This window comes from Sphingorhabdus sp., from assembly GCF_023910635.1.
In the GTDB taxonomy this organism is placed as follows: domain Bacteria; phylum Pseudomonadota; class Alphaproteobacteria; order Sphingomonadales; family Sphingomonadaceae; genus Sphingorhabdus_B.
Window position 1 is genome coordinate 1 of sequence record NZ_JAAVVZ010000018.1, and the last position, 50,636, is coordinate 50,636.

Annotated in this window: 54 protein-coding genes, 1 pseudogene and 1 riboswitch; of the genes and pseudogenes, 31 read left to right on the plus strand and 24 right to left on the minus strand. The window is 55.9% G+C overall.

Going from position 1 to position 50,636, the window contains the following annotated elements:
• The first annotated feature begins 18 nt into the window (after positions 1 to 18).
• The 5 genes from queC to HEQ34_RS10580 all read left to right on the plus strand — a co-directional run bounded on the left by queC (position 19) and on the right by HEQ34_RS10580 (position 3,984).
• Positions 19 to 702, plus strand: a complete 684-nt coding sequence (gene queC, locus HEQ34_RS10560; protein WP_296200301.1) for a 7-cyano-7-deazaguanine synthase QueC — start codon at positions 19 to 21, stop codon at positions 700 to 702.
• Positions 699 to 1,337, plus strand: a complete 639-nt coding sequence (gene queE, locus HEQ34_RS10565) for a 7-carboxy-7-deazaguanine synthase (RefSeq protein ID WP_296200208.1) — start codon at positions 699 to 701, stop codon at positions 1,335 to 1,337. The genes queC and queE overlap by 4 nt, the downstream gene beginning before the upstream one ends.
• A gap of 83 nt (positions 1,338 to 1,420) precedes the next feature.
• On the plus strand, positions 1,421 to 1,768 hold the full coding sequence (locus tag HEQ34_RS10570) for a hypothetical protein (protein ID WP_296200210.1): 348 nt from the start codon (positions 1,421 to 1,423) through the stop codon (positions 1,766 to 1,768).
• 46 nt (positions 1,769 to 1,814) lie between these two features.
• Positions 1,815 to 3,161: a TldD/PmbA family protein gene (locus HEQ34_RS10575; protein WP_296200212.1), complete on the plus strand. Its 1,347-nt coding sequence runs from the start codon at positions 1,815 to 1,817 to the stop codon at positions 3,159 to 3,161.
• Entirely contained in the window at positions 3,154 to 3,984 is an 831-nt protein-coding gene (locus tag HEQ34_RS10580; protein ID WP_296200214.1) for a 3'(2'),5'-bisphosphate nucleotidase CysQ, read from the plus strand. Before HEQ34_RS10575 ends, HEQ34_RS10580 begins: the two co-directional genes overlap by 8 nt.
• A gap of 19 nt (positions 3,985 to 4,003) precedes the next feature.
• Here the strand turns inward: HEQ34_RS10580 and HEQ34_RS10585 are convergent, their stop codons facing one another.
• The 4 genes from HEQ34_RS10585 to crtY form a co-directional block, all read right to left on the minus strand.
• Entirely contained in the window at positions 4,004 to 4,933 is a 930-nt protein-coding gene (locus HEQ34_RS10585) for a phytoene/squalene synthase family protein (RefSeq protein WP_296200216.1), read from the minus strand.
• A gap of 142 nt (positions 4,934 to 5,075) precedes the next feature.
• Positions 5,076 to 5,657, minus strand: a complete 582-nt coding sequence (locus HEQ34_RS10590; RefSeq protein ID WP_296200218.1) for a TIGR00730 family Rossman fold protein — start codon at positions 5,655 to 5,657, stop codon at positions 5,076 to 5,078.
• Positions 5,654 to 7,141, minus strand: a complete 1,488-nt coding sequence (locus tag HEQ34_RS10595; protein ID WP_296200220.1) for a phytoene desaturase — start codon at positions 7,139 to 7,141, stop codon at positions 5,654 to 5,656. The genes HEQ34_RS10590 and HEQ34_RS10595 overlap by 4 nt, the downstream gene beginning before the upstream one ends.
• Complete coding sequence (gene crtY, locus HEQ34_RS10600) at positions 7,138 to 8,304, minus strand: lycopene beta-cyclase CrtY (RefSeq protein WP_296200222.1); 1,167 nt, start codon at positions 8,302 to 8,304, stop codon at positions 7,138 to 7,140. The genes HEQ34_RS10595 and crtY overlap by 4 nt, the downstream gene beginning before the upstream one ends.
• Before the next feature lie 363 nt (positions 8,305 to 8,667).
• On the opposite strand from crtY, the gene HEQ34_RS10605 reads away from it, so the two are divergent.
• From HEQ34_RS10605 to HEQ34_RS10620, 4 genes are all read left to right on the plus strand, one after another.
• Positions 8,668 to 9,726, plus strand: coding sequence for an MBL fold metallo-hydrolase (locus tag HEQ34_RS10605; RefSeq protein WP_296200224.1), 1,059 nt, complete (start codon positions 8,668 to 8,670; stop codon positions 9,724 to 9,726).
• Between the two features lie 23 nt (positions 9,727 to 9,749).
• On the plus strand, positions 9,750 to 10,493 hold the full coding sequence (locus HEQ34_RS10610) for a sterol desaturase family protein (protein ID WP_296200225.1): 744 nt from the start codon (positions 9,750 to 9,752) through the stop codon (positions 10,491 to 10,493).
• Positions 10,450 to 10,878: a DUF2141 domain-containing protein gene (locus tag HEQ34_RS10615; protein ID WP_296200227.1), complete on the plus strand. Its 429-nt coding sequence runs from the start codon at positions 10,450 to 10,452 to the stop codon at positions 10,876 to 10,878. Before HEQ34_RS10610 ends, HEQ34_RS10615 begins: the two co-directional genes overlap by 44 nt.
• 75 nt (positions 10,879 to 10,953) lie before the next feature.
• Positions 10,954 to 11,823, plus strand: coding sequence for a MipA/OmpV family protein (locus tag HEQ34_RS10620; protein WP_296200229.1), 870 nt, complete (start codon positions 10,954 to 10,956; stop codon positions 11,821 to 11,823).
• A gap of 13 nt (positions 11,824 to 11,836) precedes the next feature.
• Here the strand turns inward: HEQ34_RS10620 and HEQ34_RS10625 are convergent, their stop codons facing one another.
• Positions 11,837 to 12,697: an MBL fold metallo-hydrolase gene (locus tag HEQ34_RS10625; protein ID WP_296200231.1), complete on the minus strand. Its 861-nt coding sequence runs from the start codon at positions 12,695 to 12,697 to the stop codon at positions 11,837 to 11,839.
• Between the two features lie 74 nt (positions 12,698 to 12,771).
• On the opposite strand from HEQ34_RS10625, the gene HEQ34_RS10630 reads away from it, so the two are divergent.
• From HEQ34_RS10630 to HEQ34_RS10665, 8 genes are all read left to right on the plus strand, one after another.
• Positions 12,772 to 13,095 (plus strand): metalloregulator ArsR/SmtB family transcription factor, encoded by a 324-nt coding sequence (locus HEQ34_RS10630; protein WP_296200303.1) that lies wholly within the window; start codon positions 12,772 to 12,774, stop codon positions 13,093 to 13,095.
• Positions 13,092 to 13,625, plus strand: coding sequence for a rhodanese family protein (locus HEQ34_RS10635; protein ID WP_296200233.1), 534 nt, complete (start codon positions 13,092 to 13,094; stop codon positions 13,623 to 13,625). The genes HEQ34_RS10630 and HEQ34_RS10635 overlap by 4 nt, the downstream gene beginning before the upstream one ends.
• A 1-nt stretch (position 13,626) precedes the next feature.
• Positions 13,627 to 14,388 (plus strand): sulfite exporter TauE/SafE family protein, encoded by a 762-nt coding sequence (locus HEQ34_RS10640; RefSeq protein WP_296200235.1) that lies wholly within the window; start codon positions 13,627 to 13,629, stop codon positions 14,386 to 14,388.
• 22 nt (positions 14,389 to 14,410) lie between these two features.
• A riboswitch (TPP riboswitch) is annotated at positions 14,411 to 14,517 on the plus strand.
• A 74-nt stretch (positions 14,518 to 14,591) separates the two neighbouring features.
• The gene (gene thiC / locus HEQ34_RS10645) at positions 14,592 to 16,481 is read left to right on the plus strand and encodes a phosphomethylpyrimidine synthase ThiC (protein WP_296200236.1); all 1,890 of its coding nucleotides are present in this window, start codon (positions 14,592 to 14,594) and stop codon (positions 16,479 to 16,481) included.
• 56 nt (positions 16,482 to 16,537) lie between these two features.
• On the plus strand, positions 16,538 to 16,816 hold the full coding sequence (locus tag HEQ34_RS10650) for a type II toxin-antitoxin system RelE/ParE family toxin (RefSeq protein ID WP_296200238.1): 279 nt from the start codon (positions 16,538 to 16,540) through the stop codon (positions 16,814 to 16,816).
• Positions 16,816 to 17,124: a HigA family addiction module antitoxin gene (locus tag HEQ34_RS10655; protein ID WP_296200240.1), complete on the plus strand. Its 309-nt coding sequence runs from the start codon at positions 16,816 to 16,818 to the stop codon at positions 17,122 to 17,124. Before HEQ34_RS10650 ends, HEQ34_RS10655 begins: the two co-directional genes overlap by 1 nt.
• 79 nt (positions 17,125 to 17,203) lie before the next feature.
• On the plus strand, positions 17,204 to 17,371 hold the full coding sequence (locus HEQ34_RS10660) for a hypothetical protein (protein WP_296200243.1): 168 nt from the start codon (positions 17,204 to 17,206) through the stop codon (positions 17,369 to 17,371).
• A 64-nt stretch (positions 17,372 to 17,435) separates the two neighbouring features.
• A complete protein-coding gene (locus tag HEQ34_RS10665; RefSeq protein ID WP_296200246.1) occupies positions 17,436 to 19,493 on the plus strand; it encodes an ATP-binding protein in 2,058 nt (685 codons plus the stop codon).
• Positions 19,494 to 19,565: 72 nt separating this feature from the next.
• On the opposite strand, the pseudogene HEQ34_RS10670 reads toward HEQ34_RS10665, so the two are convergent.
• A pseudogene (locus tag HEQ34_RS10670) lies at positions 19,566 to 19,682 on the minus strand (DUF188 domain-containing protein); the annotation flags it as partial.
• A gap of 61 nt (positions 19,683 to 19,743) precedes the next feature.
• A protein-coding gene (locus HEQ34_RS10675; protein ID WP_296200045.1) for an IS3 family transposase occupies positions 19,744 to 20,933 on the minus strand; the annotation gives its coding sequence in 2 pieces (ribosomal slippage) (positions 19,744 to 20,681 and positions 20,681 to 20,933; 1,191 coding nt in all).
• A gap of 90 nt (positions 20,934 to 21,023) precedes the next feature.
• On the opposite strand from HEQ34_RS10675, the gene HEQ34_RS10680 reads away from it, so the two are divergent.
• On the plus strand, positions 21,024 to 21,554 hold the full coding sequence (locus tag HEQ34_RS10680) for a DUF4276 family protein (RefSeq protein ID WP_296200247.1): 531 nt from the start codon (positions 21,024 to 21,026) through the stop codon (positions 21,552 to 21,554).
• Positions 21,555 to 21,713: 159 nt separating this feature from the next.
• On the opposite strand, the gene HEQ34_RS10685 is transcribed toward HEQ34_RS10680, so the two are convergent.
• Both HEQ34_RS10685 and HEQ34_RS10690 read right to left on the minus strand, forming a co-directional pair.
• Positions 21,714 to 22,682, minus strand: coding sequence for a Stealth CR1 domain-containing protein (locus HEQ34_RS10685; RefSeq protein WP_296200249.1), 969 nt, complete (start codon positions 22,680 to 22,682; stop codon positions 21,714 to 21,716).
• A gap of 512 nt (positions 22,683 to 23,194) precedes the next feature.
• Entirely contained in the window at positions 23,195 to 23,572 is a 378-nt protein-coding gene (locus HEQ34_RS10690; protein ID WP_296200252.1) for an ankyrin repeat domain-containing protein, read from the minus strand.
• Between the two features lie 89 nt (positions 23,573 to 23,661).
• Between HEQ34_RS10690 and HEQ34_RS10695 the strand changes: the two genes are divergently transcribed.
• Positions 23,662 to 24,627: an IS481 family transposase gene (locus HEQ34_RS10695; RefSeq protein WP_296196574.1), complete on the plus strand. Its 966-nt coding sequence runs from the start codon at positions 23,662 to 23,664 to the stop codon at positions 24,625 to 24,627.
• Positions 24,628 to 24,629: 2 nt separating this feature from the next.
• On the opposite strand, the gene HEQ34_RS10700 is transcribed toward HEQ34_RS10695, so the two are convergent.
• The 4 genes from HEQ34_RS10700 to HEQ34_RS10715 all read right to left on the minus strand — a co-directional run bounded on the left by HEQ34_RS10700 (position 24,630) and on the right by HEQ34_RS10715 (position 27,522).
• Positions 24,630 to 25,064, minus strand: a complete 435-nt coding sequence (locus HEQ34_RS10700; protein ID WP_296200253.1) for a hypothetical protein — start codon at positions 25,062 to 25,064, stop codon at positions 24,630 to 24,632.
• Positions 25,009 to 25,731, minus strand: a complete 723-nt coding sequence (locus HEQ34_RS10705; protein WP_296200255.1) for a hypothetical protein — start codon at positions 25,729 to 25,731, stop codon at positions 25,009 to 25,011. The genes HEQ34_RS10700 and HEQ34_RS10705 overlap by 56 nt, the downstream gene beginning before the upstream one ends.
• 506 nt (positions 25,732 to 26,237) lie before the next feature.
• A complete protein-coding gene (locus HEQ34_RS10710; protein ID WP_296200258.1) occupies positions 26,238 to 26,900 on the minus strand; it encodes a DUF2726 domain-containing protein in 663 nt (220 codons plus the stop codon).
• A gap of 136 nt (positions 26,901 to 27,036) precedes the next feature.
• Positions 27,037 to 27,522, minus strand: coding sequence for a hypothetical protein (locus tag HEQ34_RS10715; protein WP_296200260.1), 486 nt, complete (start codon positions 27,520 to 27,522; stop codon positions 27,037 to 27,039).
• A gap of 194 nt (positions 27,523 to 27,716) precedes the next feature.
• Here HEQ34_RS10715 and HEQ34_RS10720 point away from each other — a divergent pair, with 194 nt between their 5' ends.
• Both HEQ34_RS10720 and HEQ34_RS10725 read left to right on the plus strand, forming a co-directional pair.
• The gene (locus tag HEQ34_RS10720) at positions 27,717 to 28,037 is read left to right on the plus strand and encodes a hypothetical protein (protein ID WP_296200262.1); all 321 of its coding nucleotides are present in this window, start codon (positions 27,717 to 27,719) and stop codon (positions 28,035 to 28,037) included.
• Between the two features lie 477 nt (positions 28,038 to 28,514).
• Entirely contained in the window at positions 28,515 to 28,724 is a 210-nt protein-coding gene (locus HEQ34_RS10725; RefSeq protein ID WP_185739799.1) for a cold-shock protein, read from the plus strand.
• A 65-nt stretch (positions 28,725 to 28,789) separates the two neighbouring features.
• Here HEQ34_RS10725 and HEQ34_RS10730 read toward each other — a convergent pair whose 3' ends face one another.
• From HEQ34_RS10730 to HEQ34_RS10745, 4 genes are all read right to left on the minus strand, one after another.
• Positions 28,790 to 29,101 carry a zf-TFIIB domain-containing protein gene (locus HEQ34_RS10730; RefSeq protein ID WP_296200265.1) on the minus strand — a complete coding sequence of 104 codons (312 nt, stop codon included), beginning with the start codon at positions 29,099 to 29,101 and terminating at the stop codon, positions 28,790 to 28,792.
• Between the two features lie 120 nt (positions 29,102 to 29,221).
• On the minus strand, positions 29,222 to 29,374 hold the full coding sequence (locus HEQ34_RS10735; RefSeq protein ID WP_296200267.1) for a hypothetical protein: 153 nt from the start codon (positions 29,372 to 29,374) through the stop codon (positions 29,222 to 29,224).
• A gap of 67 nt (positions 29,375 to 29,441) precedes the next feature.
• Positions 29,442 to 29,834 carry a DoxX family protein gene (locus tag HEQ34_RS10740; protein ID WP_296200269.1) on the minus strand — a complete coding sequence of 131 codons (393 nt, stop codon included), beginning with the start codon at positions 29,832 to 29,834 and terminating at the stop codon, positions 29,442 to 29,444.
• A complete protein-coding gene (locus HEQ34_RS10745; RefSeq protein ID WP_296200271.1) occupies positions 29,834 to 30,145 on the minus strand; it encodes an alkylphosphonate utilization protein in 312 nt (103 codons plus the stop codon). The genes HEQ34_RS10740 and HEQ34_RS10745 overlap by 1 nt, the downstream gene beginning before the upstream one ends.
• A 115-nt stretch (positions 30,146 to 30,260) precedes the next feature.
• On the opposite strand from HEQ34_RS10745, the gene HEQ34_RS10750 reads away from it, so the two are divergent.
• Positions 30,261 to 31,778 carry an NAD(P)/FAD-dependent oxidoreductase gene (locus tag HEQ34_RS10750; RefSeq protein ID WP_296200272.1) on the plus strand — a complete coding sequence of 506 codons (1,518 nt, stop codon included), beginning with the start codon at positions 30,261 to 30,263 and terminating at the stop codon, positions 31,776 to 31,778.
• Here the strand turns inward: HEQ34_RS10750 and HEQ34_RS10755 are convergent.
• A complete protein-coding gene (locus HEQ34_RS10755) occupies positions 31,762 to 31,896 on the minus strand; it encodes a hypothetical protein (protein ID WP_296200274.1) in 135 nt (44 codons plus the stop codon). The genes HEQ34_RS10750 and HEQ34_RS10755 overlap by 17 nt on opposite strands.
• 48 nt (positions 31,897 to 31,944) lie before the next feature.
• On the opposite strand from HEQ34_RS10755, the gene HEQ34_RS10760 reads away from it, so the two are divergent.
• The 3 genes from HEQ34_RS10760 to argC all read left to right on the plus strand — a co-directional run bounded on the left by HEQ34_RS10760 (position 31,945) and on the right by argC (position 35,521).
• The gene (locus HEQ34_RS10760) at positions 31,945 to 33,333 is read left to right on the plus strand and encodes a M17 family metallopeptidase (RefSeq protein WP_296200276.1); all 1,389 of its coding nucleotides are present in this window, start codon (positions 31,945 to 31,947) and stop codon (positions 33,331 to 33,333) included.
• A gap of 129 nt (positions 33,334 to 33,462) precedes the next feature.
• Entirely contained in the window at positions 33,463 to 34,365 is a 903-nt protein-coding gene (locus HEQ34_RS10765; protein WP_296200277.1) for an NlpC/P60 family protein, read from the plus strand.
• Between the two features lie 220 nt (positions 34,366 to 34,585).
• On the plus strand, positions 34,586 to 35,521 hold the full coding sequence (gene argC, locus HEQ34_RS10770; protein WP_296200280.1) for an N-acetyl-gamma-glutamyl-phosphate reductase: 936 nt from the start codon (positions 34,586 to 34,588) through the stop codon (positions 35,519 to 35,521).
• A gap of 318 nt (positions 35,522 to 35,839) precedes the next feature.
• Here argC and map read toward each other — a convergent pair whose 3' ends face one another.
• A complete protein-coding gene (map, locus tag HEQ34_RS10775) occupies positions 35,840 to 36,667 on the minus strand; it encodes a type I methionyl aminopeptidase (protein WP_296200282.1) in 828 nt (275 codons plus the stop codon).
• A 62-nt stretch (positions 36,668 to 36,729) separates the two neighbouring features.
• On the opposite strand from map, the gene HEQ34_RS10780 reads away from it, so the two are divergent.
• Both HEQ34_RS10780 and HEQ34_RS10785 read left to right on the plus strand, forming a co-directional pair.
• The gene (locus HEQ34_RS10780; RefSeq protein ID WP_296200284.1) at positions 36,730 to 37,488 is read left to right on the plus strand and encodes a competence/damage-inducible protein A; all 759 of its coding nucleotides are present in this window, start codon (positions 36,730 to 36,732) and stop codon (positions 37,486 to 37,488) included.
• 60 nt (positions 37,489 to 37,548) lie between these two features.
• On the plus strand, positions 37,549 to 40,422 hold the full coding sequence (locus HEQ34_RS10785) for a pitrilysin family protein (RefSeq protein WP_296200285.1): 2,874 nt from the start codon (positions 37,549 to 37,551) through the stop codon (positions 40,420 to 40,422).
• A gap of 11 nt (positions 40,423 to 40,433) precedes the next feature.
• Here the strand turns inward: HEQ34_RS10785 and hslU are convergent, their stop codons facing one another.
• The 4 genes from hslU to HEQ34_RS10805 form a co-directional block, all read right to left on the minus strand.
• Positions 40,434 to 41,738: an ATP-dependent protease ATPase subunit HslU gene (hslU, locus tag HEQ34_RS10790; protein WP_296200286.1), complete on the minus strand. Its 1,305-nt coding sequence runs from the start codon at positions 41,736 to 41,738 to the stop codon at positions 40,434 to 40,436.
• Positions 41,739 to 41,784: 46 nt separating this feature from the next.
• Complete coding sequence (gene hslV, locus HEQ34_RS10795; RefSeq protein ID WP_296200287.1) at positions 41,785 to 42,351, minus strand: ATP-dependent protease subunit HslV; 567 nt, start codon at positions 42,349 to 42,351, stop codon at positions 41,785 to 41,787.
• 44 nt (positions 42,352 to 42,395) lie between these two features.
• On the minus strand, positions 42,396 to 43,400 hold the full coding sequence (galE, locus tag HEQ34_RS10800) for a UDP-glucose 4-epimerase GalE (protein WP_296200288.1): 1,005 nt from the start codon (positions 43,398 to 43,400) through the stop codon (positions 42,396 to 42,398).
• Between the two features lie 114 nt (positions 43,401 to 43,514).
• Positions 43,515 to 43,772 (minus strand): hypothetical protein, encoded by a 258-nt coding sequence (locus HEQ34_RS10805; RefSeq protein ID WP_296200289.1) that lies wholly within the window; start codon positions 43,770 to 43,772, stop codon positions 43,515 to 43,517.
• A gap of 208 nt (positions 43,773 to 43,980) precedes the next feature.
• On the opposite strand from HEQ34_RS10805, the gene HEQ34_RS10810 reads away from it, so the two are divergent.
• Both HEQ34_RS10810 and HEQ34_RS10815 read left to right on the plus strand, forming a co-directional pair.
• Positions 43,981 to 44,808 (plus strand): carbon-nitrogen hydrolase family protein, encoded by an 828-nt coding sequence (locus HEQ34_RS10810; protein ID WP_296200291.1) that lies wholly within the window; start codon positions 43,981 to 43,983, stop codon positions 44,806 to 44,808.
• Positions 44,809 to 44,829: 21 nt separating this feature from the next.
• Positions 44,830 to 45,045 carry a hypothetical protein gene (locus HEQ34_RS10815; protein ID WP_296200293.1) on the plus strand — a complete coding sequence of 72 codons (216 nt, stop codon included), beginning with the start codon at positions 44,830 to 44,832 and terminating at the stop codon, positions 45,043 to 45,045.
• On the opposite strand, the gene HEQ34_RS10820 is transcribed toward HEQ34_RS10815, so the two are convergent.
• Complete coding sequence (locus HEQ34_RS10820; protein WP_296200296.1) at positions 45,042 to 46,592, minus strand: CpaF family protein; 1,551 nt, start codon at positions 46,590 to 46,592, stop codon at positions 45,042 to 45,044. The genes HEQ34_RS10815 and HEQ34_RS10820 overlap by 4 nt on opposite strands.
• A 166-nt stretch (positions 46,593 to 46,758) precedes the next feature.
• On the opposite strand from HEQ34_RS10820, the gene HEQ34_RS10825 reads away from it, so the two are divergent.
• Both HEQ34_RS10825 and polA read left to right on the plus strand, forming a co-directional pair.
• Positions 46,759 to 47,637 (plus strand): DMT family transporter, encoded by an 879-nt coding sequence (locus HEQ34_RS10825; RefSeq protein ID WP_296200298.1) that lies wholly within the window; start codon positions 46,759 to 46,761, stop codon positions 47,635 to 47,637.
• A 69-nt stretch (positions 47,638 to 47,706) separates the two neighbouring features.
• Positions 47,707 to 50,523, plus strand: coding sequence for a DNA polymerase I (gene polA / locus HEQ34_RS10830; RefSeq protein ID WP_296200299.1), 2,817 nt, complete (start codon positions 47,707 to 47,709; stop codon positions 50,521 to 50,523).
• Positions 50,524 to 50,636: the final 113 nt, after the last annotated feature.

The window sequence follows — 50,636 nt, forward strand, 5'->3', positions numbered from 1 at the left end:
AACGGCTATGGGGGCGGCATGAGCATACAGAATAAATCCGCAATCGTCCTTTTGTCCGGCGGCCTTGATTCCATGGTTGTGGCCGGGTTGGCGCAGGAGGCGGGGTATGACCTGATTGCGTTGACCATTGATTATAACCAACGCCACCGTATTGAACTGGACAGTGCGGCGCGCATTGCCGCGCATTTGGGGGCGAAGGAGCATATTCTATTGCCGTTGGACCTGACGCGTTTTGGCGGGTCGGCGTTGACGGCGGATATTGATGTGCCCAAGGAAGGCTTGGAGTCCGGCTTTATTCCGGTGACCTATGTTCCGGCGCGCAACACGATATTTTTGTCCTTGTGCCTTGGCTTGGCCGAGGCGCGCGATGCCCGTGATCTTTGGATTGGGGTCAATGCGCTCGATTATTCGGGCTACCCCGATTGCCGCCCCGATTTCATCCGTTCGTTTGAGGCGACGGCCAATTTGGCGACCAAAGCGGGGGTTGAGGGCGACCATTTCACCGTGCACACGCCGTTGCTGCATATGACCAAGGCCGACATTGCGCGGGAGGCTGCGCGGCTTGGGCTCGATGCGGGGATGAGCTGGTCCTGCTATGACCCAAGCCGGGATAATAAGGCCTGCGGTCAATGCGATGCCTGCCGCCTGCGCGCGAAGGGTTTTGCCGATGCGGGGCTGCCTGATCCGACCATTTACGCATGAGCTACGCGGTTAAAGAGATTTTCCTGACGTTGCAGGGGGAGGGCGTGCATGCGGGCCGCCGTGCGGTGTTCTTACGCTTTTCGGGTTGCAATTTGTGGAGCGGGCGAGAAGCCGACCGCGCAAGCGCCATTTGCCAGTTTTGCGACACCGATTTTGTCGGCATCGACGGCGAAAATGGCGGGCGGTATGATGCTGACGCGCTGGCGGCCAAGGTTGCCGAGCTGTGGGGCGATGGCACCGACAATCGTTATGTCGTGATCACTGGCGGCGAACCCATGTTGCAGGTGGATGACGGAATCGTCGATGCGCTCCATGCCCAAGCCTTCCAGATCGCGATTGAAAGCAACGGCACGATAAAGGTGCATCCCGGCATTGATTGGGTGTGTATCAGCCCAAAGGCTGGATCGGACGTCATTCACCGCACCGGCGACGAATTGAAACTGGTGTGGCCACAACCGACCAGTGACCTTGATGCCATGGAGCAATGGCAATTTGCCCATTTCCTTATTCAGCCCATGGATACAGGTGACGCGGGCTTAAATGCAGCCAATGTCGCAGCGGCGACGCGCTTCGTCATGGAGCGACCAAAATGGCGCTTATCCTTGCAAAATCACAAGATTCTGGGCCTTCCCTAGCTAGGTCCTGACCCTAATTATAAATTTGCTTGAAACCTCTTCGTGAAAGTGACAGTCTTGTGACAGGGAAGAGGAGAGAGAAAATGGCAAAAGCCCAAGAAGCCCATCTGCGCGCGTATAAAAGCTATTCAAAACGCATGTCTGACCATGTCGCCATTGCTTTGGTCGTGTACACATTAATGCTGATATTTTTGGTGACGCCGACGATTGAGTCGAGCGGAATGTCGATTTTTCCTTATTTTGTCTTGGTCCTTTTGGTCGCGGCCGTCATTCCGTTGTGCCGGAATTTGGAGCGGCGTTGGCAGGCACAATGTGCGACTGCCCATTCAGACGACGGACTGGAAACGCAATATTTTGCCGACCGTTTGAAATTGTGGGTCGCTGCGATTGCCATTCCGGCTGCTTTGGCGGTGCTATTCACGGTTTTTTGAAGGCCGCTTGATTGACGCTGTAACGGCCCGCGCCTAAGCGGGAATCATGCTGACACCACAACATGCGCTTGATCGCGCGCAAAATCTCGTTTCCCAAGCCATGAAGGCAGGCGCTGACGCAGCGGATGCCGTCTATGTCTGCGATGCCTCGACGGAGGTGCAGGTGCGGCTTGGCCAGTTGGAAGATGTCGCCCGCTCCGAAGGCGAAGATATCGGCCTTCGTGTGTTTGTCGGCCAACGCTCCGCCACCATTTCATCATCCAACATGAACCCGGACATTCTTGCAGGGCTCGTCACCCGCGCTATCGATATGGCAAAGGAAGCACCGGAGGACCAATATGCTGGCCTCGCGCCGCAGGATCGTTTGTTGACGGGTGCTGTTCCGGATTTTGATAGCGATGACGGCCTTGACCCGGACCCAGCCCTTTTGCGTGCGGCTGCGTTGGAATGCGAAGACGCGGCGCGCTTTGTGCCCGGCGTCACCAACAGCGAAGGCGCGGGCGCCAGCGCCGGACGCAGTATCTTTGCGCTGGCCACCAGCCATGGCTTTGCGGGCGTCAAGTCAGCATCCGGCTATGGCATGTCGGCCAGCGTACTTTCGGGCGATGGCGATGCCAAGGAACGCGATTATGACTGGCGGTCGGCGCGACATCTTGCTGACCTCGACAACCCATCCAACATTGGCACCCGGGCAGGGGAGCGCGCGGTCAAACGGTTGAACCCCGGCATGGTCAAAAGCGGCCAGATGCCAGTCGTGTTTGACCCACGCGTTGGTGGATCATTCGTTGGCCATTTGCTCGGCGGCATCAGCGGCTCGGCGATTGCGCGTAAAACAAGCTTCCTGCTGGAATCGCTTGGCGCGCAGTTATTCGACAGCAGCATTTCCATTATCGACGACCCGCACCGGATGCGCGGCCTTGGTTCACGCGCCTTTGATGGTGAAGGCCTGCCCACGACGCGCCGTTATATCATCGAAAAGGGCGCATTGACGGGTTGGTTGATGGAAAGCGCGTCGGCGCGGCAATTGGGCCTGGAACCCACGGGTCACGCCAGTCGCGGGATCAGCGGCGCGCCAAGCGTCAGCCCATCCAATGTGCATATGGAGGGCGGCAGCGTGAGCGTCACGGAACTGATCGCCGATATCAAACATGGCGTATATATCCATGAACTCGCAGGCCAAGGCGTCAACCCGGTTACGGGCGATTACAGCCGGGGTGCCGCAGGTTTCCTCATCATCAACGGCGAAATTGCGGGGCCAGTGAGCGAATTCACCATTGCAGGCAATTTGAAGGACATGTTTGCGGCCATGACTGCGGCCAATGATCTGGAATTCACACGCAGCATGAACGTGCCAACATTGCGTATCGACGGCATGATGATCGCAGGTGCCTGAACGGCAGCTTGACCGCGCCGCCGTTGTAGCCGCCACGCAAGAGGCCGCGGCACTGGCCTTTGCTAGTTGGCGCGAGGGCGCGGCGGCCGACACGAACGTGTGGAACAAGGGCAAGAATGATCCTGTCAGCGACATCGACATGGCGGTTGACGCTTTTCTCACCACAAGGTTGCGGGCCATTTTGCCGGAGGCCGCGTGGTTGTCGGAAGAAACCGTGGATGACCCGTCACGGCTGGACGCACGATTATTGTGGCTCGTCGACCCTATCGACGGCACCCGCGATTATGTGCGTGGGCGCAGCGGATGGTGCGTCTCGGTGGCTTTGGTGGCCGATGGCCTGCCGGTCTTCGCTGTGATGGCCGCGCCTGCGCAAGGCAAAGTCTGGGTGGCGGCGCACAATGAAGGCGTGACCTGCAATGGAGAGCAGCTTGCGGGCAGCACTAGACTAGACTTCGCCGGATCACGCGTGCCTGCCGATGATTTGCCAAAACTGGATGCTGATCTGGTGACGGTGACTAAGCCCAACAGCATTGCCATGCGCATGACGATGGTCGCTTGCGACCGTGCGGATCTTGTCGCGACATTGCGATGGGGCAATGAATGGGACATCGCTGCGGCGCATCTTGTGGCGCAGGAGGCCGGCGGGATTGTTACCGATGCGTTGGGGCGACCTATAAGCTATAACAAACGCGAGCCGTTGGATTTCGGCTTGATCTGTTGCGCGCCGGGGATTCATCAAGCGGCAGTGGCACGCCTGTCGGGCAGGGCGGCGCAACTGCACGCCTCTGGCTCCAGGGTTACGGACAGGTGGGGTTGCTGTTAGAGTGCTGTTGTCGAAAGCTCTAACGCGCCCGCGTCCATAAAGCATCGCGGTTCATATATCGTGGATTGTTAGCGACCGCGTCGACAAACGCCTTGCGCACCCACCGGAATTTTTCTGGCCGGCTTGTGAAAATCCGTTGGTCCCAAGCCTGCGCATCGGCAGCGCGGACCTTGCGGGCGATTTCGCCGTAAATCCCGGCCGCTGACAAGACCGCCCAGCGGGCCCGCAAGGGCAAATGCTTGGCACCAACGCGTGCCGATGCCTCATATTGTTCGGCCTCATCGGCAAGCCAGCGGCCCATTAGCGCCAGTTTTTTGCGGTTATGCGGCTTCATATGTTCGCCGGGCCCGATATCGAGCATAGCGAGCCAGTCATCGGGCAAATAGCACCGGCCAGCGGCGTCATCTTCTGCAATGTCGCGGGCGATATTGGCGAGCTGAAACGCAAGGCCAAGGTCGCAGGCCCTATCGAGCGTGGCGTCATCATCGGCTGGCACGCCCATAACCACCGCCATCATCACGCCAACCGCGCCTGCGACATGGTAACAATATTGATACAGGTCACTTTCGCGGCGCGGGTGCCATTCGGCGGCGTCGAGGGCAAAACCTTCGATCACATCCTCTGCCATGCGCGGCGTAAGGCCACATTCGCGCGCGACCACGCCCAAGCAGTCAAAGGCTGGGTCGCCCGTGGGCGTTCCGGCGAATGCCATCGCGGTCAATTTGCGTATCGCCTGCAATCGCGCCTGCGGGTCCGAGACAGCCTCCATAGCGCCGCCATGGTCTTGCCCATCGGCCATGTCATCGCATTTGCGGCACCATGCGTAGAGCAGCCACACCCGCTCGCGCGTCGTCCGGTCGAAAAGGCGGCTGGCGAAACGAAAGGATTTCGACCCGCGCGAGATGCTCTCTTGCGCAAAGGCGATGAGTGCAGGGCGGTTAAGCATCATTCCTCCCCTTCTAGGGGAGGGGGACCAGCCGAAGGCTGGTGGAGGGGCAGGTGCAGGGAATACATGCCTTCTTGGTCAGGGGCCTTGGCGGGTGCCCCTCCACCATGCTGCGCATGGTCCCCCTCCCCGTATCGGGGAGGAGTCACAGGTCATCCGCCTTCATCTGGAAAATCGTTTTGTGCGGCACATAGGCGGCCATTTGGGCCAACAACTCGTCCAGATTATCATCCACAATCATAATCCCGGCATGTTGTGGCCGGATGAAACCAACGTCGATCATTTTCTGGTTAAACGCGATCAACTGGTCGTAAAACCCGGCGACGTTCAAAAGGCCAACGGGTTTTTGGTGATAGCCAAGCTGTGACCAGCTAATCGCTTCCCACAATTCATCCATCGTGCCCACCCCGCCGGGAATGGTAATAAAACCGTCGGACAAGTCCGTGAAGCGTTGCTTACGCTCGTGCATACCCGACACCACATGCAGCTCGGTACAGCCCTTGTGCGCGACTTCTGCCCCGACCAAAGCCTCGGGGATAATGCCAATCACTTCGCCACCTGCTTCCAGCGCGCTATCTGCCACTGCGCCCATCAGGCCAAGCCGTCCGCCGCCATAGACAACACCAATGCCGCGTTTGGCCAACGCCTTTCCGACTTCGCGGGCGACATTGATATATAGGGGATTTTCAGGCGTCGCTGACCCGCAATATACTGCAAGGCGTTTCATGAATTTGCGTCCTCTAGCATTAATGCGGCTGTTGCTTTTGCGCTGCCCACAACACCGGGGATGCCAGCGCCGGGGTGCGTACCTGCGCCGACAAAATACAGGTTCGATATCGCGTCATCGCGGTTGTGCGCGCGCAAATAGGCCGATTGCCAGAGGACGGGTTCAAGGCTGAACGCGCTGCCCAAATGCGCTGACAAGTCGCGGCTAAAATCTGCGGGTGTATAATGGAACTGGGTGATGATGCGGCTTCGGATATCGGGGATCAGGCGGCGTTCCAGCTCGTCCAATATCCGTTCTTTCATCGCCTCACCCACATCGCCATCCCAATCATGCGGCGCTTTGCCCAAATGGGCGACGGGTGCGAGGGCATAAAAGGTGGAGCAGCCTTCGGGCGCAAGGCTGGGGTCGGTGATGGTCGGGTGATGCAAATAGAGCGAGAAGTCCTTTGGCACGACACCATATTTGAAGATGTCGTCGAGCAACCCCTTATAGCGCGGGCCGAACAATATCATGTGGTGCGGGATACCCGGCCATGTGCCCTTTATGCCCAAATGCAGCACGAACAAAGAAGGCGACCAGCTTTTACGACGAAGGGCGTTGCTTGCCCGTTCGCCACGCTTGTTACCGGTCAACAAATCTTTGTACGTGTGCATCACATCGCCATTTGATGCCGCCATGTCGCAATCCATGCGCCAACCCGATTTTGTGCGCACGCCTATGACCTTGTCACCGCGTGTTTCAATTTCTTCGACCGCATCGTCCAAACGAACGGTCCCGCCAAGCCGTTCGAAATGCGTCGCCATGGCATTGACGAGGCGGTTTGTGCCGCCCTTGGCAAACCAGACGCCGCCTTCTTTTTCGATGGTGTGGATGAGCGCATAAATTGCGCTGGTACTCATCGGATTGCCGCCAACGAGCAAGGTGTGAAACGACAGCGCTTCGCGCAATTTTTCATCTTTGACGTAAGAAGAGACAATCGAATAAACCGAGCGCCAGGCCTGATATTTCATCAGCGCCGGCGCGGCCTTTATCATGGAGGCAAAGTCTAGAAACGCAACCGAACCAAGCTTTTGATAGCCCTGTTCATATACGCCCTTTGAATATTCGAGAAACTTGCGATAGCCCTCAACATCTTCGGGGTTTAACTTCTCGATCTCCGTTTTCAGCCCCGGCGCATCGTTGGAGTAATCGAAATTCGTACCATCCGGCCAGTTGAGGCGGTAAAATGGGAACACCGGCATCAATTCAACATCGTCCGCCATCTTGTGACCAGACAGCGCCCATAATTCTTCCAGGCAGGGCGGATCAGTGATGACGGTCGGGCCACCATCAAAGGTAAAGCCATCCTTCTCCCAATAATAAGCACGGCCACCGGGCTTGTCCCGCGCTTCGATTATTGTGGTCGATATACCTGCGGACTGCAGGCGGATGGCGAGGGCGAGGCCGCCAAAACCGGCACCGATAATGGCGGCTGTCTTGGTCACCTTTTCTTGCTCCGGATCGCTTTTATCGCCCGTCCTATGGAAATCGGTGGCTTACCGGAGAGGATCCGCGCCTTATCCCCAAGCGTCGTATTTCCAGCGTAAAATCGCTCGATCAATCCGGGCGTTAGCCGGTAAAATCGTTCCAATATCTTATACCGGTCCGCACCATCTGCGCCGCGGAAGAGCATACGGTTCAGAATGCGGAAGAATTTGCCCTTACGCCAATGCTCCTCCGCCCGTTGACGCAGCGCGAGGTTCAATTTGTCACCGTCAAGTTCCGGCTGCTCTGCAATGAAAATCGCGTTGCGCACGGCGTCGGGCAGGGAGTAGCTGGTGACGGGTTGAAAAAAGGCACCCCGCGCGCCGGCCTTGGCGGTCCGACCGCTACCACTATTCCAATAACTTTCCAGATTGCCGCCCATGACAACCGGTAAAACGCCATTTTCCTCTCGCAAGATGCGATCGACTTTCCAGCCTTTTTCGTCGGCATAAGCCGCCAGCCGTTGCCGCAAAATGCGTGGGTCATGGTCGGGCTTGTCGCTATAATAAGTGTCTTCGACAAACAGCTTGTCCATAGCAAAGGGCAGGACGTAAACGAAACGATAGCCGTCATGTTGGTCCACCGTGGCGTCCATGACGATTGGCTTGGTGATGTTGTGCGGCTCGGACAATTGCATCAACTGACCCGTGAATTTTTGCCAACCGCAGTCGAGATGATTCAAATCGCCAGCGCCGCGCACATCGATAACACCGCCTGCGTTGATCCGCTGCGCGCCGTCGAGCACCACGAGACGCGGCGAAACCGCTTTCACTTCACGGCCAAGCATTAAGGAAGATGCCGGCAGATTATGCCGCAAAACCCAATCGAGGCGTTCAGATTCGATGGTGTAATAAATGTTATCAAGCGACCGGCTATGCGCGGGAAATTTTACGTCATAACCCGACCAGCCATAAGTGACCAAAGGCGCAGTGAGCCAGCGATGCTCAGGCAAAATGTCGCTCGCGAAGTAGCTCCAGATATGATTGCCGCCAAAGCTTTGACCTTGTTCGATGAGAACAACATGCAACTCAGGCCGCATCTTGGCAAGCGCTAGCGCGATCAGCCCGCCGGCAAGACCGCCGCCAACGATGGCAACGTCGCATTTGATGTTTTCGAAAGTCACGCCAATGTCCTAGCGCAGGCATTTTGCAAGGGAAAGGGGCCTGCCACTGTAATGCACAGCTTTCTAGGGTCAGTACCACTTAAATCCACCTTCGCGGTTTGAGGCCATATTGTTCAGTGCAAGGCGGCAAGCGCAGGGCTTAGTGGTTCTAAGTCCAAGCTTGCCAACGTGGCAATGGACAGTATGGGTCAAATCCGAAGGGCGTCTTGACGCCGCGAAGGTGGATTTAAGTGGTCCTGACCCTAAGCCGTCATTTTCACCAGCGGCGCGATGGAGCAGTATTTTCTACATGCTATTCAGGCCTAAGACAGGTAGAAGAGGAGCACGGTTCGCAGCGAAAGCTGCTGCATATGGGGGATGAACATGCGTAAAAAATGGCTTTTGGCGGCATTTGGGTTGGTCGGGCTTGTGGGTGCAGTTGCTTATACGCAGCGCGACACAATCGCGATGGCGCTTATTGGTCGCGCCGCAGATGGCGCTATGGCGCGCAACGTGATGGCGGATTTGCCGGTTGATCAACTGCATGTCGGTTTCTGTGGAACAGGTTCCCCCTTACCAAGCCGCGATCGCGCCGCCGCCTGTACTGTGGTTATCGCCAATGGCAGGCTGTTCGTATTCGACATGGGTGAAGGTTCTGGTGAAACATTGTCCCTGATGGGGATGCCGCTGGATAAAGTGCAAGGCGTGTGGCTGACGCATTTACACAGCGACCATTTCGAAGGCCTTGGCCCATTTACCTTGCAACGCTGGGCAGGGACGAGCGCCAAAACGCCTTTGAAGGTGTCCGGCCCTAGTGGCGTCACTGAAATCACTGACGGGTTGAACGCGGCCTATCGCATTGATTCCACTTACCGGGTTGCGCATCATGGCGAAGCCGTTGTGCCGCCGTCCGGCTTTGGTATGACAGGCGCGGCTATCCAGCCGGGGACAGTGTATGCGGGCAACGGCGTCCGTATCACGGCGTTTGCCGTCGATCATGACCCAATCACACCCGCATTTGGCTATCGCGTCGATTATAAAGGCAAGAGCGTCACGATCACAGGCGACACGGCGTTTACGCCGAAACTTGCGGTTGCGGCCAAGGGTTCGGATCTGTTGGTGAGCGAGCTGCTTTCCCCGCGGATCGTCGCTACGCTCGCCAACAGCGCGCAAAAGGCTGGCATGGCCAACCGCGCCAAAATTTTTGACGACATCCAAAATTACCATATCAGCCCCGAACTGGCCGCCGATGTTGCCAAGTCGGCCGATGTGGGCATGCTCGCCTTCACGCATATTGTGCCGTTTGTACCCAAATTGCTCGAGTTTGCGTTATTGGGTGAAGCGGGCACCCGTTATGACGGGCCAATATCGGTCATGCATGATGGTGATGTTATCAGTATATCCGGCCCGAAAGCGTTCAAAACGCGCAATTTGCTAAAGTAATCGCAAAAAGGCTAAAGCCACCTATGGATAGCTTGCTTGTCTTGATTTTGTCTGCTGCGGCGATGACGGCGATTGTGGGAACACGCTATTTGCTTGTCAGCGGCGCGTTCGCTTGGGCGACCAAGATCCGGGAACCCGGACTGTATGCTGGCCTTGATATCCAGATTAAGCGCGAAATCGGCTGGAGCCTTGCCAGCGCTGCCATCTATGGCATTCCTGCCGGTATTGTTGCCTGGGGCTGGGATAATTTTGGCTGGACGCAGATCTACACCGACGTGAACGCGTTTCCTGCGTGGTATCTTCCGGTTTCGGTTTTCCTGTATTTAGGGGCGCATGATACGTGGTTTTATTGGACGCACCGCCTGATGCATCGACCATTTTGGTTCAAGGCTGCACATGCGGTTCACCATGAAAGCCGCCCGCCGACCGCTTGGGCCGCGATGGCCTTTCATCCATGGGAGGCGTTGTCCGGCGCGTTCGTCATTCCCGTGCTGGTTTTTCTTATCCCCGTTCATGTTGGGGCATTAGGCGTTGTGTTAGCGACCATGACGATCATGGGCGTGACCAACCATATGGGGTGGGAATGCTTTCCCAAATTTATAGTTAATGGCAGGTTCGGGCGCTGGCTGATAACGGCGACACACCACCAGAAGCACCATGACGCATATAGGGGGAATTATGGTTTATATTTCAGGTTTTGGGACAAAATGTGCGGCACTGATCTTGGCCTCGGCGATTGGAGCCGCCGCCCTCACGAGCGGAGCTGAGGCAACAGAATCCTCCGCAACGCTTGAGGTCAATATTTATGGCCTGCGCAGTATGAAGGGCAATGTTCTGGTCTGCGTTACCGCCAATCCGCGCTTTTTCCCCAACTGCGGTAAAGATCCGAAAAGCTTTCGCGCCACTGTGCTCGCACGCGATTCTGCGCAGGTTTCCTTCCGCGGCATTACCCAAGGCACCTATGCCCTAGCCTTGGTCCATGATGAAAATGGCAATAGCAAAATGGACATGGCCATATTCGTTCCGAAAGAAGGCTTTGGTTTTTCGCGCAACCCCGCGATCGTCACTGGGCCGCCGAAGTTCAAAGCTGCCGCTTTTGCCATTGATTCCCCCGAAGTCAGCCAGCGGGTTAAAATGAAATACTTGCTCTAACGCGTATTCCTATTATATCAGAGGAACTTAGTGATTGTTTGGTCGTTTACATATCTGGTTCAACGGGAGCATTTCATGAAGATCTTTAAACACTGCGCCGCCGCCTTGTATGTCAGCGTCGCGCTTTGCGCCCCCGCCTTTGCTCAAGATGGCGAAGCGCCAGCTGCTGAAATGCCCAATAGAGACGCATTTGCGGGCGACTGGTTAACGCTCGGTGTCGGCGCTGGCTATGGCACAAGCTATGACGGATCGGACGAATATGTCCTGTTCCCTGCGCCGATCGCGCAAGGCAGCATTGGTGGTTTCGACTTTGGCACGCCCGGCCTGGGGCTGTATGTTGACCTCATCGCCGATGGCAACAGTGACAAGGATGTGAAATTCCTCGCAGGCCCGCTCGTGAATTTCCGCATGGACCGCAATAGCAATATCAAGGACCCCGTGGTCCGCTTGCTGGGCAAGAAAGATGTTGCGATTGAGGTCGGCGTCACCGCTGGGGTGGCATTCTCCAAAATACTGAATCCATTCGATACCGTGACCATTTCCAGCGACATTCAATGGGATGTGGCCGGCGCACATGAGGGCCGCATCATCAGCCCAAGCATTTCGTATTCGACGCCATTATCTATGGCGATATTTAGTATGTTCAGCCTGTCGGCAACGCATGTAGACGGCAATTACGCCGATACCTATTTCAGCATCGATCAAGCCGGCAGCATCGCAAGCGGTCTGCCGGTATTTGCTGCCAAAGGCGGCTGGAAAAGCTATGGCGCAAGCCTGCTCGGCGCGGTCGATTTATCAGGCGACGCGCGCGATGGCGGATGGGGAATCTATGGTCTCATCAATTATTCCCGGCTAACCAACGATGCCGCACGTTCACCCGTCACGTCGTTGCGTGGCGACGCGAACCAATGGTTTATGGCGGGCGGGATCAGCTATACCTTTTGAGGAGGGAGCCGCGCTAGAGCGCGTTTATCGGCAATCTTAGATAGACATGCCCGCCCGGTGATGCCGGTGGTAGCGCGCCAGCTCTGATATTCACCTGAAGCGCTGGCAGGATGAGTTGCGGCGCCTCCAATGTTTTGTCGCGCGCCGTCCGCATGGCAATGAACTCTGCTTCGCTGATGCCGTCATGCACGTGGACATTATGCGCGCGCTGGTCAGCAACGGTCGTTTCCCAGACATATTCGCTTCGCCCTTTGGGCAAATAATCATGGCCGACAAAAATGCGTGTTTCAGGCGGCAGGTCGAGAATCTTGCGTATGGACCCGTAAAGCGCGTGCGCGCTTCCGCCGGGGAAATCGGCGCGCGCGGTGCCGTAATCGGGCATGAACATGGTGTCGCCGACAAATGCCGCATCACCGATGACATAAGTTACACAAGCGGGCGTGTGGCCGGGCGTGTGCAGAACGTTGATTGAGAGGTTACCAAGTGGCAAACTGTCGCCGTCCTGCACCAAGCGGTCGAAAACTGCGCCGTCATGGGTGACATCGCCGGCTTCAAACAATGCGCCGAATATTGTTTGAACCTCCGTAATCTGCGCGCCAATGACAACAGGGGCACCCGTGACTTCGCGTAGATGATGCGCGGCCGAAAGATGGTCGGCATGGGCGTGCGTTTCCAACACATAGATGATGTCGAGACCCTGACCTGCCGCCGCCGTGAGCAGCGCATCAGCGGAAGTTGTTGCTATGCGACCATTACGCGGCGTGAAATCGAGGACGGGGTCAACGATCGCGGCTTTTTTCGTGGCGGGGTCGTAGACAATATAGCTGACGGTATTGGTCGCATGATCGAAAAAAGCTTGGACGGACGGATGCATGAGTCGTCTCCTTCTTCATTTATATTAGCAATTGCTAAATTAGATTAAAAGCATATAATGACATCATGTTTGATATGACCCGTTTTGACCTCAGCCTGTTTGAGGAAAGTGCTGGCCGCGCCGCGGCGTTGTTGCGTCTGCTGAGCAATGAAAAACGGCTGATGGTCTTGTGCCAGCTTGCCGATGGCGAACTATCGGTGAGCGAAATCCAATCGCGCATTGGCCTGTCGCAATCGGCCTTGTCGCAGCATTTGGCACTTTTACGTGACGAAGGCGTTGTTGCGACACGGCGTGAACGCCAAACAATCTATTACCGTGTCGCCGATCATGCCGCGATGCGCATCGTGCAGACGCTGGCCGAACTCTTCTGCCCACCCGAAATGAGTACGCATATATGACCGCTCTACTTCACCCACTTACACCGCAACAGGTGCATGAACGCCTGGATACCGGACGCGCCATCTTAGTCGACATTCGGGAGGCAGATGAATTTGCCCGCAGCCATATCACTGGCGCCCAGTCACAACCGCTGTCGACATGGGAAAAGGCACATCTGTCGGTTGATCCAGACGCCGATGTAATTTTCACCTGCAGGTCGGGTATGCGCACCGCTGGCGCCTGTGATCGCCTTGCCGCGCGGGTGAACGGCGATGCCTTTGTCCTAGAGGGCGGGCTGGATGCATGGGCCAAGGCTGGCTTGCCCGTGGCAACTAATGCCGACGCGCCGATGGAGATTATGCGTCAAGTGCAGATTGCCGCAGGTTCGCTTGTGCTCATCGGCGTTGTGCTTGGCTTTCTTGTTTCTCCTGCATGGTTTGGTCTATCTGGGTTCGTCGGGGCAGGGTTGACCTTTGCTGGCATCAGCGGATTTTGCGGCATGGCACGATTGTTGATGCTTGCCCCGTGGAACCGTGTGAAAGCCAGCTGACATGGCGATGGAGACACTGTTGCTTGCCGGACTTGGCGGCGCCTTAATTGGGCTGCTTCTGACTTTGTTTGGCGGCGGCGGGTCGGTATTGGCAACGCCGTGGCTGATTTATGTTGTTGGCCTGACGGACACCCACGCCGCGATTGGCACATCAGCAGCGGCGGTCGCGGTGAATGCGTCCATCGGCCTTGCCGCGCAATCACGGGCAGGGCGAGTCAAATGGCCTTGCGCCATTACCTTCGGGATAGCTGGGCTCGCAGGCGCGCTTGTGGGCGCACAATTGGCAAAGCAAGTGGATGGTGACGCATTGCTGATGTGGTTTGCAATTGCGATGATCGCCATTGCAGGCTCCATGCTCATTCCGAAGAAAAGCGATGGCGACCCTGCTGTGCGTCTTACGCCTCCGATGGTGCTGAAACTTGCGCCGGTTGGCTTGATTGCCGGTCTTGCCGCAGGGTTTTTCGGCATTGGCGGTGGTTTCCTCATTGCGCCGGGGCTGATGGCGTCTACCGGAATGACCCTCGCCAACGCTGGCGCATCCTCTTTGGTGTCGGTCAGCTTGTTTGGCGGCGCAACCAGCCTGTCTTATGCCGCGTCAGGACAGCTGATCTGGCCATTGTTCGGTGCGTTAGTTGTCGGCGGTGCAGGCGGAACACTGGCGGCATTGCCCTTGGCGAAGCTGCTGGAAAAACGCACCGCAATTGCGCGCACGATATTCGCGTTGATGGTCATCGCCGTCGCGATATTTATCTTGCTGGACTGACTGCGCCGCCTCGGCTATCTCATTTTTATCCCCGGGGAGTCGAACGACTGAGAGGCGGTGCTGATATGCCCGCGACCCGCTGAACCTGATCCCGTTTGCACGGGCGTAGGGAGGTGAGACCGCAGCCAGTCCGGGGGACTGGCGAAGACCGAGCCCGGTCTTCACGCTTACTCGCTCTCCTTATGATATTTTGGAGAGAGATAATGGCAGACGTTCCCGCACGCACTGAGATTGGCGTCACCACTGGCCCTATTCGCGGCAGCAAGAAAATCCATGTTGGCCCGTTGAACGTCGCGATGCGCGAAATCCATTTGGAACCTAGCTCCGGCGAGCCGCCTGTGCGCGTGTATGACACTAGCGGCCCCTATACCGACAGCAACGCCCGCATCGACATTAGCGTTGGCCTTCCCGAACTGCGCCGCCCGTGGATCATGACGCGCAATGATGTGACCGAAGTGACCCAGCGCGAAGTAAAGCCCGAAGACAATGGTCAGCTTGGCCCCGACCGCAGCGGCGGCGTCGCGCCATTCCCTAATGTCCGCAAGCAAGTGCTCCGTGCAAAGCCCGGCATGAACGTCAGCCAAATGCATTATGCGCGTAAGGGTATCATCACCCCTGAAATGGAATATGTCGCGGAGCGCGAAAATCTGGGCCGCGCGCGGCTTGCCGAATATAAACGCGATGGCGAAAGCTTTGGCGCGTCGATCCCCGATTATGTCACGCCCGAATTTGTCCGCGACGAAATCGCCCGTGGCCGCGCGATCATCCCCAACAATATCAACCACCCTGAATCCGAACCGATGGCGATTGGCCGCAATTTCTTGGTCAAGATCAACGCCAATATTGGCAACAGTGCGGTTGCATCGAATGTGGCGACTGAGGTCGACAAGATGGTCTGGTCGATCCGCTGGGGCGCGGACACCGTGATGGACTTAAGCACGGGCCGCAACATTCACGACACCCGCGAATGGATCATCCGCAATTCGCCTGTTCCCATCGGCACCGTGCCGATTTATCAGGCGCTGGAAAAGGTCGGCGGCGTTGCCGAGGACCTGACATGGGAAATCTTCGCCGATACGTTGATTGAGCAAGCCGAACAGGGCGTCGATTATTTCACCATCCACGCCGGCGTCCGCCTGCCCTATGTCCCATTGGCGGCAAAGCGCATGACCGGCATCGTGTCACGCGGCGGCAGCATCATGGCGAAATGGTGCCTTGCGCATCATAAGGAAAGTTTCCTCTACGAACGCTTTGACGAGATCACTGAGATTATGAAGGCCTATGACGTTGCCTACAGCCTTGGAGACGGCCTGCGCCCCGGCAGCATTTACGACGCCAATGACGAAGCGCAGTTCGCCGAGCTGTATACGCTGGGCGAGCTGACGAAGCGCGCATGGGCGCAGGATGTTCAGGTGATGATCGAAGGGCCAGGGCATGTCCCGATGCACAAGATCAAAGAGAATATGGAAAAGCAGTTGGAGGCGTGCGGAGAGGCACCATTCTACACGCTTGGACCGCTCACCACCGACATCGCGCCGGGATATGACCATATCACCAGCGGCATCGGCGCGGCGCAGATCGGTTGGTACGGCACCGCGATGCTGTGTTACGTCACGCCAAAGGAGCATTTGGGCCTGCCTGACCGCGACGATGTGAAGGTCGGCGTGATCACCTATAAGCTGGCCGCGCATGCCGCCGACTTGGCCAAGGGCCACCCCGCCGCGCAAGTCCGCGACGATGCATTGAGCAAGGCGCGCTTCGAATTCCGCTGGCGCGACCAGTTCAACCTCAGCCTCGACCCCGACACCGCGGAGCAATATCACGACCAGACGCTGCCCGCCGAAGGCGCCAAGACCGCGCATTTCTGTTCGATGTGCGGACCTAAGTTTTGCTCGATGAAAATCAGCCAGGAAGTGCGGGAATTTGCGCGGTTGCAGAATCAGCCAGCGGAAGCGTTCATTGCGGCAGCGGAGGCAGACCTGTCAGCCGAAGCCTTAGCGCAGGCTGAGGAAGGCATGGCGCACATGAGCAAGGTCTATGACGAAACCGGGCGCGAGTTATATATGGGCGCTGGTGATCGGGAGCATGATTAAGGGCGATGCGTCAGCCAGTGATTGACAATAAACCTGCAAGCCATTAGCTTACACTTATGATTCGTTCCTTTCGAAGCAAAGCCTTGCGTCGGTTATCCGAACAAGGCGATGCGTCGAAGCTGAGTTTCCCCAATGTCCGGCGCGTTCAGCGCATAATTGAACAGTTGGACGAAGCTGCGAACCCAGAGGAGATGAACGCGCCGGGTTGGCGTTTTCATGGCCTTAAAGGACAGGATAAAGGCCGATATGCGGTCGATGCTTCGGGGAATTGGCGGATCACATTTGGCTGGGATGGCAAAGATGCCATCGACGTTGACCTAGAGGATTATCACTGATGACGAACCCGTTGACCAAGGGGCTTCCCCCCATCCACCCCGGCGAGATTCTGCGCGAGGATGTGCTCCCCGCACTCGGCAGGCCAAAGACAGAAATCGCCCGTCTGCTCGGCATTTCGCGCCAGACGCTCTATGATATCTTGAACGAGAAACAGCCGGTGACCGCACAAATGGCGCTGCGCATTGGCAAGATGTGCGGCAATGGGCCGAACATCTGGCTTAACATGCAGAAGCGCTATGATCTGCGGATGGCAGAGGCGGAGATTGGGGATAAGCTGGATGCGATACCCGTATTGCAGGCCGCTTGAGTTTTGGGGTTAAGAGGGCTGTTACGGTATTTGGGCATCTCCCCTCCCGCAGGCGGGAGGGGCCGGGGGTGGGCCAGAGATGGCTGAAGGGGTACCACGCAGAGGCGCAGAGAACGCAGAAGGTATGACCGAAGAGGAAGCGGACCTGTCAGCCGAAGCCTTGGCGAAGGCTGAGGAAGGCATGGCGCAAATGAGCAAGGTCTATGACGGTGCCGAGGGCGCGCAAGCGCCCGACGCGAACGAGTGAAACGAGGACAAACCGGGCGGGAGTTGTATATGGGCGCTGGTGATCGGGAGCATGATTGAGGGGCTTGACCAAAGTATACGAGCAAGAGCACATTCATGTTCAAATGCACCATGCAGCATGCAGCATGGATCAAATAAACTTACTGGATTTTTCAATGCCCTATTTGACAATTCGTGCAGGTCAAGATCATCTGGAAAAGGCGGCGATTACGAGAGATCCAGTAAGGGCACTTGCTGAATTTGTATGGAACGCGCTCGATGGTGATGCTGTCAATGTTTCCATTTCGTTTAATCTGAACAGTCTGGGTGGTATTGAGAACATTGAAATAGAAGATGACGGCGTTGGGATCACTAACGATATCGCGCGTGCCGAGTTTGAGACTTTAGGGGCGTCTTGGAAGAAGAAGACCCCAAGGACTGGGGCCGGTCGCCCCGTCCACGGCAAAGAAGGAAGGGGGCGCCTCCGCTTCTATTCGCTGGCCGAGAATGCTCGCTGGGTCTCGCATTACGGTCCTGATGTCCCGAACCGTAAAATGATCGCGATCGAAATAAAATCCTCAGATTTGGAAAAATGCTTCGTATCGGAACCCGAAAATTCGAAAAATAGCAGTACGGGTACAAAGGTTACTCTGGATAATTTGCGATCGAACTTTGACAATCTGACATCAAGCGTAAGTGCAGCGCAATTCAGTACACTCTTTGCCCCTTATTTGCTCCAGTTTCCTGATGTATCCCTAGAATACAACGGCTCGCGGATTGACCCCAAGGCAAACGTAGCTGCCTCCGCCGAGTATTCTATGGACACCATTACCGTTGGCGACCGGTCTATTTCCGATTTGAAATTGAAGGTGATAGAGTGGGCTACAGCAGTCGGAGAGCGAAAAATTCACTTTGGAGGTGAGGCAGGTATCACACTAGGATCCCAGCCCGCAAATGTGGTTGCGCCGGATTTCGATTTCTCAGCTTATGCTTACTCTTCCTATTTTCAGGAGCTAGCGGATGCGAACCTTCTCGAATTAGACGACCTCAACGAGCCTCTTTTTACAGCGGCTTTGGGAAGTATTCGGGAAACTTTAACGGACCATTTTCGTCAACGGCTATCAGAACGAGCGCGCGGACTGATAGAAGAGCTGAAGCGGGAAGGAGCCTATCCCTACCACACAGACCCTGTAAACGAGATTGAAAGGCGAGAGCGCGAAGTTTTTGACATCGCTACACACACCGTTTCGTCATATTCTAAAGAGTTTAAGAAGGCTGATACGTCACTTAAGAGAACAATACTCACTTTAATTCGCGAGGCTTTACGCCATAATCCTGAGTCTCTAACAAAGATACTGCACGAGGTGATCAAGCTTCCGAAATCTCGACAAGATGAATTGTCGGGATTGATGCAGAAAACCGAACTTTCTAATATTATTTCTGCATCCAGCATGATTGCAGATCGATTTGTTACACTTCAAGTTCTGAAGAGTATTGTATTCAATCCAAAATACCGTGACACTTTCAAAGAGCGAGGTGAGTTGGATGTCTTGGTTAGAGATAACACTTGGATTTTTGGCGAGAATTTTCACATCACACTTTCTGAGCCCGGGCTCACGAAAGTCATGCGACGGGTTGCCGAAGAGCGGGCACAACGCCCGCGAAGCGGGAGCGTCACGAAGCCAGATGGCAAGAAGGGGCGTTTGGACTATCTGTTAGGACGAAGTGTGCCTCATGCAGATCCCGACGCACGCGAATATTTGGTGGTCGAACTCAAGAGGCCCAATTTAAAGGTGGGCAGGAAAGAATTCGACCAAATCGAAGACTACAGTACTGCAATCCGATCACAGCCGGACTACGCCCATACAAATACAAACTGGGTCTTCGTACTCGTCTCTGGGACCATCGCCGATGATGTGATTTCTCGTGTACGTCAACGAGATCAGCCTGTTGGGCGGTGGCAGGACGTCGACAATCAGCAAATTTGGGTTCGGACTTGGGCGGACATTATTCGGGAGTGTGAAGGTCGCCTGAGATTTATCGATGAAAAGCTAAAATTAGAGGCTTCAGATGACGAGATTGATCGTCGAATTACCGCGCTGCGAAAGCAATTTGGGGACGGCCGCGATAATGAAGTTGATTGAAAAACCGCGTTATAGATGCGCCAAGATGTTACTCGGAATTTCGGTGACGTAAAATTCGTCCCCTCCCCCCCCTCACCCCAACCGCACCAACGCCTCATCCAACGCCTGCAAAAACCTCGACCGGTCGGCTTTGGCAAAGGGGGCGGGGCCTCCGGTGATGCCGTCCATGCCTGCGCGCAGGTCGGCCATTTCAGTTCGGGGCTTTATACCAATTCGGCCCCTCACCACCAACTGACGTGACCCCCAATTATCATCCAGTTTTGATTAGAGCCTCAGCGTTGTTTTTGCCCATATGGGCTGGTGAAGCAAGGGGCTGCGTAGCGTAGCCTCCGGCTATGCGGAGCGAAGCAGCCCCTTGCTTTTTCAGTTCGTCTGCAAAAGCGGCCGGGGTGGCGTATCCGAGCGAGGAGTGGGGCCGCCGGGTGTTATAATCCCACGCCCACGCAGCGATCTTCTCGCGGGCATGATCGAGGCTGGTGAACAGCGTCTCATTGAGCAGTTCGTCACGCATCCGCCCGTTAAAACTCTCGACGAACGCGTTCTGGGTTGGCTTTCCCGGGGCCGTATAATGCCAATCGATTTTGGCGGTTCCACACCATTCGAGCACCGCATTTGAGGTCAGCTCAGTTCCATTGTCGCTGACTATCATGCCGGGCTTGCCGCGCACGGCGATCAGATAGGTCAGTTCGCGCACCACGCGTTTGCCACAGATCGAGGTATCAGGAACTGCTGCCAGGCACTCGCGCGTCACATCATCGACCACGTTGAGTACCCGGAACCGGCGGCCACTCGCCAGCTGGTCGTGCACAAAGTCGAGGCTCCAGCGCTGGTTGGGCAGCGCTACAACGGGAGCCGGGGCACGAGCGCCTACCGCGCGTTTGCGCCCCTTCCGCCGCCTCACGGTCAGCCCTTCTTCGCGGTAAAGCCGCTGCGTCTTCTTGTGGTTGATCGCGATGCCGTCTCGCCGCAACAGGATATGCAGGCGGCGATAACCAAACCGGCGGCGCTGGTGCGCAAGAGCGCGCAGCTTCTCACGCAGCACCTCGTCATCACCGCGACAAGACTGGTAGCGGATGACCGTCCGGTCCGCCGCTATGACCCTGCACGCCCGCCGCTCGCTGACATCAAGCAGGGCCTGAAGATGCGCGACCGCTTCACGCTTTGCAGCGGGCGTTACCATTTTTTTGACAGCAGATCCTTAAGACCTGCATTATCCAACATCGCATCCGCCAGCAGTCGCTTAAGCCGACCATTCTCATCCTCCAACGCTCGAAGACGCTTCGCTTCAGATACTTCCAAGCCGCCGTACTTGGCCTTCCAGTTGTAAAGCGTAGCCTCCGATACGCCGTGCCGACGGGCAAGGTCAGCCGTCTTCGCGCCTGCCTCTGCCTCCTTCAGCACACCGATAATCTGCTCTTCTGTAAACCGTAATCGCTTCATCGTTCCGTCCTTCTCTCAAGGGCCGGACTCTAATTATAAATGGAGGGAATTTAAGGGGTCACGTCAGGCGGCATCAGAAACTGGCCTTCCGTGCGACAAGACATCCTAAGGCACCTAAGAAGTGATCAGGAAATACTGTCCACGGTAATGGTAGACTATTACGCTTTGCCTAAGGACGGCGATCATGCTTGGCCCGGTCGCGACGCGGCTCCAAATCTCTCCTCCCAAGAAAAGGGCCGTCTCGTTGAGGAAGCTATCTCCGCCGATATCGCCGAAAGGATGGGAGTTGCTCCTGAGGCGTCCAGATTCATACCATATGTGATGATGCATGAATTTGAAGCGCTGCTGTTCAGTGACTGTCAAGCATTTGCGGACGGAATTGGATTGCCGGAACTTGGACCTCAACTCTCTGTTATTCGCCCGGCTTTTTTGTCTCCGGAGGACATAAATGACTCGCCCTTAACCGCACCATCGAAACGAGTGACTGCTTTAATTCCGAACTATCAGAAGCCGCTGTTCGGAAATGTTGCAGCCCACTCTATTGGGTTGGAGTCGATCCGTGCCGAATGCGCCAACTTTTCTGATTGGCTGACAAGGCTTGAGCAGCGAGTCTTCTTGTAGTTCTCTGAATTTCTGGCGACACAACGCTAATCACCGCCCCCCCCCCGCCACCAGCCCCTCCACCAGCCGCCGCAGCACTCCCGCTGTCCAAATTGCCCCGCGACCACCACATAAGCGCTGGTGATCGGGAGCATGATTGAGGGTTAGGCGGCACCCCGCCTAACGCGTAATCGCTTTCTCGATCCACAAACGGGCATCGGGGAAGCTGCGTTCGACCTCTGGCAGGTCGTTTACGCACAGGAATTTGATCGCGTCCCATTCCCGGCCGTGTAAATAGCCGCTGACATCATCGGCGGACCAACTGTCGGTCGCGCCGACGGGGACGTGCAGATAATCAAGCGTGTCCAAAATGGCGGCGCTTCCGTCGGCAAGGCAGGCATGATTATGCAGGCTTTGCGGCAGAAACTGCCCAGCATCGCGAAAGCGATAGCTTGCATTGGTGATAAACGCGTCGCGATATGTGTCGAACAATAAAGCCATAACCGAACGCAGCATCGGGTGGACGACATGCGCGCTTTCGAACACGTGGTCGGCGGTATAGCCAATCATCTGCGCGGCGTTGATCTGGTTAAAATGGTTCAGCAGGCTGGCCTCATCACGGGCTGCGCCGCTTGCGGCAAGGTCGCTGTGGTCCGTCCACTTACCGCGCAGCACGGGGCCATCGGCGGCAAAGAAATCCGAGCGCGTGACTGGCGCGGTCAGGAAAACATCATCGTTGAAATATAAGAAATGTTCGGCCAGCCCCTCTATGCGCCACAACATCGTTTCAATCGATAGCGAGTTAAACGTCGGCAACGCGTCCTCATGCCCTGCAAAAATATCGCTGTGATCAACGATGCTGATCTTTGCGGCGAATTCGGGGGGAAGCTGCATGATTTCGGGCGTCTGATTATCGGTCACAATCCAGATGCGCCGCACCCACGGCGCGTTGTTGGCGATGGAACGCACGCAATAATTCAGCTCGTCACTGCACAGCCACCGATGGGGGTTGGTGCCATTGTCATGCAACGGCGCTTTTGCCCCCGTTTTGGCCAGCGCATTCGCCTTTGCGAGATAATAATCGCGGTTTAACTTCAGCGCCGGGTCCGCCCCGTCCACCCAAGTTATGACTGCATCAACTTCAAACATCAGACCGCTCTGCAAATAACAAGTGTCGCGCCTTAGGAGTGTGCGGGGGTTTTGGGAAATGGAAAGTGGGGGTGGGGGGATTGTGGCGCGCGCGCTTTGCCCTGTCGCTTGCCTCGTTCGGAATCCCCGTCGCCCCAGCGCAGGCTGGGGCCTATCGCGCCTGTCGATCTAGCCAGACACACGGCATAGGCACCAGCCTTCGCTGGTGCGACGATGTTCTTTGCTGAACGGGTTGGTTAAGGGGGATGACGCATGTGTCACCGGAATGCCTAAGTTTACAAACATATACGCAAAACGCGGTATTTCTGTAAACTTACCTCAACTTTTCGAGGTTGTCTTTCCGGGTATGAAAGCCGGGGTGGGGATCAACACGTTCAAAGAGCCGGTCGCGCAACAAATGCAGGCGTAGCGCTCAGAATCTCAAAACAAATCCTACATTGCAAGGGGTAATTCGGCGAGAATAATTAAGTGCACTGTCACAATAATCCGCCGTAATTCCAGCGTAGCAAATTTTAATTGAATATGCCCGGTAATTCGAAGTCGGCAATATTAGTAGTTAATGACCTCGGACTTACCCCGTTTTTATTTTCTAAATCTGGATTTGCTCCAGCCGTAAGTAACACTTTAATGACGTCGCCACCTCCTCGTAGATCGAAAACAGCTCTCCAAAGCGGCGTATTGCCATACGGATCTTGAAAATCTACTTGTGCCCCAGCGTCAATTAAATCTTGAACTATTTCAGCCAAACCCGAGCCGACAGCATAGAATATGAGTGTTCTGTCGTACTCATCAACGAAGTTGACATCATTGCCTTCCAAAATCCATTGCCGAACAAAAGTGGCATTTCTGTCTGTACAAGCCTCCACCGCATCATCGAAATCTTTAGTCATTAATTTGACCTCCCGGCAGCTCAAAGCGATGGCTGTTTAGTCCCGGCATTTGATGGTGTATTATTCAGCCATCAATGGAAGGACTCGCTATGGGACAAATTCTACACGGGAGCGCCCGCACGACAGCGGCGGTCCGTCGAGCAATACAACATAGTCAAGAGAGCCTGATTGTGCTTTCGAAGCGTTACAGCATTAACCCCAAGACGGTAGCCAAATGGAAGCGGCGCACGTCTGTCACCGATCATCCTACTGGCCCCAAGGATGCCAAGTCCACCGTCCTGACTATCGAGGAAGAAGCCATCGTCGTCGCCTTTCGTCGGCACACGCTGCTGCCGCTGGATGATTGCCTCTACGCCTTGCAGGCAACGATCCCGAACCTGACGCGCTCATCTCTGCACCGCTGTTTGCAGCGCCACGGGATCAGCCGATTGCCCGAAGTGACGGGAGACAAGGAACCGAAGAAGAAGTTCAAGACATACCCCATTGGCTACTTCCACATCGACATCGCCGAAGTGCGGACTGCCGAAGGCAAGCTGTACTTGTATGTGGGAATCGACCGCACCAGCAAGTTCGTCTTCGTCCAACTCGTCGCCAAGGCAAATAGGATGACAGCCTCAGCCTTCCTGGTCGCCCTGATCAAAGCCGTGCCCTACAAAATCCACACCGTGCTGACCGACAATGGCATCCAGTTCACCTTCCCGCCGCGATACGCCAAGGGCCCGACTGCGACCTGTATGTCGCACATGTTCGATCTGCGCTGCGATGAGAACGGGATCGAGCACCGGCTTACCAAAATCAAGCATCCCTGGACCAATGGCCAGGTCGAACGGATGAACCGGACAATCAAGGAGGCCACCGTCAAACGCTATCACTATGACAGCCATGCCCAGCTGACTACCCACCTCCAAGACTTCATTGATGCCTACAATTACGGGCGGCGACTGAAAACACTCAAGGGCCTAACACCCTTCGAATACATCTGCAAAATATGGACAAGCGAACCAGAAAGATTTAGCCTAAACCCAACCCATCAAATGCCGGGACTAAACACCTAGACTCAGGCGGCCCATTCGACCGAGCGAAACCGTGCATCATTTGACAACGCTCGGTATAGCAATTCTAAAAATGCGGCGTACGCAGCTTGCCCAGAAAATAACCGAATCAATAGGGAAGAAAGGTCCTTAGTCTGGATGAGCTTTGTTTTTTCAAGGTCGGTAACCAAAATCCAGAACTTTCTCCCATCCCGTTCCGCAACAAACTCCCATCCATGTTCAAAATCCAGTGATGGTTCGCTCGCTGTCACGCCTGCGCCTCTCAATAGTTCCACCATTGCGATAGCCATGCCTCTCCCCCCGGGGCGAATGATATCCGTGCCGCTCTCCAACTGGTCGTCGGGGAAGCCTGCGACGCATTCAATTGCGATCCTTGTCGGTGCGCTATTTGCCATCGCTGGAATACCAGTAAGCTGCGCCGCCTGCCGCAACAGTGCCACCAACGGTTACTTTTAATGGCGTTGGACTACCGAACCATAGTCTGCCTACCGTGCCATATTTCTCTAACCCCAGTGAGGTTCCATTCCAGACGCCGCCGCCAGCAGCTCCGGGCAAACGGCTTCCTGGATAGAACGGGTCAACCTTGAAGTGCAGTTCATAGAAATTGCCACGTGAGATGCCGCTGGGTTTCAAGACGTTAAGCGGGCTATCACTGATGATTGATGGAAGTCCAGCACGACGGGGAATGAAGTGATGCCCCATGCCTACATATGGCTCGGCAAGATATTCAGCCTGTGCAGGGCTGAAGCCTTGGCTTACAAATTTGCCCGCTCCCCTCTCCGCAACAACGCTGGTGCTATTGCCCGCCGACCTTAAGCCGCTGCCGACAAAGCGGGCGCCATATTTGGCCAGTGGGCCGATGAGTGGGCTTGCCACGCTTAAGTAATTTTCAAACGTATGTTCGCCGTTCACGCCGATGCGATAGGCACCGGTTCCAAACGCCAAGGGCTGCACCCCGGCCATTGCAACGTCCCAGACCGCGCGGTCGGCTATGGCGTCAAGCTTGTTGATATAGACCTGCTCATCTGCAAATCCCTTCATGACCCAGTCGTGATCATAAGGGTCATAAATTTCACCCGAAGCGATCCCGGCGGTGCGGTATGCCATATAGGTTGACAAACGGCTATCATGCTCTGATTGCCATGGAGTAAAATTAACGGCGGTAGTCGGAACGCCTTCCAGATTTGGATTATCTCTAAGGCCGTTTGGCGAAAGCATCTTTACCGTTATGTCCTTTCCAGTCCCGGACTTTGGTAACGTTAAAATTTGGGCTTGCAAGTACTGGCTATGCAAGTCCTTAATTATGCGGTTTTTAACATTATAGCCGGTGACGCTCGTAGCCAGTGCTGAACTATAAAGGCTCATGTCTTCAGTATGATATACTGTGCCTGTGACAACAATTTCGTCCGCCGCCAATAAATTCCGGTGACAGGTGCATCATCCCCGAAATAGCCCTGCATTGCGTCCGCCTTTGCTTTGCTGCGTAACATGATCCGAAATACCCTGACCTAATGTATGAAAACACGAGATATCATAATAAGTTACCGAATTTCAAATAAATGTCAATTTTGGAGATGGCGCACTTGCCATCACGATCACAGGTGCGATCACCCCTAAACTTGTCCCCCCGGCACCAACTTCTCCACCAACCGCTTTAACTCGCCCGCTGTGGTGTGCCCCGCGACGACTTCGTGATAGCCGATGCCTGCCTTGCGCAGGGCCTCCCTCTTCACGGCGTCGCGGGCGGCGGCGGTGCCGCCTTCTAAATGGTGACCACTGCCTTGATATTCGATTGTGTGGATCACGCGCGCATCGGGGTCCATCAGGGCGAAATCGACGCGCTTTGAATTGACGCAGCCATAGGCGTCCTTGTCGGTGCTACTGATAAATTCGCCCAAGGACACTTGCGCCATGACTTGCCAGCCCGGGTTGCGCGCGACCACGGCGGCATCGAGCGCCTTGAATAGATTTGCCTCTGGCCGGTTAAGCAGCGGGCGTGATGAAAATTTTGCACCCATGACGCAAGCGAGTTGCTCCGTTGCCGAGATTCCCGCCGGGCTTGCCTGCCGAATAGCCTCCTTCGGCACCTTGTTTCCAATCGGCAGGACGTTGCCCTTGCGCCTGATGCTGTTGCGGCCTTTCCAAAAGGCGCTGCGCTCGGCGCGTTTCTGTTTTTCCAACGTGCGTTCAACCATAATGCCAAGGACTGCGCCAAGAATAAACATCAAGACCATCAAGACAGGCTGATCAGCCAAGGCAAAGGTTTCGGGTGCCATGTCGGATATATGCAAGAAGAGTTGGAGTCGGTCAATCTCGCTTGCCAGTCATCCCTGCACCCCCCCCCCGCCATAACACACAAGAAAGGCCGCGCAGCTTGTGTTGCTGTGCGGCCTTTTGCGGTTATCGTGGCGATTAACGCAAGATTGCGTTGATCGCTCTTTCGATCAGCATCGTCTTGGGATCGACCTGATAAAGATAGCCTTGGTTATAATAATAACGGTCGTCGTTGTTCAGATTATATTGCGACCGCAGGTCATTGGGGATCTGGTTATAGGTCCACGCATTGCCGAAATTCGGGTTATACCGCTGACCCACATTATAAAGCTTCTTGGCTTGGCCCGGGGGGGTGCAGCCGTTGTTCTTCTTCGCAAGGCCAGGAGGGCAATTGCCGCGCGCATCCAATGCATATCGGCGGCCAATGCGGTCCTGTCGGTCGGAACGCGCGTTGCGCATGTCGCTCTTGCGCTCGGCGGTGGAACGGGCCTTGTTGCTAGGCTGGGTCGTCGAATGCTTGTCATTGCCTTTGCCCTTGGGGTTGGCTTTGCCGGGGTCGGCGGCAACGGGGCCAGCGATTGCGAGCGTCAAAGCACCCGCCCATAAAAATGCGGTTTTCATCATTTTCTCTCTCTTCATCGGCCCACGGCCTAATTGATGTGGGTCTTCTTTTCCGTTTTTGCAAAAACCATTGGCTGGCGATAACGTTCCTTGACGCGCAGAACTGCCGAAACAACTTTCTTAGGCCGTCGTATGTTGGTGCTATCTGCCCGTGCTTTTGCTGCGTGACATTCTGGCGGGGCGGGTTAGGGTTAAGAATGACCACAACACCGAAAAACCCCAATTGGTTCGACATCAGCATGGATGCCTGGGCGCTTGCCGCCGAATCCAATATAGTAATCGCGATGCGCATAGGCAGTCTGGCGCAAGGCGGGCCGGCTGCGGTGCAAGAGGCGGGGCGGATGGTGTCCGAGAAGGTCGCGGCAAACATAAAGCTTGGCTGCGACCTGATGACCGGAAAGCTGGGCAGCAGCCCCGAGGCGATCGTCAGCGGCAGCATCGCGCATTATGCCAAAAGTGTGGTCGCAAACCGGAAAAGACTAGGGTCAGGACCTATTAAATCCACCTTCGCGGTTTGAGGCCATTTTGTTCAGTGCAAGGCGGTAAGCGCAGGACTTAGTGGTTCTAAGTCCAAGCTTGCCAACGCGGCAATGGACAAAATGGGTCAAATCCGAGGGACGTCAAAATGGCTTCGATCTCGAAACAAAATGTCCTTGCAGGCAGAATTACTGCCTGCGGCGGCCATTTTCCTTCGATATCTTGGCCATTTTGACGCCGCGAAGGTGGATTTAATAGGTCCTGACCCTAAGTGATACGCCGGCGGCGCAAATGATCGAAAATGGCGCCGAGCAGGAATAAGCCGCTATTTTCGCTTCTAGTTTGCACATTATGTAAATCAGGCGTATAAGGGCAGCACGCTATCGTCGACCGCGACGGATTTTTGAGGCGCGTCTCCGGTCACAAAATCGGAACGGGCAACGTTTTTCCTACCACGACTTGGCTACCCACTTGGCGCTGTTGTCAGGTGGTCACCTGTTTCGTGAAAGGAACATATTATGCCAGTAGGCACCGTAAAATTTTTCAATGCAGACAAAGGCTATGGCTTTATCGCGCCTGATGGCGGCGGTGATGACAGCTTCGTGCACATCTCGGCTGTTCAGGCAGCTGGCATGCACACGCTGGATAAAGAACAGCGCGTGAATTTCGAAGTCGAAATTGGCCGCAACGGTAAGGCTTCGGCCATCAACCTATCCGCAGCTGATTAATCAGCCGCAAAAGCAAAAAAAAGGGCTGCCGAAAGGCGGCCCTTTTTTTGTGTTGCGTCCTGACCCTAGTCGAAAAGCTCTTCGAGAAAGGATTTCTTTCGCTTCTTATAGGGGTAGCCATGGCCATAGCCTTGATGCGGCATAGGATAGCCCTGTGGTGCAAAGCCGCCTTGGGGTGGCGGTGGTGCTTGCGGGGCAGGCGCAGGTTGAGGCGGCATGTCGGCAGCGGCGCTGCGTTCGATAATCTTATCCAACTCACCACGATCCAGCCATACGCCGCGACATTGCGGGCAATAATCAATTTCGACACCTTGGCGATCACTCATGACAAGTGGCACCTTACACACAGGGCACGGCATTCCAACGGCTGCATTCATTTCGGGTCTCCTCTTCAATCGATGAAGCGGTCCGACATCGCCGTCACATGACGACCAGAGGGGCCCGGCCCGCTATGTTGAGTTGGGCATGGCAGTTTCGGTTTTCAAGGCTTGTGCCGGTTAAACTGACGCTGCGCGGGTCATCCACATGGCGGATAAAATAATGATTGCCAGTAAAAGCGATATGGCCAGGACATAGCGCAGGCCGACATTTTTGACTCCGCCGCTCGCTTCAACCTCAGTCACATCGATTTTGTCGCCGTTCTTATGCATGTTCTCATTCCTTTTCTCATGAGCGGACAAGGTTAGAACGCTGGACGAGGAAAGAAGGTGCCAAATGTTACCGCGATTTATCAAATGGCCAATCGGTGACATGTCCCACCCACAAAGCGAGCCAAATCAGCACAGGCTGAAACATCAATCGTGGCCCATGATACCACCAACCTAATGCTTCCCCGCCAAGGGTTATGCCATTGATTGCGTGGTTGAAGTTGGCTGGCCAGACACACAAGGCGTAAAGCGCCAAGCCAAAAGCAGCCCATTTGCGGGTCTGCGGAATCATGAGGCCAATCGCGCCTGCGATTTCAGCCACCCCGGTAAACGCGACCATCACTGCGGGGTAGGGCACCCAATCCGGGGTAATGGCCAAAAACCCGCGTGGCGACGTGAGGTGCGCGATGCCCGCGCCCAAATAGAAAATCGCGAGAATTACCCGCAATCCTGACCGGACCATCACCGCTTCCGCACGAACTCGGCGCGCAGCACCAGGCCCTTGATGCCATCAAAGCGGCAGTCAATCTCTTGCGCGTCGCCCGTCAAGCGGATCGATTTGATCAACGTGCCGCGCTTTAACGTCTGGCCCGCGCCCTTGACCGTCAGGTCCTTAATCAACGTCACTTGGTCGCCGTCGGCAAGCAAATTGCCGACCGCATCGCGGACTTCGACGGCGTCATTTTGCGCGGTCGCGATTTTTGCGTCGGCGGCGCTAACCCATTCGCCGGACGCTTCGTCATAGACATAGTCTTCGTCAGTTTCGCTGCTCATGGACCCTAATTTCCTTTATGTTCAGCACTGCCGTAGCGGCATTTCCCCCCACACGAAAGCGAGTTGCAATTTGCAACGATGTCAGTAAGATTTTTAGCACAAAATGGAGAGGCATATGGCGCAGGCTGAGACGACTATAGATGTTTTGATTGTGGGTGCCGGGCTGTCCGGTATTGGCGCTGCGGCGCATTTGACGATGCAATGCCCGAACAAAAGCTATGCGATTGTGGAACAACGCGCCGATATGGGCGGGACTTGGGACTTGTTTCGCTATCCCGGTATACGGTCAGACTCGGACATGCACACGCTGGGCTATCGTTTCAAACCGTGGTTGCATGAAAAAACGATCGCGGATGGCCCCTCTATTCACGAATATGTCCATGAAACCGCTGACGAATATGGCATTTCTCCGCACATTCATTTTGGTCACAAGGTTATCTCGGCCAATTGGTCGAGCCCCGATGCCCGCTGGCACGTAACGGCCAAGGCTGTCGATGGCGGTGCCGAACGGCATTTTGCGGCGCGGTTCTTGTTTATGTGCGCTGGCTATTATGATTATGATCAAGGCTATAAGCCCGATTTTGCGGGCGAGGGCGACTTTGGCGGTCAAATCATCCATCCGCAGCATTGGCCCAAGGATTTGGATTATGCGGGTAAGAAGGTTACAGTAATTGGCTCGGGCGCGACGGCGGTGACGATTGTCCCTGTGATGGCGCAACAAGGCGCGCAAGTTACCATGCTGCAACGTTCGCCAACCTATATGGTATCGCGGCCTGCCATTGACCCGTTTTCGAAGTTTGTGCGCAAGATCATGCCAGAGAAGCTGGCCTATGCGCTGACCCGGTGGCGCAATATCAATATGCAGCGTTTCACTTATTGGTATGCGCGACGCAATCCTGCAAAACTGGGGGAGAAGTTGGTCAATATGGCGCGGGAAGCCTTGCCTGCGTCGGTTGATGTCGACACTCATTTTGTCCCTAAATACGGCCCATGGGAACAACGCCTGTGCCTAATTCCCGATAGCGACATGTTCACGGCGATTACCGAGGGCAAGGCGGAGGTTGTCACAGACCATATCGACCATTTCACCAAAACGGGCATCCAATTGAAATCGGGCAAGCATATCGAATCCGATATCGTCATCACGGCAACGGGCCTGAATCTTGTCACCATGGGCAAGACCGCCATCAGCGTCGACGGCAAAGCCGTCAATTTCGGCGAGCATTTCAATTACAAGGGCGTGATGTTCAACGACATCCCAAACTTTGCCAGCGTATTTGGATATATCAACGCATCTTGGACGCTCAAGACCGATATTGTGGCGGATTATGTTTGCCGCTTGCTATGGAAAATGGATGACAAGAATGCACTGGTGGCGACGCCGGTTCTGGATGATCCCGACATGCCCAAATTGCCGTTTGTGACGGACTTTAGCTCCGGCTATTTCGCGCGCAGTTTCGATAAGCTACCAAAGAATGGCGATCGTCACCCATGGCGTGTTTTGCAAAATTACGCGGCAGAGAAGAAAATCCTGACTCAAGACCCTATTGATGACGGTGTCATGGTGTTTTCGGCGCCGCATTTTGCGGGCGTGCATAATGAGAATGCGGAAACGCTTATCGCTGCGGAATGACGTTGATGCGACGGGCGTCGAGTGCGCCCGTCAGCTTTTGCGAATTTTGGATTGTCGCGGCTACGCGGCGTGCGGGGCGGCGGTGCGATTGCACGAGCAAAAGAAAAATACGCGACATTTCTAAATTATCTCCCGTTCACGTTCCATTCCGGCTATCGTAGCCGTTATGCGTTACGACAATCTGATCCAGCCTGACAATGAACAGGCCGCCACCCTGATTCATATCACCGACAAAGGCCGTTTTGAAACCTGGCTTGCGCTTCAATCCGATGCGGCCCGAACCGCCATTAAGGCGCAGAAGTTTGAAGGCAATGCGAACGATATCGCCATCTTGCCCGGAGATAAGCCCGGGGAATGGTCTGTAGTCGCTGGCGTTTCGGATGCCGCTGTACCGGGTGTGTGGCATCTTGCGAAAGCAGCAGACAGCCTTCCCGAAGGCACATATCGGCTTGCCGATTATGATGCGGGCGATGCTATGCTCGGCTGGATACTTGGGCAATATCGTTACCATGAATATCTGAGCGAGCCGAAGCTTATGGGACCGCGGGTCTTGTTGGTGCGTGAGCCCGCCCGCATTTCCTTGGCCAATTTACAGGCCGCCGCAACCGCTTTGGTGCGCGATCTCGTCAATCGGCCAGCGGGCGACCTTGGGCCAAATGCGTTGGAGGCTGAGGCAAAGCGCATCGCAAAATCGCACAAGGCGGACGTCATAGTCACCGCCGGCGAGGCATTGGAAACGGGCTATCCGCTCATCCACGCCGTTGGCAAGGCCGCGATGCGTGAGCATGCGCCGCGCCTGATTGAATTGGAATGGGGCGACCCGCGCCACCCGCGTATCGCGATTGTGGGCAAGGGCATTACGTTCGACACTGGTGGTCTGGATATCAAACCAGCCTCCGGCATGCGGCTGATGAAGAAAGATATGGGCGGCGCGGCGCATGCTTTGGCACTGGCGGAGCTGATTATGGCGGCGCATTTACCCGTGCGGTTACACATGCTCGTGGCAGCGGCAGAAAACAGCATAGCGGGCAACGCTATGCGTCCGGGCGACATAATCAAAAGCCGTAAGGGCATAAGCGTAGAAATAGACAATACCGATGCCGAAGGACGATTGGTGTTGGCCGATGCGCTCACCAAAGCGATACAGGACAAGGCCGCGTTGATCATTGATTTTGCCACATTGACCGGTGCGGCACGCGTTGCGCTTGGCCCCGATTTGCCAGCGATGTTCAGCAACGACGAAAGCGTCGCAAATGCCATGCTAGCGGCATCACAGGCAGCGTCGGACCCGCTCTGGCGCATGCCGCTTTGGGCGCCCTATATGGAGATGCTCGACAGCGACATTGCCGACACATCCAATAGCGGCGGTGCCTTTGCCGGCGCGGTCACGGCGGCGTTATTCTTGCAGAAATTCGTGCCTGACGATGTGCCTTGGGTGCACCTGGACACCTTCGCCTGGCGGCCCACCAGCAAGCCCGGCCGGCCAAAGGGCGGAGAGGCGCTTGGATTGCGTGCAGTTTTTCGCTATTTGACGGAAACTTATCCCGTCGGCTAAGGGCTGTACCATCATTCGACGTGTGCCCCGGCGCAGGCCGGGGTCCAGCCCAAGCAGGGAATTTTTTGTTTCGGCACTGGGCCCCGGTCTGCGCCGGGGAACGCGTCACTAGATCGGGGACATAAACAGTTGGCAGACGGTCAGATTCAGGCGGGGGCACGGCCTATCTACACATTAAGCGGGCATAGCCTTGTCGGCGACAAAAGGACAACGCCGATCCGTGGCGACCTTGCCGATATCAGCCTAGCTGGAAAGCTCTTTGCGCCGCATTATGCCGTGCCGATGCTGCGCACGGGTATCGCGCCCGTCACCGAAATCCATGCGGAGGCGCATGCGACATCAATGCCCGTTAGTGCGTTGATGCATGGCGAAGAATTTGCCGTGTTGGATGTCGCGGGCGAATGGGCATGGGGATATTGTCTGCACGACAATTATTTGGGCTATCTGCGCTTTGCCGAACTGGGGGATGATTTTGCCGCCACACATATCGTCAGCGCGTCGGCAACCTTGCTGGTGGCGGCACCATCGACGAAAGCGCCTGTGTTGGCCCGCTATCCCATGGGCGCGCGCTTGCTCTGCGGCGAACTTAGCGATTGTGGCAAATATCTGCCTTCCGAAAATGGTTTTGTGCCGTTAACGCATGTGTCTGAAATTGGACGCGTTGCTGCGTCACCCGCTGATCTCGCCGAGCAACTTATCGGCGCGCCCTATAGCTGGGGTGGACGCAGCGGGGATTCGGTTGATTGTTCCGGCCTTGTCCAATTGGTTTTTGGCCTGAAAGGCATCATGGCCCCGCGCGACGCCGATATGCAAATGGCCGACTTTGGTGCAGAATTGCCCGAAGGCGCACGGCTGGAACGTGGCGATTTGGTTTTCTTCCCCGGCCATGTCGGCATCATGGCGGATGCCGAAAACATCATCCACGCCAATGGAGCCGCGATGGCAGTGAGCGTGGAACCGCTGGCGGACGCGGCGGCACGTTTTGACGAGCATGCGGTGGCGATTTTGGGGCGGAAAAGGGTGCGGTGGTGATCTATTGCCCCTCCTCTTCAGGGGAGGGGCAGCGAGACTTGCGAGCTTGCTCGCTAGTCGCAGCCGGGTGGGGCCTCTCCGCCCATGTGCCAGGCTTACAGGCCCCACCCCAACCCCGTGGAGCCTCTCGGACCAGTCCGGGGGACTGGTCCCTCCACGCCTGAAGGGGAGGGGCTTCAAGTTCTCGACTCAGCTTCGAATCTTTGGCTATAGGGCGGTAATGACCAAATCCATCTTCATCGACGGCGCTGCGGGCACCACTGGGCTTGAAATTGCCGACCGGCTGTCTGGCCGCGCAGAATTCACGCTGATCGCCTTGGATGATGCCAAGCGTAAAGACGTGGCCGCGAAGCGCGAGGCGTTGAACGACGCCGACTTTGTCATCCTGTGCTTGCCGGATGACGCCGCAAAAGAGGCGGTGGCGATGACGACCTCAAGCCACACCCGCATCATTGATGCGTCCACGGCCTACCGCGTTGATCCCGACTGGGCCTATGGCTTTGCCGAAGTTCGCACGGGCCAGCGCGAACGGATTGCGTCGGCACGGCTGGTCAGTAACCCCGGTTGCTACCCCACCGGCTTTTTGGGCCTTATCGCGCCCTTGTTGGCCGCTGGCCTCCTTCCTGCCGATTGGCCTTATACCGTCAACGCAGTGTCGGGTTATTCGGGCGGCGGCAAGGCGTTGATACAAAGGTTCGAAGGCGACGGCGCGGATATCGGCTATCGCAGCTACGGCCTTGATTTGGCACACAAGCATGTGCCCGAAATGCAGGTTCATGCAGGCCTCACTTACGCGCCCATATTTGCACCCGCCGTCGTCCGCGCCTTTCGCGGCATGCTGGTTGAGGTGCCCTTGCCGCTATCGGCGATGACGGGTGCAGGCAGCGCAGATGCGTTGCGCCATGCACTACTGGCCCATTATGCCGGGTCGCCAGTGGTGAAGGTGCACAGCGAAGCTGCGCCAAGCGAATTATTGATGCACGCCGACCAAGCGCCGTCCGACCGCCTCGACCTCTATGTGCTGGCGTCGCCCGATGGGTCGCAAGTGCGCCTGTTGGCGATGCTCGACAATCTCGGCAAAGGCGCGAGCGGGGCCGCGGTGCAGAATTTGAACATCATGGCTGGGTTGGATGAAACGGCTGGGTTGCGGTTGTAACGGCTATCCAAACCTAGACACGCCGTCACCCTGAACTCGTTTCAGGGTCCATTTCGCCTCTAAACCCTCCGGCCCGCGTGGCACGATGGATGCTGAACCAAGTTCAGCATGACGATGTGTAATGAAACTCCTCAATAAGGCGGCCATCTCAAACCCTCTCCCGTTGGGAGAGGATACGCAGCCTTAGGCGCGCAGCGCATTAGGCGCAGTTGGTGAGGGGGTGTGCGCTCTCGTAAGGGCGGAGCCCCTCACCCAGCTTCGACTAAGCGGCGAGCCGCCAAGTCTGCGCAACCCTCTCCCCATGGGAGAGGGCAGCTTTCAATAAGGCGGCTGATCAAAACCCTTTGGGCTCTTGGTAAATATCTCACAACCATCGTCAGTAATGCCAATGCTATGCTCGAACTGCGCGCTTAACGAGCGGTCGCGTGTTACCGCCGTCCAGCCATCGTCAAGCACCTTGCCTGCGGCCTTGCCGATGTTGATCATCGGTTCAATCGTGAAGATCATGCCGGGGCGCAGCTCTGGACCCGTGCCGGGGCGGCCGACATGGACGATTTCGGGGGCGTCGTGGAATAATTGACCCAAGCCATGGCCGCAGAAATCGCGGACCACGCCATAGCGGTGCTTTTCGGCGTGGGTTTGGATGGCGTAGCCAATGTCGCCGACTCGGTTGCCGGGTTTCGCGGCTTCGATACCGAGCATGAGGCATTCATAGGTCACATCGACCAAGCGCTTGGCCTTTACCGGCACGTCGCCGACTAGGAACATGCGGCTGGTGTCGCCGTGCCAGCCACCCAGTTGCGGCGTCACGTCGATGTTGACGATATCGCCGTCCTTCAATTTCTTGTCCGACGGAATTCCGTGGCAAATGACATGGTTGATCGAGATGCAGCAGCTATGCGTGTAACCGCGATAGCCCAAGGTGGCAGGAACCGCGCCGCCGCGCATCGTCATTGCACGGACAATGTCATCGAGTTCTTCCGTGCTTACGCCGGGCACGACATGCGGCACCAAGGCATCGAGTATTTCGGCAGCAAGGCGTCCGGCCTTGCGCATGCCGTCAAAGCCCTCGGCCCCATGCAATTTGATCGTCCCGTCGCGGGCCTGCATCGCCTCTTGGGGCGTCACGCTTACATATTGTTCCATGCAAGCGATATAAGGCAATAATCCGCACTTTGCGAGGGGGTGATTTATGCTATCGCGTGCGGATGACAGAATCTCGCATCTACACCGCCGCCCTTGTAATTATCGGCGATGAAATCCTTTCTGGCCGCACACAGGATAAAAATGTCGCCCAAATTGCCCTTTGGCTCAATATTCAGGGCATTCGCCTAAAAGAGGTGCGCGTTGTCGCTGATGTTGAGGAATCGATTGTCGAGGCCGTGAACGCGCTGCGCGCGCGCAATGATTATCTGTTTACCACAGGCGGCATCGGGCCGACGCATGATGATATCACGGTGGACGCAATTGCGGCTGCGCTGGGTGTAGACGTTGTCATTCATCCAGAGGCTAGCGCAGCGTTGCATGCATATTATGAAACGCGCGGCGGGATCAATCCCGGTCGTTTGCGTATGGCACGGGTGCCCGAGGGCGCTGACCTCATCCCCAACAAGATGTCGGGTGCGCCGGGTATCCGGCATGGCAATATCTTCATCATGGCGGGCGTTCCGCACATCACCGCTGGTATGTTGGACGCGTTGACGGGCACGCTTGAGGGCGGCGCGCCCTTATTGTCCCACCAAATCGGTTGCTGGGTCGCCGAAAGCGAAGTGGCCAAGCTGCTTGGTGATACTGAAAAGCACCATGAGGGATGCCAAATCGGCAGCTACCCGTTTTTCCGTGAGGGCAAGGTCGGTGCAAATTTTGTCGTGCGCACCACCGATGCGCATAAATTGGCGGAATGTGTTGAGGCGTTGCAACTTGGTCTGCGCGGTTTGGGTTATGACACCGTTGACGGTGGAATTTAAGCGGGGGGTCGTCGGCTCGTTCATCTGCGGTCAAGCCTTAGTGCGGTTATGAGGACATTAATGCGCAAATTTTCCCACGCTCTCGCCTTGGCAGCCTTGCTGCTTTCCACCACCGCTTATGCGCAAGCCACGCCCGCCGCGCAGGCGGCAACTAAGGCGGTTGCGCAGCCATGGTTGTATGAAGGCAGCGACGTCCCTGTGGATGACACATGGACATTTGGTGTTCTGCCCAACGGTCTTCGCTATGCGGTCAAGAAAAACGATGTGCCAGCGGGGCAAGTTTCCATTCGGGTACGGATCGACGCGGGCGCATTGCATGAAAATAATGACGAGCAAGGCTTTGCCCATTTAATCGAGCATTTGTCCTTCCGCGGATCAACCTTTGTTCCGGATGGTGAGGCAAAGCGCATTTGGCAGCGGTTCGGTGTAACTTTCGGCAGCGACAGCAACGCGCAAACCACGCCGACGCAGACCGTCTACAAGCTCGATTTGCCCAATGCGACCCCGGAAAAGCTGGATGAGTCTGTGAAAATCATTTCAGGCATGATCCGCAATCCACGAATTTCGCCAACCGCGCTAAATGCCGAACGCGCGATTGTTTTGGCCGAATTGCGCGAGAATAGCGGCGCGCAGATGATCTATAGCGATGCTTTGCGTCAACATGCGTTTCAGGGGCAGCGCCTTGGGAACCGGTCCACCATCGGGACACCCGAAACGCTACAGGCGGCAGATGCCGTCCGCCTCAGCGCCTTTCATGACCGCTGGTATCGCCCCGAAAACGCCGTTGTCGTCATGGCTGGCGATATGGAACCAGCCATGCTTGCCAATCTGGTGCAGAAATATTTCAACGATTGGAAAGGCAAAGGCCAAAGCGCGCCGGAGCCAAATTTTGGCGACCCCAGCCCGCAAGGAACACCTGCGCGTGTGCTGATTGAACCGACATTGCCACATACGGTCAGCCTTGCCTATCTGCGGCCCTGGCGCAAAGTGAACGACACGATTGTTTATAATGAACAATTGCTGATCGATGCCTTGGCGCTGCAAATCATTAACCGCAGGCTTGAGGTGCAGGCGCGCAATGGCGGCAGTTATCTATTTGCCCAGGTCGCGCAGGAAGATATTTCGCGCACCGCCGATGCGACATTGGTTTCCCTGACGCCCGTCGGCGACCAATGGGAGGCCGCGACGCGTGACGTCCGCGCGATCATTGCCGATGCGGTTGCAACACCGCCGTCGGTTGCGGATATTGACCGGGAAAAGACATTGTTCGGTAATGCCCTGCGCACGATGCTGGACAGCTATCCGTTCGAAGCCGCCGCCAAGCAGGCCGATGATATCGTCAGCGCCGTGGATATACGTGAAACGGTGGCTGCCCCAAAAACCGTCATTATGGTGTATGAGGGCATGAAGGACAAGTTCACACCCGAACGGCTTTTGGAGTCCACACAGAAGCTTTTCAGCGCCGATGTGACACGGTTGATGGTCTCTTCGCCCGTCACGATAGCCGACGCGGATAACCGCGCCCTAGCGGCCTTGAATACATCGGTGGCGGCAAACACTTCGGCGCGCCTGTCCGAAAACAATATTGGCTTTGCCGCGCTGCCCAAATTGGGTGCACCTGGAAAGCTGGTGGCCGAGGACACATTGCCGCGATGGGACGTTACGCGGCTCGCGCTTTCCAATGGTGTGCGCGCATTGCTGTATCCGAACAAAGCCGAAAGCGGTCAGATTCGTGTGCTGGTCCGTTTTGGCCGTGGGTATCAGGCGGTACATCCGGACAAAGGCGATCTATTATGGGCAGGGCCATTGGTTCTGCCGGAAAATGGCATTGGCAATATCAAACGCACCGAAATTGATCAGATGGTCAACGGTCGGCGGATCGAGCTGAATTTCTCGGTAGATGACGACGCTTTCCAATTTGCCGCCAACACGCGGCCAGATGATCTTGCTGACCAGCTTATCTTAATTGCAACGAAGCTGGAGTACCCCGGTTGGGATGCTGCGCCTGTTGAACGTGCCAAGGCGCTTGCTACGTCGGGTTATGCCAGCTTTGAAATGTCGGCGACGTCGGTCTTGCAACGTGATCTGGAATATCTGCTGCGCAATAAGGACGCGCGTTGGAAGGCGGCGACGCCTGCAGAAGTGGCAAAAATTGATGCAGCGAAGTTTGAATCCTATTGGCAGCCTTTGATGGCGCAGGGTCCTGTCGAAGTTCTGCTTTTCGGTGATTTCGACAAAGCAGTAGCGGTAGCGGCGCTGGAAAAAAGTTTCGGGGCGATGGCGCCGCGTGCGCCTTTGCCCGTATCATCAGCGGCAAGTGAACTGCGCTTCCCTGCGCCAACGGCTGCGCCTGTTCGCCTGATGCATCGCGGGGCCAGCGATCAATCAGCAGCCGTCATGGCCTGGCCAACGGGCGGCGGCATTAGCGGCATTACCGAGGGGCGGCAGTTGGAAACATTGGCGGCAATTTTCCGCGACCGTTTGTTCGAAAAATTCCGCGCTGAACAAGCCGCGAGCTACAGCCCCGACATGGCCGCCAACTGGCCGCTCGATTTTAACAGCGGCGGGTATTTAATGGCGTATACGCAGGTTAAGCCTGCGGATGTGGACCGTTTCTTTGCCTTTGCAGATGCAATTGCGGCCGACTTAATTGCCAATCCCGTTAGCGCCGACGAATTGCAGCGCGCCGTGGAACCGGCCAAGCAAGCCATTGAGCGCGCGGCGTCGGGTAACACATTTTGGCTCAATCAGCTGAAAGGGGCGACATATAACCCCGAACGCTTTGTCGCCTTGGGAAAGCTGTACAGCGATTATAACGATGTAACGCCGGCCATTTTGCAGTCACTGGCAAAACGCTATTTTGTTAAGGACAAGGCGTGGAAGCTTGTCGTTGATCCGCAATCGGGCGATAGCGCCGAAACTGCCGCGCGTTAACGCGGCAACGGTTACAAAACATATTTGGACAGGTCTGTGTCCTTGGCGATGCCCGACAGCTGTTTGCTGACATAAGCTGCATCGATCTTCAACGTTTCGCCTTTGCGGTCTTCGGCGTCGTAGCTGATGTCTTCAAGCAGCTTTTCCATGACGGTCTGCAAGCGCCGTGCGCCGATATTTTCGACAGAAGAATTCACGTCCACCGCAATGCGGGCAATGGCGTCGATGGCGTCATCGCTGAATTCCAGTGTTACTTCTTCGGTCGCCAATAATGCTTTATATTGCATCGGCAGGTTGGCCCGGGTTTCGGATAATATCCGGACAAAGTCGGCATGCTCCAGCGCGCGCAGTTCCACGCGGATGGGCAAGCGGCCCTGTAATTCGGGTAACATGTCGCTTGGCTTGGAAATGTGGAAGGCGCCCGACGCGATGAACAATACATGGTCGGTTTTCATCGGCCCATATTTGGTCGCGACGGTGGTTCCTTCAATCAAGGGCAGCAGGTCGCGCTGAACACCTTCGCGGCTGACCGACCCGCCGCCACGTGCATCGGACACCGCAATCTTGTCGATTTCGTCGAGGAACACGATACCATTGGCCTCGGCATCGGCCAACGCAACGCGGTTCACATCGTCTTGGTCAAGGCGCTTTTCGGATTCTTCCTCGACCAGTTTCTTCCACGCATCGGGGACCTTCATCTTGCGCCGTTTCAGATTGTCCTTGCCAAAGGCCTTGCCCATCATCTCGCCAAGATTGATCATCCCGACATTGCCACCCATGCCTGGTATTTCCATCGGCATCGTCGGGCTGTCAGACACCTCGATTTCAATTTCAACCTCGTCCATGTGCCGGTCGCGAATGCGCTGGCGGAATGCTTCGCGTGTCGCCTCGCTTGCCGTGTCGCCAGCCAGCGTTTTCAGTATGCGCTCCATCGCGGCTGTCTCGGCGGCTTCGCGCACATGTTCGCGGCGGCGCTCTTTTTCCAGACGCACGGCCTCTTCGGCCAAATCGCGGGCAATTTGTTCGACGTCGCGGCCGACATAGCCGACTTCGGTGAATTTGGTGGCCTCGACCTTGATGAATGGCGCATCGGCCAGCTTGGCCAATCGGCGGGAAATCTCGGTCTTGCCGCACCCCGTTGGGCCAATCATCAGGATGTTTTTGGGCGTAACCTCGTCGCGCAAATCGGCGCCGAGACGCTGGCGGCGCCAACGATTGCGCAGCGCAACGGCAACTGCCCGCTTCGCGTCCGCTTGGCCAATGATATGTTCGTCGAGTGCAGCCACAATGGCTTTTGGGGTCAGTGCGTTTTTCATTACAACCTAAATGGGAAGTTGCGAACGGCGTTCAAGTGAAGCGGGCCTATTGGGCGCTATCCAATGTTTCGACCGTCAGATGGTCATTTGTATAGACGCAGATTTCGGCTGCAATTTTCATGGCATGTCGCGCCATTTTTTCCGCGTCCGTCTCATAATCGGCGAGCGCACGAGCCGCCGACAAGGCGTAATTCCCACCGGATCCGATTGCCGCGATGCCGTCATTCGGCTCAAGCACATCCCCATTGCCCGTCAGGATCAAGGTCACATCCTTGTCGGCGACAATCATCATCGCTTCTAAATTGCGCAGATATTTGTCGGTCCGCCAATCCTTGGCCAATTCGACCGCCGCGCGCATCAATTGCCCGCGATGCTGTTCAAGCTTGCGCTCCAGCCGTTCAAAAAGGGTGAATGCATCGGCAGTCGCCCCTGCGAACCCGCCAATGACGGAGCCATCATGCAATTGCCGCACCTTCTTGGCATTTGGCTTCATCACCGTCTGGCCCATCGACACCTGGCCATCGCCAGCAATCACCACTTTGCCATTTTTGCGGACGGATAATATGGTTGTGCCATACCATGTCACCGGATTTGCGTGAGAATGTGTTTCCATAAGCCGAGATATGGGAAACATCCGCCTAAAGCGCAAGTGAGCGATTATGTACCCTGAATATCGGTCAGCCGCCGTTCCCACGCGAGTGCGTGTTGGACGATTTGGTCCAGGTCATCATATTTTGGTTGCCAGCCAAAACGTTCCTTAATCGCTTTATTGTCGGAAATGAGTGCGTCAGGATCGCCCGCGCGGCGGCCCTCGAATTTGCGGTCCAATCTATTGTTGGTCACGCGGTCAACGGCATCGAGCACTTGCAGAACCGAATAGCCATGACCGTATCCGCAATTCAGCGTGTGACTGCGTTCTGGGTCGGCCACAAGCGCTTCCAAGGCGATGACATGCGCCGATGCAAGGTCGCTGACATGAATATAGTCACGTACACCTGTTCCATCCTCCGTCGCATAGTCCGTGCCGAACACACTGACACTGGCGCGCTTGCCTAAAGCCGCCTCCACCGCGATTTTAAGCAAATGGGTGGCACCAACGGTGGATTGGCCGGTCCTGCTCAGCGGGTCTGCCCCGGCAACATTGAAATAGCGCAAGGCGCAATAATTGAAATCATGCGCAGCGGCGACGTCGCGCAGCATCATCTCCGTCATCAATTTTGACGTCCCATATGGGTTGATGGGTATCGTCGGCATGTCTTCACGTACGGGGCTTGATTCGGGAATGCCGTATGTCGCTGCGGTGGAGGAAAATATCATGTGCCGAACGCCGCCAGAGACAGCGGATTCGATCAGGCTTCGGCTCTTGGCAGTGTTGTTATTGTAGTATTTTAGAGGATTTTCGACAGATTCGGGGACCACGACCGATCCTGCGAAATGCATGATGGCGTCGATGGCCTGTTCACCTATGATCCTCAGAACAAGTTCCGAATCGCTGACATCGCCTTCATAAAAGGTCGCTTCATCCGCTATTGCCCAACGAAATCCGGTGACAAGATTATCGATGACTATCGGGCGATGGCCAGCGTCAATGAGGGCCAAGACCGCATGGCTGCCAATATAACCCGCACCGCCGGTCACAAGAACGTTGAGCTTTTTTGTCATCTTGTTTTCTTTCCATACCCACGCAAGCCTGTCGGACAGCGTCGCTTTATCAACGTTCAAGAACAAAAAAAAGGCGGCCCAAAGGCCGCCTTTTAATGCTTAAACCTGAAGAGATCAGGGGCTGGTTGGCGAGTTGTCGTCGTTGCCTGAAGCAATAACGATACCACCGATAACAGCAGCCGCAGCCAGAACAGCGACGATTACGCCGGTTCCGCCACCAAGCTTGCTTTCTTCCTTGGTGTTAGCGCCGACGCGCTTTACCTTGGAAGCGCCAACTGCCTTCGCAGCTGGCGAAAGGGATTCAGCCATTACTGGTGCGCTTACAAGTGAAGCGGCCGCAATAGCAGCGAGAGAGATTTTACCGAAACGCATTATGGAGCTCCTTATTTTTGAAGTGCGTTACACTCCGAAAATTCCATTACACTCTTCTGCTGCGAATTCAAGCCATGAATCTTGTTCAATTTCGACCTTATCAATATCTTCCATAGTGTTGCATATTTCCTACAATGCTGCTTACTCAGTAAAATAAGACACATAAAGAAATATCATTTTACATTTTATATAATCCAACAGAGTTTTCATGCGTGTAGCCTTGCATCAGATGACAAGTACTATTGATCCGATGCGCAACGCTGCGGATATGGCAGATGCTATTGCCAGCGCCGCCGCAACTGGGGCGGTTATGTATTTTGCGCCAGAGATGGCGATTTTGGTCGACCGTGACCGTGCGCGGGCCCGAAAATATATGGCAAACGAATCACATAATATGGCACTGCATAGTCTGATCGCGGCGGCTGCCCGGCATCGGATATGGGTCCATATTGGTTCCATGCCTATTTTAGACGACGGCACGGATAAGTTAGCCAATCGCAGCATAATAATCTCGCCAGACGGAACAATCGCGGGCCGTTATGACAAAATGCATCTATTTGATGTTGATCTGGCGTCGGGCGAAAGTTGGCGTGAGTCATCTGCTTATATCGGCGGAGAAAAACCCGTTATGGTTCAAACGCCGCTTGGCCTCATGGGGCTCGCGATCTGCTATGACATGCGCTTTCCCGATCTGTTTAGCGCTTATGCCAAGTCTGGCGTTGATATCATGACGCTACCGTCTGCCTTTACTGTCCCCACGGGTGAGGCGCATTGGCATACGCTTTTGCGCGCACGGGCCATTGAAAGCGCGGCATTCATTATCGCGGCGGCACAATGCGGTGTTCATGAAGATGGCCGCCAAACTTATGGGCATTCGCTTGTGGTCGACCCCTGGGGCACGATATTACTCGATATGGGTGGTTCGCCCGGCCTAGCGTGCGTCGATCTGGACCTCGACACTATAAAGCGGGTGCGCAAGCAGATCCCTGTCCATGCAAACCGGCGAGTCATTCCTTCGCCCTTTATTGCCGGATGAAGCCGCGTTAAGAGCGTGCGCATGGAATGGTTTGAACAACTTAATTGGCAAGATCATATCTGGGCGGTGTCATCCGTGATGTCTGCATTGGTGGTACTGGTCAGCAGTCTGGCGGATCGCCGCCGTCATAATCGTGTTAGTATTGACGATGTGGGGTTCATGCCATGGACGGCCATTACCGTGTTTTCGGTGCTGGCAACTGTGCTGTCGGCGGCGCTGGCCATTAAGGGCCTTTAACCCAAGCAGGCCTCCAAAAACGGTTGGTCAAAGCCAAATTGACGTGCCTTTTCCAGCGTGTAGGGGCGAACGCCGCCTGCCACCCATTCGCCGTGGATTTTGCCGTCGACGTCTTCATCCCGATATTCGAACTTGAAAAGGTCCTGCGTGATGATGACGTCGCCTTCCATTCCGATGACTTCGGTTATCTGCGTGGTCCGGCGCGAACCGTCGCGTAGACGTTTTACCTGAACGATAAGGTCCACAGACTCGGCGATCTGGCGCGAAATCGCTTCTTTCGGGATTTTAATATCACCCATGAGGATCATGTTTTCCATACGCCCAAGACATTCGCGCGGGTTGTTGGCGTGCAGCGTGCACATGGAGCCATCATGGCCCGTGTTCATCGCCGCGAGCAGGTCGAAACATTCAGCGCCACGAATTTCGCCCAAAATAATCCGGTCGGGACGCATACGCAGGGCATTTTTCACAAGGTCGCCAATGGTGATTGCACCATCGCCTTCAAGGTTTGGCGGGCGGGTTTCCAGCGGCAACCAATGTGGCTGCTGAAGCCGTAGTTCGGCGGCGTCTTCAATCGTCAAAACGCGTTCGCCCGGGTCAATCATCTTTGACAAGGCGTTGAGCATCGTGGTTTTTCCTGAACCCGTCCCACCCGAAATGACGATATTCATCCGGCTTGCGCCTGCGATTTTCAACGCTGTGGCCATGGCCTCGCTCATCGAACCAAATCCTTTGAGCATATCAATGGTGATAGGCTTTTCGGAGAATTTACGAATCGAAATTGCTGTACCGCGCAATGACAAAGGCGGCACAATCACGTTGACGCGGCTGCCGTCTTTTAAACGGGCATCAGCCAGCGGCGTTGTCTGGTCTACGCGGCGGCCGACTTGGTTCACGATTCGCTGGGCGATTTGAAACAGATGTTCCTCATCGCGAAACTGGATGGGCGCAATCTGCAGCTTGCCCTTTTTCTCAATGTAGGTCTGCAGAGGGCCATTGACCATGATATCGGTGATGTCCGGATCGCTTAGCAATTCTTCAAGCGGACCAAAGCCAAGCAATTCGTCGATGAGGACCTTTTCCAGCGCAAATTGTTCGCGCCGATTCAGCGTCAGTTTGAGTTCAGCCAGCACCTCCAAGATGATTGGGCGAAACTCTTCTGTCAGCTCTTCTTTGTTGAGCGATGCCGCCGCTTCGGGGTCAACGCGTTCAAGCAAGCGGGGCAGCACTTGCTCCTTGATCTTATGCACCGAGGCTCCAAATCCCTGCGGACCTTCGTCCACCGGGGCGGCATTGTTTGCGCGGTCGGACAGGCGGGTCATCGCCTCTTCCATGGCGGTTTGCGGAACGAGCCCACCAACGGGAAGCTCGACAGTTTCAAGTGATGGGAATTGCGCGCCGCCATCTACCGACCCCAAATAATCCGGCCGCGCTTGCAAGGTGGTAGGGTGTTTTGCAGCGGGCAAAGCACCGCCGGTCATAGGGCGAGCGACGCCGAATGATGGACGTCCCGCGGTTAAGCCAGATTTTTTCCCAAATGCGTTCACGCTAAGCTACTCCAGTGGACCATTTTTGTTAATCATGCTGTGCTAACCAAAAATGGTGAACAAATTGGTAATGCAGGCCGTGACTCTTATGTTTGGTTCAAACGGTGTGCTGCTTTCTATTCTGCCCAAAGCCGATTAAGGCGGCGCAGCTTTTAGGGAAAATTACGTGACATCATCGTCGGCTCGGTCGGGCTTATTATACGCGCTATGCGGCTTTGCGCTTTTGTCGATTGGCGATGCGGTCATCAAATCTATCGCGGGGGCGTGGCCGGGTACCGCTGTCGCGGCGCTGCGCTATTCGATTGGTGCGATTGGACTTGGCACTTTGCTTTTCCTGAAAGAAGGGCGGCAGGGTTTTGCCATGCCCATGCCCAAAGTGCAGTTGTTGCGCGGGTTTTCGGTGGCGTTGGCAACGATCTGCTTTTTTTCTTCCATATTTCTGATGCCTTTGGCGGATGCGACAGCCATTGGGTTTACCAGCCCCATGATTACGGCGATTTTCAGCGCCATCTTCTTGCATGAACGCACCCATGCGACCAAATGGGTGGCCATCTTGGCTGCCTTTGGCGGCGTGCTGCTGATCATGCGGCCCAATGTAGCAGAGCTGGGATGGGTGGCGTTGCTTCCGCTGGTGGCTGCCATAAGCATGGCATTGGTCATGATCGGCAACCGCGCCGTGGCGGGGGCAGGTTCGCCATTGCTGATGCAGTTTCTGGTGGCGTCGGTCGCTATGCCCTTCATCTTCAGCGCCGCCTTTATTGGCCATTTTTCTGGCGTTGACGCGCTTATGATCGGGATGCCCGATTGGACGATCATCGCCCGCTGCACCTTGGTTGCCGTCACCGCCAGCTTTGCGCATTGGTTGATATTCATGGGAACGACGCGCGCCTCTGCCGCAGACATTGCGCCCATGACCTATGTCCAACTGTTAATCGCTATCGGGCTTGGGATAATTTTATTTGGCGATTGGCCTGACCTGACGTCACTTGCAGGTGCGGGCATCATCATCGCCAGCGGGTTAATCTTGTGGCGCGGGTTGCGCTAAAATTTTGCACAATGCCAAAGCAGTAAATTAGCAAAAGACTTGGCCAAAACGGGCTGCTATCGCAGCTTTATGTCTGACCAAAAGCATCTCTACCTCGTTGACGGCTCCGCGTATATTTTCCGCGCCTATCACCGGCTGCCACCGCTGACCAACAAGCATGGGGAGCCGGTGGGCGCAGTCTATGGCTATACGACGATGCTGTGGAAGCTGGCGGACGATTTGAACCAGGCCGATGGCCCGACGCATATGGCGGTGGTGTTGGATAAATCCAGCCAGACATTCCGCAACCGGATTTATGACCAATATAAGGCGCATCGCCCCGACCCGCCCGAAGACCTAAAACCCCAATTTCCCATGATCCGCGACGCGACCCGCGCATTTTCCCTGCCATTGATTGAAGAAGAAGATGTCGAAGCCGATGACATGATCGCAAGCTATGCCAAAGCGGCCTGTGCGGCTGGCTGGCATGTCACGATTGTCAGCAGCGACAAGGACCTGATGCAGCTTGTCGAACCGTGCATCGACATGTTCGACACGATGAAAAACGAACGCATCTGTTCGGAGGAAGTGTTCGAGAAATTCGGCGTTGGTCCGGACAAGGTCGGCGATGTGCTCGCGTTGATGGGTGATAGCGTGGACAATGTGCCCGGCGTCCCAGGCGTTGGCCCAAAGACCGCGACCAAGCTGATCCAGGAATTTGGCGACCTTGAAAGCGTCTTGGCCGCCGCACCCGATATGAAGCCATCCAAAATGCGCGACAATTTAATCGCGCATGCGGACAAGGCACGATTGTCAAAGGTTTTGGTGACGTTAAAGGAAGATTGCCCTCTGCCCATCGCGATTGAGGACATGGTTCTGGGTGCCATACCCGAAGAACCTTTGGCCGAATTTTTGCAGCATCACGGGTTTAATTCGCTGTTGAAGCGCATTGGCCATGTCGCAGACACGGCGGCGGCCAATAAGGCGATTGCGGGCAACCCCAAGGCAACGAACGCAGGCGACGGCGCGGAACGCGCGCCGGTGACAGGGGCATCCGCCGTCCCTGCGCCCATGCCGAAAATTGATTTAGCAGCCTATGAGTGCGTCACCGACATAAAACGGCTGGACCATTGGATTACCCGTGCGCGCGAAACCGGCACGCTTGGTTTTGACACCGAAACCGACAGCTTGCAGGCGGCAAGTGCGAATCTTGTGGGGCTAAGCCTTGCCGTTGCGCCGGGTGAGGCATGCTATGTCCCGCTGACGCATGGCGGCACCGATATGTTCGCCGAACGGCCAGAGCAGATTCCGATGGCGGCCGCGCTAGAAAAGCTACGCCCTCTGCTTTGCGATCCGGAAGTCTTAAAAATCGGCCAGAATCTGAAATATGATATGTCGGTGCTGGCGCGGCACAATGTTCATATCACGCCTTATGACGACACTATGGTGATGAGCTTTGCTTTGGATGCCGGGCGTCAGGCGCATGGCATGGATGAGCTTTCCAAGGCGCATCTGGGCCATGAATGCATTTCGTACAAAAGCGTGACGGGCACGGGCAAAAGCCAGATTGGTTTTGCCGCCGTGCCGCTGTCTGACGCGACACGTTATGCGGCGGAGGACGCCGATGTGACGCTGCGCCTATGGCACCATCTCAAATTGCGCCTGAGCCCCGAAAAGGCGACAAGCGTCTATGAACTGGTTGACCGTCCTTTGGTGCCCGTGCTGTCCAAAATGGAATGCCTGGGTATCAAGGTTGACCGCGCCGCTTTGGCGCGGCTGTCGTCCGAATTCGCCGTGCAAATGGAATTGCTCGAAAAGGAAATTCACGGCCTTGCAGGGCAACCCTTCACCATTGGCAGTCCGCAGCAATTGGGCGAAATCCTGTTTGGCAAAATGGGTTATAAGGGCGGCAAAAAAGGCAAGTCCGGGCAATATTCCACCGACGTGACCGTGTTGGAGGACCTTGCGGGGCAGGGCGTAGAGATCGCGCGCAAAGTGCTCGACTGGCGGCAATTGGCGAAGCTGAAATCGACCTATACCGACAGCCTGCAACAACAGATTGACCCCAAAACCGGCCGCGTGCACACAAGCTACAGCCTTGTTGGCGCGCAGACCGGGCGCTTGTCGTCGACCGACCCCAATTTGCAGAATATCCCGATCCGCACCGAAACAGGGCGTCAGATCAGGGACGCATTTATTGCAGAAGCCGGCAACGTCATTTTGTCCGCCGACTATAGCCAGATCGAACTGCGTTTGGCGGCGCATTTTGCCGATGTCGAACCCTTGCGTGACGCCTTTGAAAAAGGTGAGGATATCCACGCCCGCACCGCGCTTGAGCTGTTTGGCGAAGTCAACCGCGACACAAGAGGGCGCGCCAAAACGATCAACTTCTCCATCCTCTATGGCATTTCGCGCTGGGGTCTTTCAAAGCGTCTGGAGTCCTCCCCAGAAGAGGCGCAGGCGCTCATCGACGCTTATTTTAAACGCTTCCCCGGCATTTCCGATTATATTCAGGAAACGATGGCCACGGTCCGCGAATGCGGCCATTCGACCACCCTTTTCGGCCGCAAAACATGGTTCCCGCGCATCACCTCGCCCAATCAAGCCGAACGGCAGGGCAGCGAACGCGCCGCGATCAACGCGCCGATCCAAGGGACAAGTGCCGACATCATCAAACGCGCGATGGTGCGCATGGGCCCCGCATTGCAGGCCGCCGGGCTTGGGCATGTCAAAATGCTGCTTCAGGTGCATGACGAATTGGTGTTCGAATTGCCGCAAGCTGACGTTGCCGCCGCAAGCGAGATCATCCGCAACGTCATGGCCAATGCCGCCGAGCCTTTGGTGAAGCTTACGGTCCCGTTGGGCATTGAAATCGGCACTGGGCCAAGCTGGGGGGCGGCGCACTAAGCCGCCGCCGCCCAACGCGTTTAGGGTCAGGAGCACTTAAATCCACCTTCGCGGTTTGAGGCCATTTTGTTCAGTGCCAGGCGGTAAGCGCAGGACTTAGTGGTTCTAAGTCC

Excerpts from the sequence above, each read along its gene's own strand:
- queC (WP_296200301.1), top strand. The coding sequence starts at position 19 with ATGAGCATACAGAATAAATCCGCAATCGTCCTTTTGTCCGGCGGCCTT.
- queE (WP_296200208.1), top strand. The coding sequence starts at position 699 with ATGAGCTACGCGGTTAAAGAGATTTTCCTGACGTTGCAGGGGGAGGGC.
- HEQ34_RS10570 (WP_296200210.1), top strand. The coding sequence starts at position 1,421 with ATGGCAAAAGCCCAAGAAGCCCATCTGCGCGCGTATAAAAGCTATTCA.
- HEQ34_RS10575 (WP_296200212.1), top strand. The coding sequence starts at position 1,815 with ATGCTGACACCACAACATGCGCTTGATCGCGCGCAAAATCTCGTTTCC.
- HEQ34_RS10585 (WP_296200216.1), bottom strand. The coding sequence starts at position 4,933 with ATGATGCTTAACCGCCCTGCACTCATCGCCTTTGCGCAAGAGAGCATC.
- HEQ34_RS10590 (WP_296200218.1), bottom strand. The coding sequence starts at position 5,657 with ATGAAACGCCTTGCAGTATATTGCGGGTCAGCGACGCCTGAAAATCCC.
- HEQ34_RS10605 (WP_296200224.1), top strand. The coding sequence starts at position 8,668 with ATGCGTAAAAAATGGCTTTTGGCGGCATTTGGGTTGGTCGGGCTTGTG.
- HEQ34_RS10610 (WP_296200225.1), top strand. The coding sequence starts at position 9,750 with ATGGATAGCTTGCTTGTCTTGATTTTGTCTGCTGCGGCGATGACGGCG.
- HEQ34_RS10620 (WP_296200229.1), top strand. The coding sequence starts at position 10,954 with ATGAAGATCTTTAAACACTGCGCCGCCGCCTTGTATGTCAGCGTCGCG.
- HEQ34_RS10625 (WP_296200231.1), bottom strand. The coding sequence starts at position 12,697 with ATGCATCCGTCCGTCCAAGCTTTTTTCGATCATGCGACCAATACCGTC.
- HEQ34_RS10630 (WP_296200303.1), top strand. The coding sequence starts at position 12,772 with ATGACCCGTTTTGACCTCAGCCTGTTTGAGGAAAGTGCTGGCCGCGCC.
- HEQ34_RS10635 (WP_296200233.1), top strand. The coding sequence starts at position 13,092 with ATGACCGCTCTACTTCACCCACTTACACCGCAACAGGTGCATGAACGC.
- HEQ34_RS10640 (WP_296200235.1), top strand. The coding sequence starts at position 13,627 with ATGGCGATGGAGACACTGTTGCTTGCCGGACTTGGCGGCGCCTTAATT.
- thiC (WP_296200236.1), top strand. The coding sequence starts at position 14,592 with ATGGCAGACGTTCCCGCACGCACTGAGATTGGCGTCACCACTGGCCCT.
- HEQ34_RS10650 (WP_296200238.1), top strand. The coding sequence starts at position 16,538 with ATGATTCGTTCCTTTCGAAGCAAAGCCTTGCGTCGGTTATCCGAACAA.
- HEQ34_RS10655 (WP_296200240.1), top strand. The coding sequence starts at position 16,816 with ATGACGAACCCGTTGACCAAGGGGCTTCCCCCCATCCACCCCGGCGAG.
- HEQ34_RS10660 (WP_296200243.1), top strand. The coding sequence starts at position 17,204 with ATGGCTGAAGGGGTACCACGCAGAGGCGCAGAGAACGCAGAAGGTATG.
- HEQ34_RS10685 (WP_296200249.1), bottom strand. The coding sequence starts at position 22,682 with ATGTTTGAAGTTGATGCAGTCATAACTTGGGTGGACGGGGCGGACCCG.
- HEQ34_RS10690 (WP_296200252.1), bottom strand. The coding sequence starts at position 23,572 with ATGACTAAAGATTTCGATGATGCGGTGGAGGCTTGTACAGACAGAAAT.
- HEQ34_RS10695 (WP_296196574.1), top strand. The coding sequence starts at position 23,662 with ATGGGACAAATTCTACACGGGAGCGCCCGCACGACAGCGGCGGTCCGT.
- HEQ34_RS10705 (WP_296200255.1), bottom strand. The coding sequence starts at position 25,731 with ATGGCATACCGCACCGCCGGGATCGCTTCGGGTGAAATTTATGACCCT.
- HEQ34_RS10710 (WP_296200258.1), bottom strand. The coding sequence starts at position 26,900 with ATGGCACCCGAAACCTTTGCCTTGGCTGATCAGCCTGTCTTGATGGTC.
- HEQ34_RS10715 (WP_296200260.1), bottom strand. The coding sequence starts at position 27,522 with ATGATGAAAACCGCATTTTTATGGGCGGGTGCTTTGACGCTCGCAATC.
- HEQ34_RS10720 (WP_296200262.1), top strand. The coding sequence starts at position 27,717 with ATGACCACAACACCGAAAAACCCCAATTGGTTCGACATCAGCATGGAT.
- HEQ34_RS10725 (WP_185739799.1), top strand. The coding sequence starts at position 28,515 with ATGCCAGTAGGCACCGTAAAATTTTTCAATGCAGACAAAGGCTATGGC.
- HEQ34_RS10730 (WP_296200265.1), bottom strand. The coding sequence starts at position 29,101 with ATGAATGCAGCCGTTGGAATGCCGTGCCCTGTGTGTAAGGTGCCACTT.
- HEQ34_RS10735 (WP_296200267.1), bottom strand. The coding sequence starts at position 29,374 with ATGCATAAGAACGGCGACAAAATCGATGTGACTGAGGTTGAAGCGAGC.
- HEQ34_RS10740 (WP_296200269.1), bottom strand. The coding sequence starts at position 29,834 with ATGGTCCGGTCAGGATTGCGGGTAATTCTCGCGATTTTCTATTTGGGC.
- HEQ34_RS10745 (WP_296200271.1), bottom strand. The coding sequence starts at position 30,145 with ATGAGCAGCGAAACTGACGAAGACTATGTCTATGACGAAGCGTCCGGC.
- HEQ34_RS10750 (WP_296200272.1), top strand. The coding sequence starts at position 30,261 with ATGGCGCAGGCTGAGACGACTATAGATGTTTTGATTGTGGGTGCCGGG.
- HEQ34_RS10755 (WP_296200274.1), bottom strand. The coding sequence starts at position 31,896 with ATGTCGCGTATTTTTCTTTTGCTCGTGCAATCGCACCGCCGCCCCGCA.
- HEQ34_RS10760 (WP_296200276.1), top strand. The coding sequence starts at position 31,945 with ATGCGTTACGACAATCTGATCCAGCCTGACAATGAACAGGCCGCCACC.
- argC (WP_296200280.1), top strand. The coding sequence starts at position 34,586 with ATGACCAAATCCATCTTCATCGACGGCGCTGCGGGCACCACTGGGCTT.
- map (WP_296200282.1), bottom strand. The coding sequence starts at position 36,667 with ATGGAACAATATGTAAGCGTGACGCCCCAAGAGGCGATGCAGGCCCGC.
- HEQ34_RS10780 (WP_296200284.1), top strand. The coding sequence starts at position 36,730 with ATGACAGAATCTCGCATCTACACCGCCGCCCTTGTAATTATCGGCGAT.
- HEQ34_RS10785 (WP_296200285.1), top strand. The coding sequence starts at position 37,549 with ATGCGCAAATTTTCCCACGCTCTCGCCTTGGCAGCCTTGCTGCTTTCC.
- hslU (WP_296200286.1), bottom strand. The coding sequence starts at position 41,738 with ATGAAAAACGCACTGACCCCAAAAGCCATTGTGGCTGCACTCGACGAA.
- hslV (WP_296200287.1), bottom strand. The coding sequence starts at position 42,351 with ATGGAAACACATTCTCACGCAAATCCGGTGACATGGTATGGCACAACC.
- galE (WP_296200288.1), bottom strand. The coding sequence starts at position 43,400 with ATGACAAAAAAGCTCAACGTTCTTGTGACCGGCGGTGCGGGTTATATT.
- HEQ34_RS10805 (WP_296200289.1), bottom strand. The coding sequence starts at position 43,772 with ATGCGTTTCGGTAAAATCTCTCTCGCTGCTATTGCGGCCGCTTCACTT.
- HEQ34_RS10810 (WP_296200291.1), top strand. The coding sequence starts at position 43,981 with ATGCGTGTAGCCTTGCATCAGATGACAAGTACTATTGATCCGATGCGC.
- HEQ34_RS10815 (WP_296200293.1), top strand. The coding sequence starts at position 44,830 with ATGGAATGGTTTGAACAACTTAATTGGCAAGATCATATCTGGGCGGTG.
- polA (WP_296200299.1), top strand. The coding sequence starts at position 47,707 with ATGTCTGACCAAAAGCATCTCTACCTCGTTGACGGCTCCGCGTATATT.